Annotated in this window: 47 protein-coding genes and 1 riboswitch (1 of these 48 running past the window's edge); of the genes, 30 read left to right on the plus strand and 17 right to left on the minus strand. The window is 64.2% G+C overall.

Translation table 11 applies throughout. The features are described 5' to 3' along the window. Positions 1 to 2,120 (plus strand): AAA family ATPase (locus BST28156_RS20690; protein ID WP_174903254.1); only part of this gene is annotated, 2,120 nt, incomplete at its 5' end. After that, entirely contained in the window at positions 2,117 to 2,521 is a 405-nt protein-coding gene (gene arfB / locus BST28156_RS20695; RefSeq protein WP_040127038.1) for an alternative ribosome rescue aminoacyl-tRNA hydrolase ArfB, read from the plus strand. The genes BST28156_RS20690 and arfB, both read left to right, overlap by 4 nt. A 75-nt stretch (positions 2,522 to 2,596) precedes the next feature. Here the strand turns inward: arfB and BST28156_RS20700 are convergent, their stop codons facing one another. The 5 genes from BST28156_RS20700 to thiC form a co-directional block, all read right to left on the minus strand. Continuing rightward, on the minus strand, positions 2,597 to 3,880 hold the full coding sequence (locus BST28156_RS20700) for an EAL domain-containing protein (protein ID WP_060241655.1): 1,284 nt from the start codon (positions 3,878 to 3,880) through the stop codon (positions 2,597 to 2,599). Between the two features lie 210 nt (positions 3,881 to 4,090). Beyond that, a complete protein-coding gene (locus BST28156_RS20705) occupies positions 4,091 to 5,017 on the minus strand; it encodes a DMT family transporter (protein WP_174903255.1) in 927 nt (308 codons plus the stop codon). Between the two features lie 163 nt (positions 5,018 to 5,180). Continuing rightward, a complete protein-coding gene (locus tag BST28156_RS20710; protein ID WP_060241659.1) occupies positions 5,181 to 5,438 on the minus strand; it encodes a hypothetical protein in 258 nt (85 codons plus the stop codon). Positions 5,439 to 5,762: 324 nt separating this feature from the next. Beyond that, on the minus strand, positions 5,763 to 5,975 hold the full coding sequence (locus BST28156_RS20715) for a YMGG-like glycine zipper-containing protein (RefSeq protein WP_040127041.1): 213 nt from the start codon (positions 5,973 to 5,975) through the stop codon (positions 5,763 to 5,765). 236 nt (positions 5,976 to 6,211) lie between these two features. Beyond that, positions 6,212 to 8,143, minus strand: coding sequence for a phosphomethylpyrimidine synthase ThiC (gene thiC, locus BST28156_RS20720; protein ID WP_040127042.1), 1,932 nt, complete (start codon positions 8,141 to 8,143; stop codon positions 6,212 to 6,214). Positions 8,144 to 8,265: 122 nt separating this feature from the next. Beyond that, positions 8,266 to 8,383, minus strand: a riboswitch (TPP riboswitch). A gap of 174 nt (positions 8,384 to 8,557) precedes the next feature. Between thiC and BST28156_RS20725 the strand changes: the two genes are divergently transcribed. The 3 genes from BST28156_RS20725 (at position 8,558) to BST28156_RS20735 (ending at position 10,382) form a co-directional block, all read left to right on the plus strand. Continuing rightward, positions 8,558 to 8,824 (plus strand): pentapeptide MXKDX repeat protein, encoded by a 267-nt coding sequence (locus tag BST28156_RS20725; RefSeq protein WP_174903256.1) that lies wholly within the window; start codon positions 8,558 to 8,560, stop codon positions 8,822 to 8,824. A gap of 116 nt (positions 8,825 to 8,940) precedes the next feature. Next, entirely contained in the window at positions 8,941 to 9,573 is a 633-nt protein-coding gene (locus BST28156_RS20730; protein WP_174903257.1) for a cytochrome b/b6 domain-containing protein, read from the plus strand. Positions 9,574 to 9,593: 20 nt separating this feature from the next. Beyond that, positions 9,594 to 10,382, plus strand: a complete 789-nt coding sequence (locus BST28156_RS20735) for a molybdopterin-dependent oxidoreductase (RefSeq protein ID WP_174903258.1) — start codon at positions 9,594 to 9,596, stop codon at positions 10,380 to 10,382. Positions 10,383 to 10,433: 51 nt separating this feature from the next. Here BST28156_RS20735 and BST28156_RS20740 read toward each other — a convergent pair whose 3' ends face one another. Together BST28156_RS20740 and BST28156_RS20745 are read right to left on the minus strand one after the other, a co-directional pair. Continuing rightward, entirely contained in the window at positions 10,434 to 10,715 is a 282-nt protein-coding gene (locus tag BST28156_RS20740; protein ID WP_060241667.1) for a helix-turn-helix domain-containing protein, read from the minus strand. After that, complete coding sequence (locus BST28156_RS20745; protein WP_060241670.1) at positions 10,712 to 11,065, minus strand: type II toxin-antitoxin system RelE/ParE family toxin; 354 nt, start codon at positions 11,063 to 11,065, stop codon at positions 10,712 to 10,714. Before BST28156_RS20745 ends, BST28156_RS20740 begins: the two co-directional genes overlap by 4 nt. Positions 11,066 to 11,554: 489 nt before the next feature. Between BST28156_RS20745 and BST28156_RS20750 the strand changes: the two genes are divergently transcribed. After that, a complete protein-coding gene (locus BST28156_RS20750; RefSeq protein ID WP_174903259.1) occupies positions 11,555 to 12,733 on the plus strand; it encodes an EamA family transporter in 1,179 nt (392 codons plus the stop codon). 30 nt (positions 12,734 to 12,763) lie between these two features. Here BST28156_RS20750 and BST28156_RS20755 read toward each other — a convergent pair whose 3' ends face one another. The 7 genes from BST28156_RS20755 to BST28156_RS20785 all read right to left on the minus strand — a co-directional run bounded on the left by BST28156_RS20755 (position 12,764) and on the right by BST28156_RS20785 (position 19,907). After that, entirely contained in the window at positions 12,764 to 13,960 is a 1,197-nt protein-coding gene (locus BST28156_RS20755; protein WP_174903260.1) for an MFS transporter, read from the minus strand. 186 nt (positions 13,961 to 14,146) lie between these two features. Next, entirely contained in the window at positions 14,147 to 14,971 is an 825-nt protein-coding gene (locus BST28156_RS20760) for a phosphodiesterase (protein WP_174903261.1), read from the minus strand. Positions 14,972 to 15,012: 41 nt separating this feature from the next. Beyond that, positions 15,013 to 16,044: an ABC transporter ATP-binding protein gene (locus tag BST28156_RS20765; RefSeq protein WP_174903262.1), complete on the minus strand. Its 1,032-nt coding sequence runs from the start codon at positions 16,042 to 16,044 to the stop codon at positions 15,013 to 15,015. Between the two features lie 13 nt (positions 16,045 to 16,057). Further along, complete coding sequence (locus tag BST28156_RS20770; RefSeq protein ID WP_174903263.1) at positions 16,058 to 16,948, minus strand: ABC transporter permease; 891 nt, start codon at positions 16,946 to 16,948, stop codon at positions 16,058 to 16,060. 11 nt (positions 16,949 to 16,959) lie between these two features. Continuing rightward, positions 16,960 to 17,784: an ABC transporter permease gene (locus BST28156_RS20775; protein WP_174903264.1), complete on the minus strand. Its 825-nt coding sequence runs from the start codon at positions 17,782 to 17,784 to the stop codon at positions 16,960 to 16,962. 6 nt (positions 17,785 to 17,790) lie between these two features. Then, entirely contained in the window at positions 17,791 to 18,819 is a 1,029-nt protein-coding gene (locus BST28156_RS20780) for an ABC transporter substrate-binding protein (RefSeq protein WP_174903265.1), read from the minus strand. Between the two features lie 62 nt (positions 18,820 to 18,881). Further along, a complete protein-coding gene (locus BST28156_RS20785; protein ID WP_060241686.1) occupies positions 18,882 to 19,907 on the minus strand; it encodes a LacI family DNA-binding transcriptional regulator in 1,026 nt (341 codons plus the stop codon). Between the two features lie 1,284 nt (positions 19,908 to 21,191). Between BST28156_RS20785 and BST28156_RS20790 the strand changes: the two genes are divergently transcribed. Then, positions 21,192 to 23,825, plus strand: a complete 2,634-nt coding sequence (locus tag BST28156_RS20790) for a neutral/alkaline non-lysosomal ceramidase N-terminal domain-containing protein (protein ID WP_174903266.1) — start codon at positions 21,192 to 21,194, stop codon at positions 23,823 to 23,825. A 212-nt stretch (positions 23,826 to 24,037) separates the two neighbouring features. Further along, positions 24,038 to 25,195: a porin gene (locus tag BST28156_RS20795; RefSeq protein ID WP_244131328.1), complete on the plus strand. Its 1,158-nt coding sequence runs from the start codon at positions 24,038 to 24,040 to the stop codon at positions 25,193 to 25,195. Here the strand turns inward: BST28156_RS20795 and BST28156_RS34805 are convergent. Further along, positions 25,186 to 25,494, minus strand: coding sequence for a hypothetical protein (locus BST28156_RS34805; protein WP_254596405.1), 309 nt, complete (start codon positions 25,492 to 25,494; stop codon positions 25,186 to 25,188). The two genes, BST28156_RS20795 and BST28156_RS34805, sit on opposite strands and share 10 nt — an antisense overlap. On the opposite strand from BST28156_RS34805, the gene BST28156_RS20800 reads away from it, so the two are divergent. Further along, complete coding sequence (locus tag BST28156_RS20800) at positions 25,417 to 26,346, plus strand: AraC family transcriptional regulator (protein ID WP_254596404.1); 930 nt, start codon at positions 25,417 to 25,419, stop codon at positions 26,344 to 26,346. The genes BST28156_RS34805 and BST28156_RS20800 overlap by 78 nt on opposite strands. Before the next feature lie 319 nt (positions 26,347 to 26,665). Then, a complete protein-coding gene (locus tag BST28156_RS20805) occupies positions 26,666 to 28,087 on the plus strand; it encodes an aldehyde dehydrogenase family protein (protein WP_174903298.1) in 1,422 nt (473 codons plus the stop codon). Between the two features lie 108 nt (positions 28,088 to 28,195). On the opposite strand, the gene BST28156_RS20810 is transcribed toward BST28156_RS20805, so the two are convergent. After that, positions 28,196 to 29,215 carry an AraC family transcriptional regulator gene (locus BST28156_RS20810; RefSeq protein WP_174903269.1) on the minus strand — a complete coding sequence of 340 codons (1,020 nt, stop codon included), beginning with the start codon at positions 29,213 to 29,215 and terminating at the stop codon, positions 28,196 to 28,198. A 95-nt stretch (positions 29,216 to 29,310) separates the two neighbouring features. Between BST28156_RS20810 and BST28156_RS20815 the strand changes: the two genes are divergently transcribed. From BST28156_RS20815 to BST28156_RS20910, 20 genes are all read left to right on the plus strand, one after another. Further along, entirely contained in the window at positions 29,311 to 30,909 is a 1,599-nt protein-coding gene (locus tag BST28156_RS20815) for a xylulokinase (protein ID WP_174903270.1), read from the plus strand. Further along, positions 30,893 to 31,690 (plus strand): inositol monophosphatase family protein, encoded by a 798-nt coding sequence (locus BST28156_RS20820; protein WP_174903271.1) that lies wholly within the window; start codon positions 30,893 to 30,895, stop codon positions 31,688 to 31,690. Before BST28156_RS20815 ends, BST28156_RS20820 begins: the two co-directional genes overlap by 17 nt. Positions 31,691 to 31,902: 212 nt before the next feature. Beyond that, complete coding sequence (locus tag BST28156_RS20825; RefSeq protein WP_174903272.1) at positions 31,903 to 33,273, plus strand: DUF1329 domain-containing protein; 1,371 nt, start codon at positions 31,903 to 31,905, stop codon at positions 33,271 to 33,273. 83 nt (positions 33,274 to 33,356) lie between these two features. Next, positions 33,357 to 35,192: a DUF1302 domain-containing protein gene (locus BST28156_RS20830; protein ID WP_174903273.1), complete on the plus strand. Its 1,836-nt coding sequence runs from the start codon at positions 33,357 to 33,359 to the stop codon at positions 35,190 to 35,192. 53 nt (positions 35,193 to 35,245) lie between these two features. Then, positions 35,246 to 37,606 carry an efflux RND transporter permease subunit gene (locus BST28156_RS20835; protein WP_174903274.1) on the plus strand — a complete coding sequence of 787 codons (2,361 nt, stop codon included), beginning with the start codon at positions 35,246 to 35,248 and terminating at the stop codon, positions 37,604 to 37,606. A 17-nt stretch (positions 37,607 to 37,623) separates the two neighbouring features. Further along, positions 37,624 to 38,589, plus strand: coding sequence for a WD40/YVTN/BNR-like repeat-containing protein (locus BST28156_RS20840; protein ID WP_174903275.1), 966 nt, complete (start codon positions 37,624 to 37,626; stop codon positions 38,587 to 38,589). 93 nt (positions 38,590 to 38,682) lie between these two features. After that, positions 38,683 to 40,101: a pyridoxal phosphate-dependent decarboxylase family protein gene (locus tag BST28156_RS20845; protein WP_244131330.1), complete on the plus strand. Its 1,419-nt coding sequence runs from the start codon at positions 38,683 to 38,685 to the stop codon at positions 40,099 to 40,101. 150 nt (positions 40,102 to 40,251) lie between these two features. Then, positions 40,252 to 41,406, plus strand: coding sequence for an MFS transporter (locus BST28156_RS20850; protein WP_174903276.1), 1,155 nt, complete (start codon positions 40,252 to 40,254; stop codon positions 41,404 to 41,406). 490 nt (positions 41,407 to 41,896) lie between these two features. After that, positions 41,897 to 42,724 (plus strand): enoyl-CoA hydratase-related protein, encoded by an 828-nt coding sequence (locus BST28156_RS20855; RefSeq protein ID WP_174903277.1) that lies wholly within the window; start codon positions 41,897 to 41,899, stop codon positions 42,722 to 42,724. Positions 42,725 to 43,188: 464 nt separating this feature from the next. Next, positions 43,189 to 43,884 carry a TetR/AcrR family transcriptional regulator gene (locus BST28156_RS20860; RefSeq protein WP_174903278.1) on the plus strand — a complete coding sequence of 232 codons (696 nt, stop codon included), beginning with the start codon at positions 43,189 to 43,191 and terminating at the stop codon, positions 43,882 to 43,884. Positions 43,885 to 44,248: 364 nt separating this feature from the next. Further along, entirely contained in the window at positions 44,249 to 45,847 is a 1,599-nt protein-coding gene (locus BST28156_RS20865; protein WP_174903279.1) for an ABC transporter substrate-binding protein, read from the plus strand. Between the two features lie 78 nt (positions 45,848 to 45,925). Continuing rightward, positions 45,926 to 46,867: an ABC transporter permease gene (locus BST28156_RS20870; protein WP_174903280.1), complete on the plus strand. Its 942-nt coding sequence runs from the start codon at positions 45,926 to 45,928 to the stop codon at positions 46,865 to 46,867. Positions 46,868 to 46,869: 2 nt separating this feature from the next. Continuing rightward, entirely contained in the window at positions 46,870 to 47,772 is a 903-nt protein-coding gene (locus BST28156_RS20875) for an ABC transporter permease (RefSeq protein WP_174903281.1), read from the plus strand. A gap of 3 nt (positions 47,773 to 47,775) precedes the next feature. Beyond that, positions 47,776 to 48,735 carry an ABC transporter ATP-binding protein gene (locus BST28156_RS20880; protein ID WP_174903282.1) on the plus strand — a complete coding sequence of 320 codons (960 nt, stop codon included), beginning with the start codon at positions 47,776 to 47,778 and terminating at the stop codon, positions 48,733 to 48,735. A gap of 11 nt (positions 48,736 to 48,746) precedes the next feature. Continuing rightward, positions 48,747 to 49,733 (plus strand): ABC transporter ATP-binding protein, encoded by a 987-nt coding sequence (locus BST28156_RS20885; protein WP_174903283.1) that lies wholly within the window; start codon positions 48,747 to 48,749, stop codon positions 49,731 to 49,733. 70 nt (positions 49,734 to 49,803) lie between these two features. Continuing rightward, the gene (locus BST28156_RS20890; protein WP_208456431.1) at positions 49,804 to 51,570 is read left to right on the plus strand and encodes a N,N-dimethylformamidase beta subunit family domain-containing protein; all 1,767 of its coding nucleotides are present in this window, start codon (positions 49,804 to 49,806) and stop codon (positions 51,568 to 51,570) included. 215 nt (positions 51,571 to 51,785) lie between these two features. After that, positions 51,786 to 53,084, plus strand: a complete 1,299-nt coding sequence (locus tag BST28156_RS20895) for an aminotransferase class III-fold pyridoxal phosphate-dependent enzyme (RefSeq protein ID WP_208456432.1) — start codon at positions 51,786 to 51,788, stop codon at positions 53,082 to 53,084. 53 nt (positions 53,085 to 53,137) lie between these two features. Continuing rightward, positions 53,138 to 53,977: a transketolase gene (locus BST28156_RS20900; RefSeq protein WP_174903302.1), complete on the plus strand. Its 840-nt coding sequence runs from the start codon at positions 53,138 to 53,140 to the stop codon at positions 53,975 to 53,977. Between the two features lie 11 nt (positions 53,978 to 53,988). After that, positions 53,989 to 54,978, plus strand: coding sequence for a transketolase family protein (locus BST28156_RS20905; protein WP_174903284.1), 990 nt, complete (start codon positions 53,989 to 53,991; stop codon positions 54,976 to 54,978). Between the two features lie 267 nt (positions 54,979 to 55,245). Further along, entirely contained in the window at positions 55,246 to 56,418 is a 1,173-nt protein-coding gene (locus BST28156_RS20910; protein WP_174903285.1) for a porin, read from the plus strand. Positions 56,419 to 56,822: 404 nt separating this feature from the next. Here the strand turns inward: BST28156_RS20910 and BST28156_RS20915 are convergent, their stop codons facing one another. Continuing rightward, positions 56,823 to 57,671 carry the 3' portion of an alpha/beta hydrolase gene (locus BST28156_RS20915; protein WP_174903286.1) on the minus strand. Its footprint extends 129 nt past the window's final position, so the window shows 849 of its 978 coding nt (coding positions 130–978); its start codon lies beyond the right edge, outside the window; the stop codon is at positions 56,823 to 56,825.

Raw genomic sequence — 57,671 nt, forward strand, 5'->3', positions numbered from 1 at the left:
CGGCGCGCTGGGCCGCGCGCGCGGCGTTCGCGACCAGCCGCGCGACGGCCGGCGGCCACGTGTGCGTGTCGCTCGTCGCGCTCGCGCAGCGCTACGAGGCGCCGCTCGACGACGTGCGCGCGGCGCTCGCCGCGAGCGGCGTCGTCGCGTTCGGCACGCTCGCGCGCGGCGACGAGCGGCCGCTGATCGTCGACCGGCACGACCATCTGTACCTGTCGCGCTATTTCGACTACGAGCGGCGGCTGGCCGACGCGCTCGTCGCGCAGGCCGGCGTCGCGATGCCCGACGACGCGCTGTCGCCCGAGCGGCTGCGCGCCAGTCTCGCACGCTATTTCGGGCCGGCGACGGCGGAGGTCGACTGGCAGCGCGTCGCGGCAATCGTCGCGCTGACGGGCCGCGTGACGATCGTCAGCGGAGGCCCCGGCACCGGCAAGACGACGACCGTCGTCGGCGTGCTGGCCTGCCTGCTCGACGCGCATCCGGCGCTGCGCATCGCGCTGGCGGCGCCGACCGGCAAGGCCGCGCAGCGGATGCAGGAAGCGCTGCACGCGCGCGCCGGCGAGCTGCCGCCCGAGCTGGCGGCGCGCCTGCCCGACACGTCGTACACGCTGCACCGGCTGCTCGGCGGCGGCGGCGCGACGGGCTTCCGTCACCATCGCGACAATCCGCTGCCGTACGACCTGATCGTCGTCGACGAAGCGTCGATGATCGACGTCGCGCTGGCCGCGCATCTGCTCGATGCGCTCGCGCCGGGCGCGCGGCTCGTGCTGCTCGGCGACAAGGACCAGCTCGCCGCGGTCGAGGCGGGGGCGGTGTTCGCCGAGCTGAGCGCGCGGCCGACCTTTACCGCCGCGGCGCGCGCGCGCATCGCGCAGGCGCTCGGCATCGACGAGGCGGCGTTCGTCGCGGCGCTGCCGGTGCCGGATGACGGCGCGGCGGCGGTGTCGAATTCGGCTTCAGTTTCGACTTCGGCGGCAGCGCCGGTATCCGCACGCAAACCCGCGCGACGCCCCGCAGTCGACACGCGGCAGGCCTCGCTTTTCGACGACGAACCGCAGGACGATGCGCGCACGCCGGCCGGCGTGGCTGCGGCGCATTCTGACGAGGCGATCGCCGCGCTCGATGCCGGCGACGCGCCCGCGTGGATCGAGGCCGACGAACTCGCGTGGCTGGACGCTGCGGTGCTGCCGCCGTTCGACGCCGGCGATGCGGCGCTTGCTTCTGCAGCGTCGACGACGACGCCACCGTCCGGCGATACCGCGCCTGCACCGACATCGCCCGCGCCGCTCGCGGACTGCGTCGTGTGGCTCGAGCGCAATTACCGCTTCGGCCTCGATTCGCCGATCGGCCGGCTGTCGCTCGCGATTCGCCGCGGCGACGTGCAGGCCGCGCTCGACGCGTTGCCGGCGGACGACGCAGCCGCCGCATCGTTTCACGACGACGCGGGCGAGACGCTCGCGGCCGCCACCGTCGAGCGGCTCGCGCGGCGCTTCGGCGCGTATCTCGACGCATTGCGCGATGCGCTGGCCGCGCCGGCGCCCGATCCGCTGCCGCTGTTCGATGCGCTCAACCGCTTCCGGATCCTGTGCGCGACCCGCAACGGCGCGCGCGGCGCCGAGCACGTCAACGCGCTGGTGGCCGCGCACGTGCGGCGCGCGGCGCGCGTGCCGCTCGCGGTCGGCGCGCACTGGTTCACCGGGCGGCCGATCATGGTCACGCGCAACGACTATGCACTCGGGCTGTTCAACGGCGATATCGGCATCGCATTGCCCGACACGCACGGCGTGTTGCGCGTGTGGTTCCGGCGCGCGGACGGCACCGCGCGCGCGGTGTCGCCGGCCGCGCTGCCGCCGCACGAAACCGCGTTCGCGCTGACGGTCCACAAGTCGCAGGGCTCGGAGTTCGACGAGGCCGCGCTGGTGCTGCCGGCGACGTTCGGCCGCGTGCTGACGCGCGAGCTCGTCTATACGGCCGTCACGCGCGCGCGCACGCGCGTGCAGGTGATCGGCCCGCGCCGCGTGCTCGCGCAGGCGGTCGCGACGCGCACCCAGCGCGACTCGGGGCTGTCGGCGCGCGTCGACGAGGCGCTCGCGCGGCGCCGCGCGGAGGCCGCGCGATGATGATCCGCTATACGCTCGATCCGGCCGAGGTCGAATGGACGGCCGTGCGTGCGCAGGGCGCCGGCGGGCAGAACGTCAACAAGGTGTCGAGTGCGATTCACCTGCGTTTCGACATTCGCGCGTCGTCGCTGCCGCCCGTGCTGAAGGAGCGGCTGCTCGCGCTGTCCGACCAGCGCATTACGCGCGACGGCATCGTCGTGATCAAGTCGCAGGAACACCGGACCCAGGAGAAAAACCGCGAGGCCGCGCTCGCACGGCTCGATGCGCTGATTCGCGGCGTCGCATTCACGCCGCGTGCGCGGATCGCGACGCGGCCGACGCGTGCGTCGAAGGAACGGCGGCTCGAGCACAAGGCGCGCCGCAGCGTGGTGAAGTCGGGGCGCGGCAAGATCGTCGACTGATTCGCGAGCGGCACGGGCTGCAATCGTTTGCCGACCGGCCAACAGCGGTGGCGGGCCGCCCGTTCGCGCCGCCGCCTAGCGCATCACGGTGCCTGCGCTGTCGAGCACGAAATCGACGCAGAACACGACGAGCCGGTCGCGTGCGCGGGTCGCGACGGCGGCCGTATAGCAGTCGCGGCCTTCGGTCAGCGAGAAGTGCGGCCCCATCAGCGCGACGCGGCCGGGCGCGGCGATCGCGCGCTGGAAATACGGGCGGCGCGACCAGTTGCTGTGGGTTTCCGGAAACAGCGGCGCAAGGCGCGTGCCGCCGGCCGGGCCGTCGTCGGGGGGCGGCGCGCCGATCGACGGCAGGAACTGTTCGCCGATCTCGTCCGTGACGAACACGCGGCGCGCGGCCGGCACCGCGAACACGCGCTGCGCGGCGTCCTGCAGGTTGCCGCTCGCGGCGAATGCGGCCGCGCCGGCGAGCACGAGCCGCTCGATCGCGTCGAAGCCCGGCTGGGTGGCGGCGACCGGCACATGCCGGCGGGCGATGAAGCGCCGCCATGCCGCGTCGAGCATCGCCGGCGCGGCTGCGCTCGCGTGCGCGATCGACGCGTCGGGCTGGCCGAACTGGAAGCCCTGCACGAAATCGATGTCGGCATCCATCAGCGACTGCAGCGTGTCGTCGCTTTCGACGCCTTCGGCGAGCACCATCGTGCCGGCCTGGTGCAGCATCGAGACGAGGTGGTGCATGATGCGGCGGTCCTCGCCCGACCACGTCGAGCGCTCGACCAGCGAACGATCCAGCTTGACGATGTCGGGCCGCGCGCGCCACACGCGATCGAAATTCGAGAAGCCGGTGCCGAAATCGTCGATCGCGATCAGGAAGTCGCGGTGCTGGATCATGTCGATCGTGCGCGCGAGCGCGGCTTCGTCGCGCGCGGGCTGCTCGACGACTTCGAGCACGATGCGGTTCGGCGGCAGCGCGAAATGCCGGCACAGCGCTTCGACGAACTCGCGCTGCACGAGGCCCGAATCGAGCACGCGCGGCGTCACGTTCAGGAACAGCCAGCCGTCGCCGATCCCCTGCGCGACGAAATTGGCCGTGTGCAGGCAGCGGGCGAGCCGGTCGAGCAGCAGCGCGTCGGCGTCGGCGCGCGTACGGTCGAACAGCGCGGTCGGCGAGATCAGCGCGCCGTGCGCATCGACGACCCGCAGCAGCGCTTCGTAGCCGACGACCCGCTTGTGCGTGATCGACAGCACCGGCTGGAATACGCTGCGCAGCGTGGTGTTGCGATAAGTGGCGAGCCAGCCGGCGGGAGTCGGAGTGAGACGGGCGAGCAGGGAGTCGAGCGAGAGGTCGCGGGAGGGCTTCATGTCAGCGGCGCCTCGGGGCGATCGGCGGGGCGGTATCCCGCCGCCACGCATAAGCAGTCGCGCGCGAAGATGGACGCGGCAGAACGTGGGGCATCGTGACTGCCTTCTGCGGATGAGTGTCTGGAGTGTACCGGGAATGACGCCGGTCGCGTATCAGGGTAACTCCACACGCGTGCGGTCGCGGCGGCGTGCCATGCCGCCGTCCGCGGTTCAGACCGCTTCGCCGCCGCGCGGCCCGAGGCCCGGAATGCGCCGGATCACGCCGGTTGCGAGCGCGGTGCCGACCAGCACGATCGCGCAGCCTTCGATCATCGCGAGCGACACGTGTTCGCCGAGGAACAGCGCGCCCCACAGCAGGCCGAACACCGGAATCACGAACGTCACGGTGATCGCCCGGGCCGGGCCGACATGCGAGATCAGGTAGAAGAAGATGAAATACGCGATGCCCGTGCACGCAATGCCGAGGCCCAGCACCGCGCCCCACGCGTGCGCGCTGACCGGCGCGGCCGGCCACGTCGCGAGCGCGAACGGCAGCAGCAGCACGGTCGAGCCGATCATGCTGCCGGTCGCGTTGATCAGCGGATCGACGCCGCCGAGCTTGCGTTTCGTGTAGTTGGCCGCGATCCCGTACAGCAGCGTCGCGCCGAGCGCCGCGGCGGCGGCGAGCGCGGTCGCGCTGGCGCCGGTGCTGCCGTGCGCATTCGCGATCTGGTCCCATACGAGCGTGAGCACGCCGGCGAAGCCGATCACGAGACCGAGCGCGCGCGGCAGCGACAGCTTGTCCTTCAGCCACAGGTACGCAACGAGCGCGCCCCACAGCGGCGTCGTCGCGTTGATCACCGACGTCACGCCGGCCGACAGCGTCAGTTCGGCGAACGCGAACAGGCAGAACGGCGCGCCCGAGTTCAGCACGCCGACGACGAACAGCGGCCACGCATGACGGCGCAGCCGCGCGACGAGATCGGCGGGCTTGAAGCGCGTCAGCGCGAGCGCGATCAGGAACAGCGCGCCGATGCCCACGCGCAGCGCCATCAGCGGCGCGACGCCGAACTCGGCGACGCCGATCCGGATGAACAGGAACGACGCGCCCCACAGGGCAGCGAGCACGGTCAGCAGAAGGGCGTTCTTGGCAGACATCGGGCGGGGCGTGACGAAAGGGATGCGGTGAATCTTACACTGCGCGCCCCGGCTGTCGTTTCACGCTCGAATGAAACGACAAGAAACGGCAATACGAGGCGGCGCCGGCGATGTCGTCACGGCATCGCCGGCGAGCGGGACCGGGTAGCAAGCGGTGCGGCGGTCAGTGGTGACGCCAGCCGCCGCGTCCGCCGCCGAAGCCGAAACCGAGCGATATCGACGGGCCCCAGTAGCCGCCCCATGCAGGCGCATAGGCGGGGGCCGGATAGTAGTACGCGGGGCCGGGATCCACGTAGACGGGCGCAGGCTGAACCGGCGCCGGCGCGGCCGCGTAATAGCCGGACGGATAGTAGCCGTAAGGGTAGTAGCAGCCGGCGAGCGTCGAGCAGGCGAGCGCTGCGGCGACAAGGGTCCTGTTCATGATGTCACTCCGGCAGGCCGGCAAGCGGCCGATGCTTGGGGGCTGTCCATGCCGGCTGCGGACGGCGGGCCGGCCTGCGACCGGTCGCGACCGGCGCCGCCCCGCGATCGACTGTTTCAAACCGGAGAAGGGCGCGCGGCATCGACATGGATCCAGCTTACGCCGCGCGTCGATGACACGGTGTACAAAACGGTAACGGATCATTTCCGTCGGCCGCGCCGCGCGCGGATGCCGGATGTAAAAACGGCGTTTCCGCAACGCGGAAACGCCGCTCGGCCGGATGCCGCTGCCGCACGTGGCGTGGCCGACGGGCGGCGGGACGGCTTACTTGCCGACCTGGTTGCCGATGATGCCGCCGGCTGCCGCGCCGCCGAGCGTCGACAGCGCGTTGCCGCCGATCGCCGCACCCGCTACGCCGCCGACCCCTGCACCGATTGCCGTGTCGCGCTGACGTCTCGACATCGAATCGCAGCCCGACAGGCTGGCCATTGTCGCGACGAGCAGTACGCATATTCCGATACGCCGGGTCGAGTTCATGGTCGTCGTCCTTGTGTTGTGAAGGAAGGCGCGCAGCCGCCGGGCGACCGCGCATGAATTCAATCTACGCGCGCTCCGGCAGCGCTTCTGTAAGGACTTGTTAAGCTAATCGCGGTTTCGTAATCATTTGTTTCGCACGCGCCCGCGGGCATGCGGGATGCGCAGCACACCGCCCGGCGTAAAAAAGCCCGCTCGAAAGCGGGCTTCGTGCATCGCGATGCGGTGCGTCGCGGCGTTTATTGCCGGTGATAGATTTCCGAGCCGCTCTTCACGAATTCGACGGCCTTGACTTCCATCCCCTTTTTCAGCGCGTCGGTTTCGGACACGCCCTGCTGCGCCGCGAACTCGCGCACGTCCTGCGTGATCTTCATCGAGCAGAAGTGCGGGCCGCACATCGAGCAGAAGTGCGCGACCTTGGCCGAATCCTTCGGCAGCGTTTCGTCGTGGAATTCGCGCGCCTTGTCGGGGTCGAGACCGAGGTTGAACTGGTCTTCCCAGCGGAACTCGAAGCGCGCCTTCGACAGCGCGTTGTCGCGCACCTGCGCGCCCGGGTGCCCCTTCGCGAGGTCGGCGGCATGCGCGGCGAGCTTGTACGTGATGATGCCTTCCTTCACGTCGTCCTTGTTCGGCAGGCCGAGGTGCTCCTTCGGCGTCACGTAGCACAGCATCGCGGTGCCGAACCAGCCGATCATCGCGGCGCCGATGCCCGACGTGATGTGGTCGTAGCCCGGCGCGATGTCGGTCGTCAGCGGTCCGAGCGTGTAGAACGGCGCCTCCTTGCACCAGTCGAGCTGGAGATCCATGTTCTCCTTGATCAGCTGCATCGGCACGTGGCCCGGACCCTCGATCATCACCTGCACGTCGTGCTTCCACGCGATCTGCGTGAGCTCGCCGAGCGTCTTCAGCTCGCCGAGCTGCGCTTCGTCGTTCGCGTCGTAGATCGAGCCGGGGCGCAGGCCGTCGCCGAGCGAGAAGCTCACGTCGTACGCCTTCATGATCTCGCAGATCTCTTCGAAGTGTTCGTACAGGAAGCTTTCCTTGTGATGCGCGAGACACCACTTCGCCATGATCGAGCCGCCGCGCGACACGATGCCGGTCATCCGGTTCGCGGTGAGCGGCACGTACTGCAGGCGCACGCCCGCGTGGATCGTGAAGTAGTCGACGCCTTGCTCGGCCTGCTCGATCAGCGTGTCGCGGAAGATTTCCCAGGTCAGGTCCTCGGCCTTGCCGTTGACCTTCTCGAGCGCCTGGTAGATCGGCACCGTGCCGATCGGCACCGGGCTGTTGCGGATGATCCACTCGCGCGTTTCATGAATGTGCTTGCCGGTCGACAGGTCCATCACCGTGTCGCCGCCCCAGCGGATCGCCCACGTCATCTTGTCGACTTCCTCGCCGATCGACGACGTGACGGCCGAGTTGCCGATGTTCGCGTTGATCTTCACGAGGAAGTTGCGGCCGATGATCATCGGCTCGGATTCCGGGTGGTTGATGTTCGCGGGGATGATCGCGCGGCCGCTCGCGACTTCCGAGCGCACGAATTCCGGCGTGATCTCGGTCGGCGCGTTCGCGCCGAAGGCCGCGGCGCCGAACGCCTGGCCCGGATGCTGGCGGCCCATCATCGCGGCGAGCTTCGCGCCGTTCGGGCCGCTCGCCTTCAGGCTCTCGAGGTATTCGGCGCGGCGCTGGTTCTCGCGGATCGCGATGAACTCCATTTCCGGCGTGATGATGCCCTGGCGCGCGTAGTGCATTTGCGTGACGTTGCGGCCGGCCTGCGCGCGGCGCGGGTTGCGGTGCAGGCCCGGGAAGCGGAGGTCGGCGGTGGCCGGGTCGGCCGCGCGCTCGCGCCCGTACTGGCTCGACAGGCCCGGCAGCGTCTCGGTGTCGCCGCGCGCCTCGATCCAGCGCTGGCGCAGTGCCGGCAGGCCTGCGCGGATGTCGATCTTCGCGTCCGGGTCGGTGTACGGGCCCGACGTGTCGTACACGTAGACCGGCGGATTCTTCTCGCCGCCGAAGCCGGTCGGCGTGTCGGCCTGCGTGATTTCGCGCATCGGCACGCGGATGTCGGGCTGCGAGCCCGTCACGTAGATTTTCCGCGAGTTCGGCAGCGGCGCGATGGCAGCGGCATCGACGTGGGCGTCGGCAGACAGAAACTTCGGATTGGCGTTCATGCAATCTCCTTGTCGGCCCGAGTTGGCGCGCTGGCGTTCACCCGGGTCCCGTGACGAATGTGGGGCTCGAGCTAAGCAGGAGACGAGGCTTGGTGAGGCGGCGGATTTCGTCAGAGGGATGGCGGCGAAATCCGTACGCTTCCCTGCGCTGGCATTATCCAGATCAGGTTCAAAGGGTATTTCTCACCCACAACGCCGGCCGGTTCGACCGGGAGCATTGCAGGACCCCCGCGTTAGCAAGGGCACACGATACACCGCCTTGGCGGCGGTTTCAACCGGTTGCCGAGCGGCGCTCGCGGTGCGCTGCAGCATCGGCGCTCTTGCCGCCGCCCGAAAAAATTTTCGGCGTCGCTGTCATTTCCGGCGACCTGCGCCGTCTATTCGGCTCCTCAACCCATGTACCGGAGTAATGTCATGAACAAGATCCTGATGGCTGTCTGCGTCGCTGCTTTCACTATGCTTGCGACCGGCGCCCATGCGCAGAACGATGCGATGTCGAAGGACGGCACGTCGATGTCGAAGGACGCGATGGGCCACGATGCGATGGCGAAGGATGGCGCGATGAAGAAGGACACGATGCAGAAGCACGCGATGAAGAAGGATGCGATGAAGAAGGACGCAATGGGCCACGACGCGATGGGCAAGTCGACGCAGGGCGACAAGATGAGTCCGTCGAACTGAGCGATGCATGCGGGGCGCGGCCGGCGCGTGCGCCGGCGCCGCGCCAGGCGACGGCGCGCGATGCGCATTCGGCTGCGCGCGTCGCGGACCGTCGCATCCTTCCGGGAGTCTTCATCATGCAAACCGTATCCGCCCCCGATCGCGCGGCTGCGCCGCCGCCCGTGCGCTCGATCCATCCGGCGTGGGTGCGCGCGAGCCACTGGCTCAACGCGCTCGCGGCCGTGCTGATGGCGCTGTCCGGCTGGCGCATCTACGATGCGTCGCCGATCTACCCGTCGTTCACGTTCGCGCACGGCATCACGCTCGGCGGCTGGCTCGGCGGCGCGCTGCAATGGCATTTCGCGGCGATGTGGCTGCTGGTCGGCAACGGCGTGTTCTATCTCGCGATGGCGATCGCGACCGGACGCGTCGCGCGCAAGATGCTGCCTGTCACGCCGGTATCGGTCTGGCGCGACGTGCGTGCGGCGCTGCGCGGCCGGCTGTCGCACGACGACCTGAGCGTCTACAACGCGGTGCAGCGCGCCGCCTACCTGACCGCAATCGTCGATCTCGTGGTGCTGGTGCTGTCGGGGCTCACGATCTGGAAGTCCGTGCAGTTCCCGCTGTTGCGCGAACTGTTCGGCGGCTACGACAGCGCGCGCGTCGTGCATTTCTGGGCAATGGCGCTGCTCGTCGCGTTCTTCGTCGTGCATGTGGCGATGGCGCTGCTGGTGCCGCGCTCGCTGCTTGCGATGCTGCGCGGCCGCTGATCCGCGCAAAGGAACTCATCATGTCCGAATCCGCAGACAAGCGCGCGCGTTCGCGCTGGACGCTCGACCGCCGCGCGCTCGAACTCGACGTGCGCCGCGAACTGGACATGCCGTCGCGGCGGCTGTTCAACCGGCGCGTTCTGACGCTCGGCGGCCTGACGATGCTGACCGGCTGCACGCTGCAGGACGACGCGTCGGTCAACGCATTCCTCGAGAAGGTGTCGCGCATGAACGACCGCGTGCAGGCGTGGCTGTTCAGCGGCGAACGGCTCGCGCCGACCTACACGGAGGCCGACCTCACGCGGCCGTTCCCGTTCAACGCGTATTACGGGATCGACGACGTGCCGCACGTCGATGCGTCGAGCTACCGGCTGGTGCTGTCGGGGCGCGTGACGGGCAAGCGCGTGTGGACGCTCGACGAGCTGTATGCGCTGCCGCACGCGGAACAGATCACGCGGCACATCTGCGTGGAAGGGTGGAGCGCGATCGGGCGCTGGGGCGGCACGCCGTTCGGCGCGTTTCTCGCGCGCGCCGGCGCCGACACGCGCGCGAAATACGTCGGCTTCAAGTGCGCGGACGACTACTACGAAAGCATCGACATGCCGACCGCGCTGCATCCGCAGACGCTGCTCGCATTCGACTACGACGGCCGCCGGCTGCCGCCGGAGTTCGGCTTCCCGATGAAGCTGCGGATGCCGACCAAGCTCGGCTACAAGAACCCGAAGCACATCATGGAGATATTCGTGACCGACACGTATCCGGGCGGCTACTGGGTCGACCAGGGATACAACTGGTTCGGCGGATCGTGAGGCGCGGCGCGGCGGCGGATGTGTGCGCCCGCCGCGCGCGGCGCCGGTGCACTATGCGGACGCGCGCACCTGCAGGTCGACGCGCAGGCCGGCCGCCGCGGCCATGTTGACGAGCGCGTCGAGCCCGAACAGGTTGATCTTGCCGCGCATCAGGTCGGACACGCGCGGCTGCGTGACGCCCAGCAGCTGCGCGGCCTGCGCCTGGCTGAGTTCGAGCTGCGCGAGGCGCTGCTTGAGCGCGATCATCAGTTCGGAACGCAGCTTCATGTTCTCGGCCTCGGCCGGCGTGCTCTCGATCGCGTCCCAGACGCTCGGATAGCGTTTCTCGGTCATCGTTTCCACTCCATCAACAGGGCGCGATAGCGCCGGGCGGCCAGCTCCACGTCGGGCCGGCTCGTGCGGGCCGATTGCTTCCGGAAGCAATGAAGCACGTAGACGGCCTCGGCGAACGTCGCGACATAGACGATCCGGAATGCGCCGCTCGCGTCGCGGATGCGAATCTCCCGCACGCCGGGGCCGATGGTGCGCATCGGCTTCCAGTCGTCGGGCTCGTGGCCGCGCTGCACCTGGTCGATCTGATGGCCGGCTTCGCGTCGCGCGGGCGGCGGGAAGTCGCGCAGATCGGCGAGGGCGCTGCCGACGAAGACGACGGGCTTCGGTGGAAGGCTGGTTGAATTATACAAAATTTTGTATGGGTTGTCAGGGTTGTGGACGAACGGAAAAGGCGACGCGATGCGCGCGCCGTACCGTCACCATAAGCGCGAGACAGCCGCTGTCGTACATAACCGGCCGACAGGCCGATGTAGCCGGCGCGACAGGGTGCGCGCCGCATCGGCGGCTGATTCGGAGCGCGTCGCGTTCGCCGCCGCCGCCGGTCCGGCCCGCTCGTCGCGCGAAAATGTCGCGCCGAAACGTCAGTCCCTATCCTTTCAGCCAGGTCGGCAGATGCTTTCTAATCCTTAATGCGATAATGCGCGACGTGCGCAGCCAAAGCGGTTGCGCACGTTTTTTTGTCCCTCTGCCGCCGCTTGCCGGTTCTTATTCGTCGCCGTTCGCACTGCCATGTCGTTCCGCACGTCCGCTTCCGCCTTCCCGGTCCCGTCAGGGCCGTTTGCCGGCATCGCCGGCGTCTTTCAGCGGAGCACGCGGCGCGACGTGCGGGCAGGCTGACGATGACGCCGCTCGACCGCCTCCTCGATTTCCTGGCCCGCCTGCCGATCCGGATCCGCCTGCCGCAGAGCCGCGGCGGCCGCGTCGCGCTGGCGCTCGTGTTCATCTACTTCGTCTGGGGTTCGACCTACAGCGGCCTGCATTTCGCGCTGCAGTCGTTCCCGCCGCTGATGCTGTCGGGGCTGCGCAACCTGCTCGGCGGGATCGGCCTGTTCGTCTTCGCGCTGCGGCGCAAGCCAGAATGGCCGACGCTGCTGGAGATCCGCAACTCGGCGATCGTCGGCACGATGCTGGTCGCGCTGTCGTCCGGCACGATCGCGCTCGGGATGCGCACGGTCAGCAGCGGCTCCGCCGCGGTGATGGTCGCCACGGTGCCGCTGTTCGCGACCGTGATCGCGGCGGTCGCCGGGCGGCCGGTGACCAAGGGCGAGTGGGCGGCCGTCGCGCTCGGGATGGTCGGGATCGTCGTGCTGAACTCGGGCGGCGCGGCCGCCGACAATTCGGCGCTCGGCACGATCTGCGTGCTGGCCGGCGCGCTGTTCTGGGCGGGCGGCGCGCATCTCGCGACGCGGCTCAAGCTGCCGTCCGACCTGTTCCTGTCCACGTCGCTGCAGATCGGCCTCGGCGGGTTGATGTCCACGATCGTCGCGTGGCTGCTCGGCGAGCACATCGAGCACGTCGCGGTGGGGCCGGTGTTCGCGTTCCTCTACCTGATGGTGTTCTGCACGATGGCCGCGTATGTCGCGTACGGCTACCTGATCCGGCACACGAGCCCGATCATCGCGAGCAGCTGCATGTACGTGAACCCGATCGTCGCGGTCGCGCTCGGCGCGCTGATGCTCGGCGAGCCCGTGACGACGGCCACCGTGGTCGCGACCGTCGCGATCCTCGGCAGCGTCGGGCTGTCGTTCCTGTTCGATCCCGCGCGCCGGCCTGCGGCCCGGGCGGCCGCTGCTGCTGCGCCGGCCGTGGCGACGGCACCGGCAGCGGACGCGGCATCCGCGCCCGATCAGATCGCCGTGCCGGACGACGCACCGATCCTGACGCCTTCGGCCGTCCCGCTCGCGGTGCCGGCGCCGGCCGCCGTCGTCGACCCGGCTGCCGTGATGGATCCCGCGCAGGCGTTTGCGCCGCCGCCCGCCGCTGAACCGTCCGCGGCCGCGACGCGCGCCGACGCCTGACGCAGCCGCCCCGGGCCGCGCCGGCTGCGCTCAGCCGCCGCGCGCGCCGCGATGATGGAACCAGCCGGCGAGCGCGGTAAACAGCAGGCCGGCCGCGCACATGCCGGTCCAGCCGAACGCGTGCCACGCGGCGACGCCGACCGACGAGCCGAGCGCGCCGCCGATGAAGTAGCACACCATGTACACCGTGTTTACGCGGCTGCGCGCGTCGGGCTTCAGCGCATAGATGCGCGACTGGTTCGAGATCTGCGCGGCCTGCACGCCGACGTCCAGCACGATCACGCCGATCACGAGCCCGACGAGGCTCGACCCCGACAGCGCGAAGATCACGAACGACACCGCGAGCAGCGCGATTGCGAGCGAGATGATCGCGCGCGGGCCGCGCTTGTCGGCGAAGCGTCCCGCATAGGGCGCGGCGAGCGCGCCGGCCGCGCCGACGATGCCGAACAGGCCGGCCGCCTGCGGGCCGAGGTGGAACGGCGGGCCGGCGAGCAGCAGCGTGAGCACCGGCCAGAACGCGCTGAATGCCGCGAACAGCGCGGCGCCCGTCAGCGACGCCTCGCGCAGTCCGCGCAATTCGACTGCCAGATGCCACATCGAACCGAGCAGCTTGCCGTACGGCAGCGTCGACGTCGGCGAGCTGCGCGGCAGCCGCAGCACGATCACCGCGGCGAGCGCGACGAGCGCCGCGACCGATGCGCCGAACACCGTGCGCCAGCCGAAATACTCGGCGACGAAACCGGCGGCGGTGCGGGCCAGCAGGATGCCGAGCAGCAGCCCGCTCATCACGGTGCCGACCGCATGCCCGCGTTCGGCCGGCGGCGCGATCTCGGCCGCGAACGGCACGGCCTGCTGCGCGATGGTCGCGAGCACGCCGATCGCGAGGCTCGCGACGGCGAGCACCGCCAGCGACGGCGCGACGGCCGCCGCGATCAGCGCGATCGACAGGCCCGCGATCTGCATCAGGATCAGCCGGCGGCGGTCGAACCGGTCGCCGAGCGGCGCGAGCAGGAACATCCCGGCCGCGTAGCCGAGCTGCGTCGCGGTCGGCACGGCGCCGATCCACGACGCGCCGTCGGGAAACGACGCGCGGAAGCTGTCGAGCAGCGGCTGGTTGTAGTAGATGTTCGCGACCGAGACGCCCGCGATCGTCGCGAGCAGCAACAGCAGGCTGCGCGAGTAGTGGGGCGAGGCTTCGGCCGGACGGTCGGTGGAGGCGGTGGACATGGCTGCGCGGTGCGGAGTTGGGCGTCCGGCACGTGGCGCGCGTGGCGGGCGCGCAGGCGCGCCGGACGTCGATCGAGGGTGCCGATCATACCGGAGCACCGTGAATCCTGCCGGACAGCGGGCTGACAGGCGCGATGGGGCCCGACCCATGGCGGGGAGGGGATTGCCTTCCCGCCGGCCGGTTCGTCAGTCGACCAGCTCCCCGGTCGGCTCGTAGAACGGATAGGGTCCGTCGCCTTCGTCCACGTACACGTGATGCGACGTCATCCCCGCTTCCGGCGTATGCCGATGCACCGCGAACGCCGGCGGCTCGAGCCGGAACGCGGACGGCGCATCGGCGCGCAGGTCGAAAGCGACCTGGTGCGCGGGCGCCGGCACGGCCGACGCGAGCGTGCCGCCGAAGCGCGTGAACATGGTGCGGTGCACATGACCGCACAGCACGCGTTCGACGTTGGGGTAGCCGCGCAGCAGCGCGTCGAGTTTCGCGGCGGCCTGCGGCGCAAGGCGCAGCGCGTCCATATGCGCGATCCCCGCCACGAACGGCGGATGATGCAGTGCGACGATCACCGGCCGCTCGCGTGCCGCGTCGAGCTGGGCGGCAAGCCAGCCGAGCCGCGCATCGCACAGATCGCCGTGGCTCGCGCCGGGCACCTGCGAATCGAGCGCGAGCACGCGCACCGTGCCGACGTCGAGCGCGTACTGCACGAATTCGCCGCCCTGCAGCTCGGGGCGATCGGCGAACGCGCGGCGCAGCCCGGCGCGATCGTCGTGATTGCCGATCATCAGGTAGTACGGAATCTCCAGCGGCGCGAGCAGCGCGCGCAGATGGCGGTATTCGTCGTCGTGACCGAAATCGGTCAGGTCGCCGGTGACGAGCACCGCGTCGGGGCGCGGCACGAGCGCATTCAGGCGCGCGATGCAGCGCGCGAGCGCGGCCGCCGTGTCGACGCGCCGGTATGCGAGCTGGCCCGGCCGCTTGATGTGGAGATCGCTGATTTGAGCAAGCAGCATCGTCGTTCCTCGGAATCGTCGGATAGTGATGGGACAGCGCATCACGCGCCGAGCGCGATCAGGCCTTCCGCCGCGATCGCGATGCCGACGGCCGTGCCGCGGGCAAGCTCGACACGGCCCGGCACGTCGATCACGATCGGCTCGGGCGCCGCGTGCTCGATCGTGAGCCGCGTGCGTTCGCCGAGAAACGCGCACGCGCCGACCGCGCCGCGCAGCGGCGCATGCGCGGGATCGGCGAGCTGCGCGTCCTCGGGACGGAAGAACCACTCGTCGGCGGCGTGCGGCGTGACGATTGCGCCGCCCGTCGTCACGAGCGCGCCGTCCCGCCATTGTCCTGCAAGCCGGTTCAGCGTGCCGATGAACTGCGCGACCGTGCGGCTCGCGGGCCGGTAGTAGATGTCGCGCGGCGTGCCGATCTGCTCGATGCGGCCCGCGCCCATCACGACGATGCGATCGCCGAGCTCCATCGCCTCGGCCTGGTCGTGCGTCACGTAGACGGTCGTCACGCCGAGCTCGCGCAGCAGCGCGTTCATCTCGCGACGCAGCACGTCGCGCAGCTTCGCGTCGAGCGCGGTCAGCGGTTCGTCGAGCAGCAGCACGCGCGGACGCACCGCGAGCGCGCGGGCCAGCGCGACGCGCTGGCGCTGGCCGCCCGACAACTGGTCGATCGGCTTGTCGGCGTGCGCGTCGAGCCGCATCATCGCGAGCAGCTCGTCGACGCGCTCGCGCAGCGCACGCGGCTCGGTCCTGCGAATCTTCAGCCCGTAGCCGACATTGCCGCGCACCGTCAGGTTCGGAAACAGCGCGTAGTTCTGGAACACCATGCCGACCTGCCGGCGCTCGATCGGCAGCGCCGTCACGTCGTCGTTGCCGAACGCGATCGTGCCGCCGGCGTCCGGTGTGTCGAGGCCCGCGATCAGCCGCAGCGTGGTGGTCTTGCCGCAGCCCGACGGTCCGAGCAGCACGAGCGTTTCGCCCGCGCCGATCGACAGGTCGAGCGGTTCGAGCACGCGCGTGCCGCGAAACGTCTTCGCGCAGCGGGTCAGCGTGATGGGAATGGAATCGAGTTTCATCGGGACAGGAAAGTCAGCGAGGGCGGCGCTTCGCGGCGCGCGTGCCGGACGGATCGACGCCGAGCCACTGCATGGCGACGAGCAGCGGCAGCGTCATCAACAGGAACAGGATCGTGTACGCGCTGCCGACTTCGAGACGCAGCGACGCATAGGTGTCGGCGAGGCCGACCGGCAGCGTCTTGGTGTCGGGCGTGTGCAGCATCCACGTGAGGTTGAATTCGCCGATCGACAGCGTCAGCACCGCGAGCGCGCCCGCGACGATGCCGGGGCGCAGGTTCGGCAGCACGATCGTGACGAAGCGCGTGGCGAACGACGCGCCGAGGCTGGCCGCGCCTTCCTCGAGCGTGCGCAGGTCGGCGCTGGCCGCGACGGCCGCGACCGCGCGCACCATGAAGGGCAGCGTGAACACGACGTGGCCGGCGACGATGAACCACAGGCTCATCCGGAATGCGGTGAAGCCGCCGTAGACGATCAGCAGCGCGAGCGCCGACGCGAGGCCCGGCAGCGCGACGGGCAGCACCAGCGCTTCCTCGATCGCGCGCGCGGCGCGGCCCGGGCTGCGCGCGAGCGCATAGCCGGCCGGCACGCCGACCACGAGCACGATCGCGAGCGTCGCGAACGCGACGGCGAGCGACAGCCAGATCGAGCCGTGATACTGCTGCCACACCTGTTCGAGCCAGCGCAGCGTGAGGCCGCTCGACAGCCCGCGGAAATAGTTGACGGTCAGGCCGGCGAGCACCGACATCACGACCGGCACGATCAGGAACGCGCACAGCAGCAGCGTGACGCCCCATTGCAGCGCGGCGATCGCGCGCGCGCCGGTGATGCGCGGCGCGCGCCGGGCGACGCCGGTCGCGTGCGCCGGGGCAGGCGACTGGGTGGAAGAGCCGGAAATCGATGGCATGACGGCAATCCTCAGGCCGCGGCGGCGGCGGTGTGGCCCGTGAAGCGGCGCGCGAGCGCGAGCACGGCCCATGTGACGACGCCGAGCACGATCGACAGGCCGGCGGCCGTCGCGATGTTCGCGTTCAGCGTGAACTCGGTATAGATCGTCATCGGCAGCACGTTCAGGTCGGTCGCCAGCGTGAACGCGGTGCCGAACGCGCCCATCGCGGTCGCGAAGCAGATCGCACCGGCCGCGATCAGCCCCGGCGCGAGCGCGGGCAGCACGATGTCGGCGAAGACGCGCCACGGCGACGCGCCGAGCGAGCGTGCGGCTTCCTCGAGCGACGCGTCGAGCTTCGAGGCGGCCGCGATCACGGTGACGATCACGCGCGGAACGGAGAAGTACAGGTAGCCGACGAACAGCCCGGCGATCGAATACGCGAACACCCACTTGTCGCCGGTCAGCTTCGCGGACAACACGCCGATCAGTCCCTGCCGCCCGGCGAGCATGATCACCATGAAGCCGACGACGACGCCCGGGAACGCGAGCGGAAAGGTCAGCAGCGCGAGCAGCACGCGCTTGCCGGCGAATTCGCGGCGCGCGAGCAGCAGGCCGGAAATCGTCGACAGCGCGAGCGTCGCGAGCGTGACGCCCGCGGACAGCGCGACGGTCGCGCCAAGGCTTTTCATGTAGCGCGCGTCGCCGAGCAGCGCCGCGTACCGCGCGACGAACCCGCCGTCGGCGGAGACCTGCACGAGCGCGGCCATCGGCAGCAGCCAGAACGCGGCGAACACCGCGAGCGCCGGCGCGACGAGCGCGATGCGCCAGCGCAGCGGGAAGGTCAGGTCGAGCATCGGCGCTTACTGCATCACTTGCAGGTATTGCTGGCCGAACGCCTGCTGGCCGGCGGCCATCCTGCCGAAGTCGACCGGTTTCGCGCGCGCATACTCGCTGGCCGGCAGGAATTTCGACGCGATGTCGGCGGGCAGCGTCTGCGCGCGCACCGGACGCAGATAGGCGCTGGCCCACAGCTTCTGGCCTTCGTCGGACAGCACGAAGTCGAGCACCTTCTTGCCGTTCGCGTCGTGCGGCGCGCCCTTCACGAGGCTCATCACGTACGGCACCGCGATCGTGCCTTCCTTCGGGATCACGAACTCGACGTTCGCGTTGTCCTTGTACTTCGCGCGGTATGCGTCGAAGTCGTAGTCGAGCAGGATCGGAATCTCGCCGGACAGCACGCGTGCATACGCGGTCTGCTTCGGCACGATCGGCGCGTTCGCCTTCAGCTTGCGGAACCAGTCGAGCGCCGGCTTGAAGTTGTCGAGGCTGCCGCCGAGCGCCTGGTTGACGGCCACCGCGCCCGCATAGCCGACGAACGCGCTGGACGGATCGAGATAGCCGACCATGCCCTTGTATTCGGGCTTCAGTAGATCGGCCCACGAACGCGGCACGGGCTTGCCGTCGAGCGCGTCCTTGTTGACGAAGAAGCCGAGCGTGCCCGAGTGGATCGCGAACCAATAGCCTTGCGGGTCCTTCAGGTTCGCGGGGATGTCGTTCCAGTGCGCGGGCTTGTACGGCGCGATAACGCCCTTGTCCTTCGCCTGGAACGCGGAGGACACGCCGAGGTAGACGACGTCGGCGACCGGGCTCCTCTGCTCGGCGATCAGTTGCGCGATCGCCTGCCCCGAGTTCTTGTTGTCGAACGGCACGCGGATGCCGGTTTTCTGCTTGATCGCGGCGATCTGCGCGGCCCAGTCGGCCCATTCGGGCGGGCAGTTGTAGCAGATCGCGGTTTCGTCGGCATGGGCCGCGCCCGCAGCGGCGATGAGAGCGGCGCAGGCGAGCGGGGCTGCGAGCGCGCGCAGCAGCGAGGTCGGACGAATGGGCACGGTGAGGTCTCCGGACGAGGGTGGGTCGCACGTCGCCGCGCACGCCGGCGCGGCGCGTGCGTTCAGGCCTGGCGCAACTGCAGGTCGGCGGCCGGCGGCGCGACCGTCGCGCCGTCGCGCACCGCATGCGGCAGGATCAACGACGTGCGCTCGATCGTCGCTCCGCCGATGGATTCGACGAGGCGCAGCCACGCGTGACGGCCGATGTCGCGGTTCGGCGTCGCGACGCTCGCGAGCGGCGGCGCGAGCAATTCGCCGAGCGCGATGCCGTCGAAGCCGAGCACCGACAGGTCGTCGGGGATCGAGAAGCCCGCGCGGCGCAGGCCGCGCATCACGACCATCGCGAGCAGGTCGTTGCTGCAGAACAGCGCGGTCGGGCGCGTCGCTTGCGCGGTCAGGTGCGCGAGCACCGCGTCGGGCAATTCGGGCGCGTTGAAGTCGACCTCGACGGGCGGCAGCGTCGCGACGCCGCTTTCGTCGAGCGCCTGCGCATAGCCGAGATGGCGCTGGCGCGCGCGGTCCGACGCGGCGAGCGAGCCGGCGAGCATCAGTACGCGACGGTGGCCGCGCGCGGTCAGCAGCCGCACGCCGTCGTACGCGGCGCGGCGATTGTCGACGGACACCGACGGGCGGCGCTGCGTGTCGTTGTGCATCAGCACGTAGTGCGGGCCGTCGCGGTCGAGCATGTCGAGCAGCGGGTGCGTGTCCGCGTCGGCGACGGTCAGGATCAGGCCTTCGACGCGCTGCTCGCGCAGCGTTTCGATCGCGTGGCGCTCGCGCGCCGCGTCGTATTCGGTCGTCATCAGGATCAGCTTGAAGCCGGCCGCGGTCGCGAGCTCGTCGATGCCTTGCAGGCAGTCGGCGAACACGGGGTTCGACAGCGTCGGCAGCACGACGCCGATCAGGCGCGTGCGTTCGCCGCGCAGCTGCCGGCCGAGGGGGCTCGGGCGGAACTGCAGCGTGTCGATCGCCGCGCGGATCGTTTCGAGCGTGGCGGGGCTGACCGTGTGCGGTGCGTTGATCGCGCGCGACACGGTGGCGATCGAAAAGCCCGACAGGGCGGCGACATCCTTGATGGTCGAGGTCATGTGGGAACGCGATGTAAACGTTTTCGGCAGGCTGATTATCGAAAACGTTTATGACCTGTCGATGACGCGTGAAGGGAGCGTATCGCGGCGTGCGGGCGGTCCGGCCGAAAGACGGGCGGCGCGGCGGGCAGGGCAGTCCGGATTGTATCGGCGGATGCGGCGATGCGGCGTGAAATCGGGTGCGTTGGCGCAGGCGCGTCGGTTACGGCGGATTATTCAGGCGACGCAGCGTCGCGTCGGGCGTGCGAAAGCACGTTTTGTCGATGCGCGGCCTGCGCGAATCGGGGACCGCATGCGCGACCAATGGTAGAATCCCGTCCGCCCTGTTGCCGGGGTGATGAAATTGGTAAACATAGCGGACTTAAACGATTGAGTGCCCGGCCGGAAACGGTCGGTGCAGAACCCTTCAAATTCGGCGAAACCCCTGATGTGTGCATCGAGGCAACGCCGAGCCAAGCCTCGCGGCCTGCGCGAGGAAGGTGTAGAGACTAGACGGGGGGCGCCTAAGGCGCACGGGCACGCAGCACGCCCGCGCGCGACGGTGAAGGCATAGTCCAGCGCACGAACGATGTCGTTCCGACGACGTCGGCTTCGAAAGAAGCAGTGTGACGAAAATCCGCCGCCTTAACTGGCTTGCCGGTTCGAGCCCGGTCCCCGGCACCAGCTATTCGTTCGCAGATGTTTGCGGAAATCCGAAAACCCGTGATGGCGTAAGGCTTCGCGGGTTTTTTTATTTCCAGTCGTCCAGTAACGTCTGCGTGAATCCGGGGGCATGTGGGGGACCTCCAGTTTCCGATTCAAACGTATCAACCTGGCCTCATCGGATTGGCCGAAATTGACCAAATAATGGCCGTCATTCACTGCTAGGTGATTTTTGGCATCTCTAGGCTTTTGCCATAAACCGGCGGCTTTTTCCTCCGTGCCGACGTGATGCGATCAGAACGCGGACGCTACGAGGAAGCTGGCGTGACACCGCATGCGGCACGAAAAAAAAGAGATGCGGCGGCAGCGTAATTGGCAATTGCACGCCCCGTATATCCCGGGCACCGCGTTAACGCAAACACAATGCACCAAGCAGGGTTTCTGCCGGGATGCGACAACCCGCCCGCCACGACAGGCGCTGGTTGGTGACCTGAGGAACTGGTCTGGCGACTGACGCCGGCTGTGTCGGCCTTTCCGTGACCTTCTTCGGGCAAAGTGCTTTCCAGCGCGCGTTTCGCCGCTGAATCCTTGTGGTGTTGGGCGGTTGCGACGCGCCACCGGACAATTGAGGAGACCATAAAAATGAACCACAAGCAGATCGCATGGCTGCCCGTGTTAGCCCTGGTTGCGGGTTGCAGCGGTGGAGACGCCGCAGCGCCTTCGATCAGCGCGGGCGACGCGTCATCCAGCGTAAAGTCCGCCCGCAAGGATGCGATGCAGGATTCGGCCGGTATTGCCTGCATGATCGGCAGCCCGTTGAACGACATCGGCAAGTCGTCAACGCTGTCCGTCGACGGGGTTACCTACACGACCTCGCATCAGCCGGATGCCTCCGGCCCGCTGGAGTTGCCGATCAGCGGCGCCGGGACGCAATCGGGCGCTTGCGGCGGCGCCGGCGGCTATCTGTATGGCAGCGGCATTTACGAAACCACCGGGCCCATCGGTGGCGGTCCCACCGGTCATTCCGACCTAGTGGGGCACGAAGTGCCGACGCAGGTTCCAAACGGCATCAACATGCGGTTGTTTGCCCGGGCCTTTGCGATCAAGTCTCCCTGCAACGGCAAGCAGATCATGTTCGTCTCCACCGACCAGGCATTTCCGTCCGGCCTTCTGAGGCAGGAGGTTCTGTCCATGGTCGCAGCCGATCCCGTGCTGTCCCGCCACTACGGCTCGGAAAACATCATGCTGTCCGCCACCCATACGCACGCCGGGCTGGGCGGATATGGCGAGCCCCAGGCGTTCCCCGATCTCCCCAACGGAACACCGCAACTCCTGAAGGATCTGTACGCCAAGATACCCGGCACTCTGTCGAGCACCAGCTTTTTCGACAGCGACGATTTCAAGGCTGTCAGCACCGGGATCGTGCAGGCGATGCGCCGGGCTCAGGCCAACCTGATGGCGCACCCCGATCCATCGCCGATCCGGATGTCGATCGGCGAACTGCTCAACACTAACTACACGCGCAGCCCGCTAAGCTATCGTCAGAACTCGCCGGCCGAACGCGCCCGGTATATGGATGCCAACGGGCATGAAGTGAACGTGGACAAGCGCTTCCTGCAGCTTAGTTTTGTCCGTAACGATGGCAGCCCGGTCGGTGTGCTGAACTGGTTTGGCGTACATCCGACCGCGATGGGTAACCACAACCGCCTGGTCTCCAGCGACACGAAGGGTTTTGCGTCCCTTGGCTTCGAGAAGCTGATGGGGACGGTGTATGAGCTGGACACCGGCGCTCAGCTCGGCGGGGCCGACAATTTCGTGGCCGCATTTGCGCAAACCGACGAAGGAGACACGGCCTCGGAGCTCTTTGCCTTTGACAAGGGTGTTAACGGCAGCGATGCGCCCGGCAACGGCGTCCCCTATCGATATCGGCTGGGCACGAACGATCCATACGAATACGGCGAGCCGGGCTTCGCGCGCGGCCAGCGCAAGGCCGTCGAAGTCTACGGAACCAAGCAGTTGACGCAGGCGCTCAAGCAGTACGCTCGAGGAGGCAGTCTGTCCGGACCGATCGACTATCGGTTCTTCTATGTCGACATGAGCAGCGTCATCGTGACGGACCCGGTCGTTTTGAATGGACTGCCTGCCTCCGACTTGCCCACTTCGCTTTATGCGGACAACCCCAAACGCACCTGCACTGGCGGCTCCGGCATGGCGTTCCTGGCCGGCGCGCCCAACGGCGAAGGCTTTCTGGCTGCCGGCTACACCTGTGCGGCCACCGCTCCGTTCCCGTATTTCGACGATGCGCGCAATCACTACAACGGGCTGTTCAACGGGCAGGGCTATCTGACCATTTACGACGGCAACACGCCTTATTCGGTGCCACTGAACGGTGTGGCCTTGTCCGGCACGCTCGCGCCCTTGCTTTGTGCGACGACCGCGATCAGCCCCGGCTTTTCCTGTCAAAAGGAAAAGCCGACGGTGGCGCAATTCCCGGGGCAACTGACGCCGCTCCAGATATTTCGGATCGGCAACCTGGCGATTCTGGGCGTGCCGTGGGAGGTGACGACCATGGCTGCCCGCCGTCTGCGCCAGACAGCCCTGAGCGTATTGGCGCCCGTCGGCGTCGATACCGTCGTCATCGCGGGGCTTTCCAACGCCTATCTGGATTACATGGCGACGCGCGAGGAATACTCGGCGCAAATGTACGAGGGGGCGTCCACGATTTATGGGCCGTGGCAACTGGCCGCCGCCATGCAGGAGATGCGCAAGCTGGCGGGAACCATGGTGAGCGGCCAGCCTTCGCCCGATGGTCCGACGCCGACCTTCACGCGCGGGGACGCCGCACCGATTACCACGGACCAGCCCGCGGCATTCGGCAAGACCCTGATCGATGCCGAGTCCGAGTATCACCAGGGAGACGTGGTCGATGTGAAATGGCAAGCCGGCTACCCCGGAAACGATCCGAAGACGATGTCGGCCTACCTCTTTGTCGAGAAACAGAACGCTAGCGGCGGATGGGACTCGGTCGCTACCGAAAGGGATCACGAGGTCGTCTTTGTGTGGAACTGGAGTCAGAGCGCGGCGCTGTCCTTCGCGCACAGGATCGACTCGTCGACGGCAGAGGCGATATGGGAAATCCCGAAAAACACGGCGCCTGGAATCTATCGGATACGGCATGCGGGGGTATATCGCCTGTCGGTGTCGGCCAATCCGACGCCCTATACGGGCTTGACCCGCCCATTCAAGGTGACAGGCAGTCCCGCTGCCTGCCGATGATCCGATATCGACAGCGTTCGGTCGCGATGCACGGCGAATCGGCGCGCATGCGTCGTTGACCATCGTTGGCCGTTACGCACCACGAAAATGGCCGTACCGAACTGGGTCCGCATATCTTTTGTTTTTTACATTCGTCTGGTGTCGTCTGATTATTTCATGTGCGGAGCGATGGAATGAAGTGTTGCAAGCGTGTTCGCGGCGTTTGCTGTGCCGTGACGGTCCTGTTCGGCGCAGGCGCGCATGCGCAGAGCAGCGTGACGCTCTACGGAGTGGTTGATGCAGGTATGCGCTATGAAACGCATGGCGTTTCATACGGGCCGGACGGCATACCGTCGTCGACCGGGCGCAAGCTGTCGATGGCGGACGGCGGCGGCTTGACCGAAAGCTACTGGGGCATCAAGGGGCAAGAGGATCTGGGTGGAGGGCTGCAGGCGCAGTTCGACCTGGAGAGTCATTTCAGCCCGGGAACGGGCCGCATCGTACCGGAGAGCTCGGAGAACTTCTTCCAGGTGGCCTACGTAGGGCTGACGTCGCCGACATTCGGTCAATTGACGTTCGGTCGCCAGTACAACGTCCCGTTTGAGGCTGTTTCGCTATCCTACGGATCGAATCTGTGGTCCGGCCCCCAGGACCCGTACTTCAATCTGTTCAAGCCGGAGCAGACCATGCTGGCGGGCTCGCGCACGAGCAACATGATTCAGTACGGCGCGCAGATCGGCGGTCTCTATCTGCTGGCGCAATACGCGCCGGGCGCTCGCGCGGGCGGCGGCGTGTCGGGCAGTCAGCTCGGCGCCGCCGTCGCATATGCGCCGGACAAGGGGCCGTTGACGTTCGGTGCGTCGTTCATGCGGAGCCGGGACGACAAGTCGCATGCGACGTTCGATATCTACACGGGCGGCGGTTCGTTGACGATCGGTCCTGCGACCTTCAACGCCGGCTATATCGTGAACGCGCGCGACAACGACTTCACATCGCTCGCGAACGGTCCGTTCAGCGACACCGATCTCGTGGCGCTCGGCATCATTTCGCCGGCACAGGTCGCGGATCCTTCGACGCCGGGCGGATTCCGCCGGCGCAGCATGGTGCTTGCAGGGTTGACCTGGCGGGCCACGCCGGTCCTGACCACCGCGTTCAATGCGTGGTGGACGACGCAGTCCGGTTACACCGCGGATTTCAACGGTCGCGCCCGCCAGTTCCAGATCATCGCCGGATATAGCCTGTCGAAACGGGACACGCTTTATGCGGAATTCGACTATGCGATTTACCGGGGCGGGGTGATCGGCGCGCAGTTGGTCGGCATCAATGGGCAGGCGCCGAGCACCGGCACCACGCAACTCGGCGCGACCATCGGGCTGCGTCACTACTTCTGAACGGAATCCTTGAGATGCGGCAGACCGCAATCAACGCGCACCGAATCGGCCGGACGGCGCGAATCCGCGACAGCGGGCAGCTCGCCTCCGCGCCCGACGCAGCTTGTCTCACGACGACGAACGTGCAGGCGCATCTGCTTCGATGCCTGGCCCAGAAGAGCCAGGAACTCGGCATTGATCCGGAGCGGCTGTGCCAGGGACTGGGCTTCAATGTCGCGGATCTGTCCGATCCGTCGTGCCGGCTTTCGTTGCGTCAGGCCGGCACGATGATCCGGCGCATGCTCGAGTGCGCGCCGCACTGTGCGGTCGGTCTCGAACTGGCGATGAGCGAGACGATCGCATCGATCGGAATGGTCGGTTATGCGATGCTGACCGGCCCGACATTGAAGGATGCGCTTGTAGCATGCGCGGCGTTCCAGGCGCACACAGGCGCGCTGATGCATTTCGACGTGATGTCGGGGATGCGGACGATGTCGATCGGCGCCGCCAATATCTTCTTCGCGCGTGAGCTCGAAGCGTTTCTCGTCGAGGAGGCGTTCGGTAAATTCCTGAATATCGGGCGCGCGCTCTCCGGCGCGGCGTTTCGGCCCGAGGCGGTTCACGTCGTCTATCCGCGTCCGGATTACGCGGAACACTATGAGCGCGTGTTCCAGTGCCCGATCCTGTTCGGGCAGCCACGCAACGTGTTTGCCTTCGACGCCGCATGGGGACGCCAGCCGATCGCGACGCACGATCCGCTGACGCACCGTCAGGTGATCGAGTCTTTGCGCCAGGCGTCGCGGGATGGATGCCGGAGCAGCGAATTTCTCGAATCGATCGAACGGATCCTGCGGCGCGATTTGCGGCGCGCGCCGTCGCTCGACGAGGTCGCGGTACAACTGTGCATGAGCGAGCGCACGCTGCGGCGGCGGCTCGTCGACGAGCGCGTGTCCTATCGGGTTGTGCTCGACACGGTGCGCAAGACACACGCATTCATGCTGCTCGACGATTCGCGCGTATCGGTGGAGACGGTGGCGCGCGAGGTCGGCTTCAGCGATGCGCGCAGTTTCAGGCGCGCGTTCAAGCGATGGACGGGCCGTGGGCCGCGCGAGCGGGGCGAACCTGGATCGGGGTGGGTGGGCACCGGCGACGCTGCTGCGGGCGACAGGTGATGGGCGGAGCACGATGCGCCGGAACTCGCGATGCGATGCCGTAACGAATCGGATAACAAAATGATCTCGGGCCGGGACTCAAACCGGCAACGTCGTGCCGCGATGTCCCGATACAACCAATATGTGGCCTTATCGCACCATCTCCGATATTTCGCCGTCGGTACACTCGATCGCGAGTAAGCGACGCGCACGCAAGGCGCCAGGCCGTCGTCGAGAACGACCCGCGTCGCCCCGGTTTGCCGGCTGCCGCGACCCCGTCGTGCCCGGCGGCGCGCCCGCAAGCGGTTAACGTAAACGCCCGGAAGGGAGGACATCGATGGTGAAGCGTTACGACAGGTTTTTTATTGGCGGACAATGGGTCGCGCCGCATGGCGGCGGCAGCGCGGAGGTCGTCAATCCGGCGACGGAAGCGGTGATCGGGGTCGTGCCGCTCGGCGATGCCGAAGATGCCGGGCGCGCGGTCGCCGCCGCCAAGGCCGCCTTTGCAGGCTGGTCCGCTACGCCGCCGCGCGAAAGAAGCCAATGCCTGCAGCGCGCGCTATACGCGCTGAGCCGCCGCGCGGCGGAACTGGCGCGACTCATGACCGACGAGGTTGGTACGCCCATCTCGTTCTCGCGGCTCGCGCAGACCGGATTACCGGTCGCATCGCTGGGGTCGGCTTCGCAACTGGCGGCGCAACTCGGTGCCGTCGAACGTCTCGGCAACTCGGAGATCACGAAGGAGCCCGTCGGCGTCGTCGCGTGCATTACGCCATGGAACTATCCACTGCATCAGATCGTCGCGAAGGTGGCGCCCGCGCTCGCGGCCGGCTGTACGGTCGTGGTCAAACCGTCCGAAGTCGCGCCGCTCAATGCATTCGTGTTCGCGGAAATCATCGAATCGGCGGGATTTCCGCCGGGCGTGTTCAACCTTGTGAGCGGTCTCGGAAATACGGTAGGGGAGGCGCTGGTATCGCACCCGGATGTCGACATGGTCTCGTTCACCGGGTCGACCGCGGCGGGCAGACGTGTGTCCGAACTCGCTTCCGGCACGGTGAAGCGGGTTGCGCTGGAACTCGGCGGGAAGTCCGCCTGCATCGTGCTGGACGACGCCGATTTCGACGTCGCGATTCCGGCGGCGGTTCAGGCGTGCTTCGTCAACGCGGGGCAAACGTGCGCGGCGTTGACGCGCCTGCTGGTGCCGGAGGCGCTCCGCGAACGGGCAGAGAAGATTGCCGTTGCCGCCGCGGCATCGGTGCGGCTCGGTGCGCCGCAAGACGAGGATGTCGCGATGGGTCCACTGGTGTCGGCGACGCAGCGCCAGCGCGTGCGCGACTATATCGCGCTTGGCGTCGCCGAGGGGGCCGAACTGCTCGTGGGAGGGGCCGACGCGCCGGACGGGCTGGAAACCGGGTACTACGTCAGGCCGACGATTTTCGGCAAGGTGCGCAATGAAATGCGTATCGCCCAGGAGGAGATCTTCGGCCCGGTGCTCAGCATCATTCCGTACAAGGATGACGCCGACGCCGTGCGGATCGCCAACGACAGCCCGTACGGGCTGGGCGGCGGAGTGTGGAGCGGTGACCTTGCGCGGGCACGGCGCGTGGCCGCGAGGATGCGGACGGGGCAAGTCGAGATCAATGGTGGCAAGTTCAATCCGCTGGCGCCGTTCGGCGGATTCAAGCAGTCGGGAAACGGCCGCGAGCTGGGCGCCTACGGTCTTGCCGAATATCTGGAGACGAAGTCGCTTCAGCTTCCTTGAAGCCGACACGGCAGTGCCCGGCGTCGCGACGGACCGTGGCGCGCGCGAAACGCGCCGCGCACGCTCTTTCTCGGGCACCGGCGCTGCCGTTTTTTTTGCCGCGCGCCGCTATCGCCTGCCGGCGTCGGATTCGCTCGGCAGTTGCCCGGTCCAGCGGACATAGGCTTTGGAAAAGTTGCTCGGATTGTCGTAGCCGATCGACTCGGCAATCTTTCCCCACGACCACCCCATGTGGCGCAGTTCCTGCACGCGCTCGAGCCGGATTTCGTCGAGCAGTTGGAGGAATCTGAACCCTTCGCTTTCGAGATGCCGTCGCAAGGTGCGGCTGCTCACATTCAGAAAACGTGCGACCTCGTCGACGCCGGGCGAGTGCTCCACGTTCGCACGCAAATAGCGTCGTGTCGTCGCGATGAAGTCGCTCTCGACGGTCGGCTGACGCAGCATCGGTTCGATCTGCCCAAGCACGTAGGCGCTAAAGCTAGGATGCCATGTCGGCAGTTCCAGATCGAGGCAATGAGGGGGGCAAGTCATGACATTCTGCCGAGCGTCGAACCGCACGGGACAGCCGAACACCTCCTCATAAAGGCCGTATTCGGCTGGGCGCGGGTAGGTGAAGTCGACCCGGCTCAGTTTGAACTGCGCGCCGAGCAGATTTCTCGAGATGGTCATGATCGTCGCGAACGCCTCGTCGATCCAGTGCCGCTCGACTTCATGCGTGTCCGGATATTTCGGCCCGACGACGCAGCGAAAGTAACTGGGAGATTCCTCGAACGAGAAAGTCGTTAGCGCGCCGGCGGTTTGCTGGTGCCGAATCCCATAGCTGAGCGCTTCCCGGTAGGTTCTGAACGCATACATCGCGAGACCGACCAGACCGAGGCAGAGGATCGTCTGCTTCATGCCCGATTTCAGCCCGACCGGCACGCCAGGCAAGGCGGCTTCCACGCGCTGCAGGAATTTTCTGGATTGCGCATACGAAACGAGGATGTCGTGTCGTTCCAGATCGTTTAGGGAAAACCCGAGACCGCGGAACAGACGGCCTACCGCGATCCCGTGTTCACGGGCGACGAGCGTCAAGCCCCGGATGATGTTCGGCGGCGCGTCGGCGATGGTTTCCGTGCGGATGTCCATGACGGACATGCTTGCATGAGCGTGTGGCCAAAATCAACCAATCGATGACCTCAATTGACTACCAGATAATTTTTTGTCGTCTCTAGACTTGGGCCATGAAAAAGCACCGATACGTTCTCTCCGTGGACCTCGGGACGAGCGGCCCGAAAGCGGTACTCGTCAGCGAGTCCGGCCGGGTGGCCGGCGCCGGCCGGGCCTATGTGAATACCCTGGCGGTTGGCGATCGGGGCGCGGAACAGGTGCCCGACGCGATTTGGGCGGCCGTGAAGGACGCGGTCGGGAGTGCGGTCTCTGGAGCGAACGTCGAGGCCGACGAGATCGTCGCGATGATTTGTTCGAGCCAGTATTCGTCGATCGTTCCTGTCGACGCGAGCGGGCAGGCGCTTGCCAACATGATCCTGTGGACGGATGGGCGAGGAACCAAGGCGAGGTTGGCCGCGGAATATCGCGGGGCCCGCAAGCTCGACAAGCCCTGGCAACTGGCGAACTGGCTGAGACTGCACGGCCTAGCTCCGCTCATGAGCGGCATGTCGCTGAACCACATGCGCTACTTCCGGTTCGCGTGCCCGGAGATTTACGAGCGGACGTATCGCTTTCTCGAGCCGATGGACTATCTGGGCATGAAGCTGTCGGGGCGGATGTGCACGACGCAAGGCAGCACGCTTATGTCGCTGACGGTGGACAACCGCAGGCTGACAGCCGGCGAATACCATCCGACCTTGCTGCGATACGCGCACGTCGACCGGGAGAAACTGCCGGAACTGGTGCCGACCACCACCGTGCTGGGGCACCTGTTGCCGGATGTCGCCGCCGAGCTGGGATTGTCGACGAGCACGCGGGTCGTCGTCGGGCTGAGCGACACTGCGGCGGGCGCGATGGGCGGGATGGCCTTCACGGGTGGCCATGCCGGAATCTGCATCGGCACGTCCGGCGTGATGGTCACGCATACGGAATCCATGAAGACTTCCGTGCGCGACAGTCTTTTTACGATGCCGTCGCCGGACGAGCGCAAGTATCTGGCGATCGCCGAGAACGGGATGTCGGGCGCGGCGCTGGACCGCTTCCTGCGAAACATCGTGTTCCCGAACGACGCGTTCGCGGAATTCAGGGAAAAGCGTCCTGCCGAGTTGTATGCGGCGCTGGATGCGGTGCTGGACAACGTCGACGCGGGTGCCGGCGGCCTCATCTTCCTTCCCTGGCTGGGCGGCACGATGGCGCCAAAGGCGAGCAGCGACATGCGCGGCGGCTTCATCAACATGAACGGTCAGACGACGAGGAGCCACATGGCGAGAGCGGTGCTGGAAGGGCTCGCATTCAACCTGCGCTGGGTACGCAAGCCGCTCGAGGAATTCGTCGGCCGCCGGTTCACGCATTTCAACTTCTATGGCGGCGGGGCGAATTCGGCATTCATGGCTCAGACGCTTGCCGACGTCATGGGCAGTCCGATTCACCAGATGGCGAATCCGCAATATGTAAATTCGATTGGAGCGGCGATGCTGGCGTTCGAGCGGATCGGCGAGATCGGGATTGCCGACTTCTCCAGAAATCTGTCGATCAGGGCGGAGTTCGAGCCGACCAGCGCGTTGAAGGACGTCTACGACGACATGTTCGACACGTTCGAATCGGCATTCGACGCTACCCGCCGTCTATACCGGAAAATCAGGAGCTCAAACGGCCATGAAGCACACCATTGACGAGCTGATCGATCGTGCGGTGCGTGTCGTTCATGATGCGGGAGACATCGCGCTCCGGTATTTCCGTTCACGGATGAAGATAGACGACAAGCATTCGCGTGGCGTATTCGATCCGGTCACCGAAGCCGACCGGCGCATCGAAAAGTTCATCCGCGAGGCGCTGTCGAGCGTCGATCCGGGCTTGGCCGTGATCGGCGAGGAGTACGGGCGCTCCGGTGACGGGGACAGCTACTGGATCGTCGACCCGATCGACGGCACGAGGGCATTCATTTGCGGCGTGCCGCTATGGGGGATCCTCGTGGGCCTCGTCATCGATGGCGTGCCGGTCGGCAGCGTCATGTACCAGCCTTTTACCGGCGAAACGTACATCTCCGACTCGAGCGGGCCGCGCTTGTTCCACCGCAATGCCGTGGTCGCGATTCGCACGTCGGCGTGCCGATCGGTCTCCGAGGCGATCGCGTACAGCCTGGACCCGCGCCTCATCGAGCGCGCGAACCTGATGCAGCCGTTTTCGCGGCTGATGGAGCAATGCAGGATGCTTCGCTGGGGCGGCGACTGCTACAGCTTTGCGATGGTCGCACTCGGCTGCGTCGATCTCGTCGTCGAAGCCGGGCTTGAACCCTACGACGTCGTGCCGCTGATTCACCTCGTCGAATCCGCCGGCGGCGTCGTGACCGATCTGAATGGCGTTCGCCCGATGAACGGAGGAATCGTGGTGGCCGCCGCGAACCGCGAGTTGCACGAGGCCGCCCTGACGATCTTCCACGAATCGGCAGCCTGACTCGTCGCCCGGAGTCTGCGGCGGCGCAACGGTTGCGTAGCGGACGGGAGCAGGTATGAATTGCGTAGAGCCGGTATTCATTCAATAAGAAATCCTTGTGTGTGAAAGAGGTGGCGGAGACGGCAGCCGAACGCATGACCCGCATAGGTACGCGAGCCGATCTCGCGGAATGGGCGAAATGGTCGAGGATTGGTGGAACAGGACGGAGAACGATGATGAGAAATAGAACAGGCGGAATCATGTCGGCTGCCCTGGCGGCGGCTTGGCTGTGCATGACCGCAAGCGCGGTCGCGGCGGACGATCTCAGCCCCGTGGGTGCCGAGCGCGCGGCCAGCAAGGACGGGCTCGTGCCTGCGCTTGCCGGCCGGCAGGCGCCGCAATCGGGTTGGGAGTACGGGAAAACGCGCGGGGATTTCTGGAAGCATCGCAACGAGAAGCCGCTGTATACCATCGATGGGTCGAGCGTCGACAAGTACGCCGACAAGTTGTCGCCCGGCCAGATCGCACTCGTGAAGCAGATGAAAGGCTACCGGATGGACGTCTACCCGTCGCATCGCGAATGCCAGTTGCCGGATGCTGCCGAGCAGAATTCGAAGGCGAATCTCGCTGCGGCAAAGCTCGGGCCATCTGGCGAAACGGTCCAGACGGCAGCATTCCCCGGTGTGGCGTTCCCGCAGCCGAAGACCGGCGCGGAAGCGATTCTCAACTTTGAAACGCGGTATCGCGGACAAGCGATCGAATGGTCGCCGGTCGTCACGTCCGTTTCGCCACGTCCGGGAAACAATGACTGGATCGAAATCGGTGGCACGCAGCTTTTCTATACTCCGACCGGCAAGGACGGCAAGACGACGCCGCAGGATGTCGATCAGCTCAGCCTCGCGGGCTACTTCTCGGCCGCGATGCCGGCCGCGCTGGCCGGGCAAGCGCTCGTGCAGCGTCAGTATTTCGACAAGGATTCCGATACGTACTACTACTTTCCGGGGCAACGCCGGGTGCGGCGCATGCCGGCCTACGTGCACGACGCGCCGCAGATCGGCTTCGAGAACCAGTATCTGATCGACGAAGTCAACATGTTCAACGGGTCGATCGACCGCTTCAACTGGAAGCTGGTCGGCAAGCGCGAAATGATCGTGCCGTACAACGCGTTCGGCATGTACGACTTCAAACGCAAGCTGCGCGATGTCGCGACGCCGAACGGGATCGCCGCCGACGGCCGGCGTTACGAAGTGCACCGCGTGTGGGTCGTCGAGGCGACTCTCAAGCCGACCGCGCGGCACGCGTCGTCGAAGAAGGTGTTTTATCTGGACGAGGATAGCTGGCTGGCGCTCGTCGGCGAGGACTACGACGCGCAGGGCAAGCTGTGGAAGGTGCGGGAAAGCTACCCGATTCCGGTATGGGAACTCGGCGGTGCCTGCGACAACGAGCCATTCGTGCAGTACGACCTGAGTAACGGTCGCTATGTGTTCGACGGATCGTCGATCGGCCAGGGCAAGGACATTCGTTGGTACAAGGAAACCGGCGATCCGCGCTTCAAGCCCGATTTCTTTACGGCGGAATCGCTGAGATCCGTCAGCGAGCGCTAGGCGCGCGGCATGACCGGCAGTTCCGGTGCGCGCCGCCGGCGCGCACCGGGATCCAACAAGAGGGTCACGGGGAGGCGACGTAAATGAGAATAACAGTCAGGAATACGACATTGTCGATGGTCGTTCTCGGTGCGGCGACGTCGACCGCATACGGATACGATTTCACGGTCGGAAACAGTGATATTCAGGGCTCTTGGGTAACCAACTTGACGGCCGGCATGGGTATTCGAACGAAGAGCCCGAGCTGTTCGCTCACGGGCGATCCGAACTCGTATGGCTGCGGCGCGGCCGCGAACGTCGCGCAATGGGGGTACGCCGACAACGGCGACCTGAACTACCGCAAGGGCCAGCCGTTCAGCACTTACGTCGGCGCGACCAGCGAACTGCTGCTGAAGATGCCGAGCGAAGGGCTGAAGTTCATGGTGCGCGGCACCGGTATGTATGACTTCCTGGCCGGCAATACGGCGAGAACGCCGCTATCGAGCACCGCGTCCGCGCAGGTGGTCTACAACGCGCAACTGCTCGACCTATGGGGGCAGAAGGACTTTACGATCGGCGGACACAGCGCGCACATTCGACTCGGCAATCAGGTGATCAACTGGGGCGAGAGCATGTTCGCGCAGGGCGGCATCAACGCGACCAATTCGCTGGACGTGCAGAAGCTGCTGATTCCGGGCTCGCAGCTCAAGCAGGCGCTGCTGCCGGCACCGATGGCGAGCTTCGCCGCGGATCTGTCGCACGGCTTCAGCACCGAGGCCTATTACCAGTTCCAGTGGAACGGCAACCGCTATCCGCCGGTGGGCTCGTACTGGTCGGTGACGAACCTGTTCGGGCGCGGCGCGGAGCCGTTTACGATCAGCACGAACAATCTCAACGTGGCCGGGCCGAGTGCCGGCACGATCGCCAACGCGACCGGTGGCGGCGCGGCCGGCAACCAGACCACGCTCGAAGGAATCAAGAACGGGCTCGTCAACGGCGAGTATGCGGGGCCGCCGTTCAACGACATCGGCCTGCCGTCGATGACGAACCTGCCGGCGAAGTATCGGCCGCAGTTCGGCGTGAAGTTCAATTACACGCCGCGCTCGTTCGACGCGAACTTCGCGTTCTACTACCTGAACTACACGGACAAGTCGCCGGTGCTGGCGTCGCTCGCGAACGGCAGCGAGCAGTGGACCTATCTCGCGCGGCGCCAGTTGTTCGGCGTCAGCGCGAACTTCGGGCTCGGTCCGTGGGCGATCGGCACAGAGCTATCGTACCGGCCACGCGACGCGGTCGCGCTGTCGAGCTGCTATGGTGCGGGCGGCCCGCTCGATCTGAACACGAACGGCGTGTCGGGCATCAATTGCCAGCAGTGGGCCGACAAGAAGAAATTCCAGTACGACCTGAACGGGCTGCTGGCGCTCACGCGCAGCGAGTATCCGTTCCTGAGGTGGATCGGTGCCGATTCGGCGGCGCTTACCTGGGAACTGACGTGGATTTACTACCCGGGACTGAATTCGAACGGCGTCACCCGCACGATCGACGGGCAGACGGTCACGCAGGTGCCGGCCGCCGGTTACATGCCGTGGCTGAACTATGGGTCGGGGTTGGGCTATCCGATCACCGCCGCGCAGGGCACGTCCAGTTCGCTGGGCGCGACGATCGACTTCAACTGGACTTACGACGGCACGCTGATCCGCGGGTGGCAGGTCACGCCGGGCGTGACGTTTTCCGACGGCCTCTACGGCTACACGCCCACGTTCACCGCGAATTACATGCAGGGCGCAAAGTCGCTGAACGTCTACGTGCTGTTCAATCAGAACCCGCCGAACTGGCAGGCCGGCATCAATTTCACCGCGTTTTTCGGCGGCCACCAGACGGTGGGGCAGCCGTATGCGGACCGGAATTTCGTCGGGATGTTCGTCACCCGGAATTTCTGATGGCGGGCAGTCTTGCCCAATGCGTCGCGGCAATACATGAAGGGGAAAATGTCGTGCTTAATCGTCTGGTCGGCCATCTGGAGCAGCTTTTTTTCGGTCATCGCGCGGTCGTGCTTGCGGCGATCGGCCTGTTTACCGCGGTCATGGCCGTGTTCGCCGTGCAATTGCGCATGGATGCCGGGTTCGAAAAGCAGATGCCGATCGGACACGAATACATTCGCACGTTTCAGCAATACCGGAACGACCTGCTCGGCGCGAACCGGATCACGGTCGTCGTGCGTGCCAGAAAGGGCGCCATCTGGACGAAGGAAGGACTGACGCGGCTCTACAACGTCACGCAAGCTGTCACGTACCTGCCGAACGTGGATCGGATCGGCGTGCAGTCGCTATGGACGCCGAACGCTTACGTGAATGAGATCACCGACGAAGGCTTTCGGGCCGAGCCGATCATTTCCGGCACGATCACGCCCGATCAACTGACACCGGCGATCGTCGCGCAGATCCGGCACGCGACGACGCTCGGCGGCTACGTCGGTACGCTCGTGTCGCACGGCGAGGACAGCGCGATGATCACAGCCGAGCTGAACGAGCGCGACGGGGCCGGCAAGGTGATCGATTACGTGGCGTTCAACCATCTGCTCGAACAGAAGGTGCGCAAGCCGTTCGAGGATGCCGGCTACGAGATCCAGATCATCGGCTTCGCGAAGCAGATCGGCGACATTGCCGACGGCGCGACGGCCGTGCTCGGCTTCTGCGGTATCGCGCTGCTGCTGACGGTGCTCGCGGTGTACTGGTATTGTCATTCGGTACGGTTCACGGTGCTGCTGATCGTCTGTTCGCTGACGTCGCTGGTCTGGCAGTTCGGCACGCTGAAGCTGCTCGGCTTCGGCCTCGATCCGCTCGCAGTGCTGGTGCCGTTCCTGGTGTTCGCGATCGGCGTATCGCACGGCGTGCAGCAGGTGAATTTCATCGTGCGCGAGATTTCGCACGGGCACAGTTCGTACGTCGCCGCGCGGCGCAGCTTCAGCGGGCTGCTGATTCCGGGCGTCCTGGCGCTCGTCACCGCGTTCGTGTCGTTCGTCACGCTGCTGCTGATCCCGATTCCGATGGTGCGCGAACTCGCTGTCACCGCGTCGCTCGGTGTCGCGTACAAAATCGCGACGAACCTGATTCTGCTGCCGGTGGCCGCATCTTGCTTCAACTTCTCGAAGCGCTACGCGGACGGCGCGCTCAAGCGCGCGCAGCAGCGCGCAAGGCCGTTGCGTATGCTGGCGCGGATCGCCGAGCCGAGATATGCGGGCCCGACCGTCGTGTTGACCGTCGCGATCTTCGCGTTCGCCGCGTGGCAAAGCCGCGATCGCGTGATCGGCACGTTGCAGCCGGGTGCGCCGGAGCTGCGCGAGGACGCACGCTTCAACCGCGACGCCACGTCGATCGCCGGCAACTACGACATGGGCCTCGACTGGCTGACGGTCGCGATCGAATCGACCGGCAACGCGTGTGACAACCCGGCGGTGGGGCTCTACGAGGACGATTTCACGAACGCCATGCGTACCGAGCCGGGCGTGGTGTCGGTGCAGTCGTACTCGGCAATGCTGCGCCGCTACAACCAGGGCTACAACGAGGACTACCCGAAGATGAGCGTTGTGCCGATCGATCCGGGGAACTACGGCGCGGTGTCGGTCGATGTGGGCCGGATGAAAGGCTTCATGAAGAGCGACTGCAGCATGACGGCCGTGCACCTGTTCCTGACCGATCACAAGGCGACGACGATCAACCGCGTTCTCGACGACGTGAAGGCATACCGGTCGCTGCATCCGTTCCCCGGCGTGACCGTGCGTCTCGCGGCGGGCAATGCAGGCGTGCTGGCCGCCATCAACGAGGAGGTGGCGCACAGCGAGCTGCCAATGATGCTGTATGTCTATGCCGCCATCCTGATTCTCGTGTTCCTCGCGTACCGCGACTGGCGCGCGATGCTGGCTTGCTGCCTGCCGCTGACGGTGGCGACCTTCATTGGCTATGGATTCATGAAGGCGCTGCAGATCGGGCTGACGGTGGCGACGCTGCCGGTGATGGTGCTGGCGGTGGGCATCGGCGTCGATTACGCGTTCTACATCTACAACCGGCTGCAGGTGCATCTCGCCGGCGGGCTGGACATCGTGGAGGCGGTTCGGCACGCGATGCTCGAGGTGGGTGTGGCGACGATCTTCACCGCGATCACGCTGGCGATCGGCGTCGCAACATGGAGTTTCTCGGCGCTCAAGTTCCAGGCGGACATGGGCAAGCTGCTCGCGTTCATGTTCGTCGTCAACCTGCTGATGGCGATGACGGCGCTGCCGGCGCTTGCGTCGCTGCTGGAGCGCGGGTTTCCGCGCCGCAAGCCGGCGCGTGCGTCCAGCCTTTTCAGTCACTGATTCACGGAGATCCGGTCATGATCAAGACGATCGTCGCGTGCGCGCTGCTGTGCATCGGTGTGGCGACCTTGGCCCAGGCCGCCGGCACGGTGGCCGACAGCGTGGCGAGACCTGCCCACGCATGGGTAGCCCCCACCCGCATGATGCTGCTGGATGCGACGCGCGCAGGTACTCGCGTCGTCGCGGTGGGCGAGCACGGCGTGGTGTTGCTGTCCGACGACGACGGCGCGACGTGGCGGCAGGCCGGCAAGGTGCCGGTGTCGGCCACGCTGTCGGCCGTTACCTTCGTCGATGCGCAGCACGGTTGGGCTGTCGGCCAGTGGGGCGTGATTCTCGCGACCGACGACGGCGGCGAAACGTGGCGCAAGCAGCGCATCGACATCTCGGTCGATCAGCCGTTGTTCTCGGTGCTGTTCACGAATGCGCGTGACGGGATCGCGGTGGGTCTGTGGTCGCTGGTGCTCGCGACGCACGACGGTGGCCAGACATGGATGCGGATCGCCGTGCCGAAGCCGCCGGGCAGCGCCAAGGCGGATCGCAACCTGTACCACGTGTTCGCGGACGGCCAGGGAGCGCTGTACGTCGCATCCGAGCAGGGCATGGTGCTGAAGTCCACCGACGGCGGCGCGAACTGGGTCTATCTGTCGACGGGCGGCAAGGGGACGCTGTGGGCGGGGGTGGCGCTGCGCGACGGACGCGTCGTCGTGGGCGGCTTGCTGGGCAGCCTGTACCAGAGCGCCGACGGCGGCACGACGTGGCAAGCGCTGAATCCACCGACCCAAAGTTCGATTACCGATCTGATCGCCACTCGAAGTGGATGGATGGGCATTGGGCTCGACGGACTCGTGCTGAACCAGCGCGCGTACGGCACGGCGATCGACGTGGCCCAGCGTCCGGATCGCGCGCCCTTGACCGCAGTGCTGATCGGAGCGCGCGGCAAGCCGGTCTGGTTTTCGCAGGAAGGGGTGCTGGACATGCCCTGAGCCGGCGGGGCGGCCGCGGCGGACGCTGTGTTCCGTCCGGTGCCGAGCGGGCAGCTCCGGAAATTCTTCGTCACTTTCAATTGGAGTCAGGTTGTGATCGATCCGAAAATGGTTAAAGAGATGCTCTATCCGTACGCGGACAGGTTCGGCACTATTTCCGGCTTTCCGGAAGCTGGTCTGGACAAGTCGGAAATCCTCGAGCAGATCCGGTTCATGTCGGAGCAGGAGGACAAGGTCTGGGAGGGGGGGAAGGTTTCGGGTTCGCTGTATAGCGGCGAACACGAGCATTACCGGTTTCTCAATGAATGCTTCAGCTTCTTCAGTCATGCTAACGCGTTGCAGCGGGACCTGTGCCCGAGCATGAACCGTTTCGAGACCGAGATCATTGCGATGACGCTCGAAATGCTGAACGGGGACGCGGTCAAGGCCGCCACACCCGGCCATTCGGCGTGCGGGGTGCTTGGCTCCGGCGGCACGGAGAGCATCCTGAATGCGATGCTCGGCTATCGCGAGAAGGCTCGCTCCGAGAGGAAGATCACCCGGCCGAACATCATCTGGCCGGTCAGCGCGCATCCTGCGTTTACCAAGGCGGCCCATCTGTTCTCGATCGAGGTCGTTCCCGCGCCGCTGAACGACGACACGACGGTCGACCTCGATTTCGTCAGGGAGCACATCAACGAAAACACGATCGCCATTATCGGATCGGCAACCAACTACCCGTACGGGACGCTCGACGATATTCCTGCGCTATCGCAGATCGCGATCGAGAAGAACGTGTGGCTGCACGTCGACGGTTGCCTGGGCGGCTGGATTCTGCCGTGGGGCCAGCAACTCGGTTTCCCGAACATTCCCGTTTTCGATTTCCGGCTGCCCGGTGTGACGTCCATCTCGGCCGATACGCACAAGTATGGCTACGGGCTCAAGGGAACCTCGGTGCTCGCATGGCGGGACGCATCGTTTCGCCGGTATCAGTACTACATCCTGCCCGACTGGATCGGCGGCAAGTACGCGTCGCCGGGCCTGGCGGGCAGTCGCAGCGGCGGACTGATCGCGGCGACCTGGGCGTCCATGCGCCATCTCGGCAAGGCCGGCTATCTCGAGCGGGCGAAGCGCGTTTTCGAGACTTCGCTCGCGATGCAGCAGGCCGTATCCGGCCATTCGGAGTTGAAATTGCTGGGCAAGCCGACATTCTGCTTTTCGTTCAACGCGCCAGCGTTCAATATCTATCACGTCAACGATTTCATGGTCGGGCGCGGCTGGCGTTTCAACGGTCAGCAGAATCCCGATGCGATCCACATGTGCGTGACTGGGCCGCAGACGCGCGACGGCGTGATCGATCATTTCGCCGCGGATCTCGGCGAAGCGGTGGCCTATGCACGGAAGGCGCATCCCGGGCAGCCGCGTTCCGGGGGGATCTACGGCGGCGGGGGAAGCATCGACGCGTCGGTGGTGCCGGAAGATTTTGTGCTGACTATGATTCTCGATGCCTTTACCGATGGCGTGCCCGGCTGAGCATCGCCGGTGCGCTCCCCGGCCGTCGCCGGTGCGCTGCGGCCGTTTCCGCAGGGCGGCGCGCAGGCTCGGAGACACCAGTTCGCCGCTCGTTTTCGTTTCCACAACTCATGCCGGTGCGTGCCCATGATCGACAGAGACAACTCAAGAATGATGCTCAACCAGATCGCCACGTCGATTCTCATCGGCGGGATGGCGTTGCTGATCACCGGCGTCCAGCCGATCCTGTTCGGCGCGATGGTGAACGAGAAGCGCATGACGCTCGACGTCATGGGGCTCGTCATCATGGCGGAAATCGTGGCGCTCGGCGTCGGGGCCGGACTGGCGGTGAAGTTGCCGCTGGAGCGGTTCAGGCGGATCGTGCTGGCGGCCGGCGGGCTGGTCGTGGTCGGTAACGTGCTGACCGTGCTGCCGCTTTCCCTCGTGCTGCTGTTTCTGGTCCGCAGCTTCACGGGGCTGGCGGAGGGCGTGCTGGTCTGGTCGACGGCGTGCATCATCGTCCGGACGACGTTCCCCGAGCGGAATTCGGGGATTTTCAGCATCATGCAGGTGCTGATTCAGGCCGTGTTTGCGTCCGTGCTGACGAGTCTGATCATGCCGGGCTATTCGTGGCGGGGCGGGTTCCTGTTGCTGGCCGCCGCGGTGCTCGTGTGCTCGGCGCTCGGCGCGGTGCTGCCGAAACGGCTCGGCCCGGTTGCCGAAGCGCCGCCCGGCCCGTTCGCTTGGGACGTTGCCAGATTCCTGCCGCTGATGATTGCTTTCTTCCAGCAGGCAGGGTTCGGCGCCGCGTGGGCTTATTTCGAGCCGCTCGGTCAGGATGCCGGGATGAGCAGCTTGCAGGCGGATGCGCTGATCTCGACGGTGCTGTGCGTCGAGGTCGTCGGAGGGCTGGCCGGCACGCTGATGTCGCGCCGGCTTGCGCCTGCTGCCGGCGTGCTGCTCGCGGCAGCGCTGACGGCCGTGTCGGCCATCGGCATGGGGATGGTCTCGCGCGGATCAATCGTAGCGTTCTCGGCCTTCGCGATGGTGTTCGGCTTCTTCTGGCCTTTTGTGATGCCGTATGAATTCGGGCTGGCACTCAAGTCGGATCCGTCCGGAAAGATTGCGACGCTGTTGCCGGCCGCGCAGGTGCTCGGCGTCGCTTTCGGGCCGCTGGTGGCCGCGTTGACCATCGACGGGGGGCACGTTCGCACCGCAGCAACGGTTTGTCTCGTTCTTACCGCGTGCTCGGCAGCTGCCTGCGTTGTGTCCATGTGTGGCTTGGTATGGAAGCCGCTGCATAGGTCGGTGGACCGGTCATCGTGACCTCAGGCGCTTCTTGTCATCATGCTCACTTTTGCACTTGCAGGCTGCTGAAATTCGGAGCGGTATAAACGGGCACTGCGGTCGATGCGCAGAGATATCGTGTTCATGATCTTGGGCAGATGAGCGCTATGCGTGGGACGGAAGAGATGCAAGAGCTGCAGGTTACGATAGTAAAGCTGAAGTATTTCGTGCCGGATGTTTGCTCCGCGTCGGCCATTTGGCGTCATGCCATGGCTTCGTGTCTGGCGATTCGTCACTTGTCCGGCAAGGGGGCGCAAGGACAGGATTCAGTTCCCGGATTCTGGTGATTATGTTTGCCGAGGACGCGGAAATTTTTTCTTTCGATGAGGGGCGTCACGACCGTTCGGCATACAGATCGTGAGCAGGGAAATGGGTAGTGCGTGTGAAAAAGCAGGTTGGCGAGGCGTTGGATGTTTTTTCAACGAAATTGCATTTATTTACCGTGTGATGATTAATTGGGTATAACGCCATGAGCGAGTATTTTGATGTTTCTGCTGAAGCGGGTGTCACCCATATTCGGTTGAATCGTCCCGATCGAATGAATTTGATGGATCTGAAGTTTTTTATCGATTTTCGCAATATCGTGCAGGCGCTGGACTCCAGTGGCGACACCCGGGTGCTCGTCATTAGCTCGACCGGCAAGCACTTTTCTGCGGGAATGGATCTTCATGTGTTCGCGAATATGGCGACCGAGTTCGACACCGGCAGCCCGCGAACGCGATTGGGCTTTCAGCACTCCCTCATGAGTTTGATTCACTGCTTTGACGTACTGGACACGGCGCGCTTTCCCGTCATCTGTGCTGTTCAGGGCGGTTGCATCGGGGGCGGACTTGACCTTGCCGCTGCGTGTGATATCAGGCTGTGTACCGCAGACGCGTTTTTTTGCCTGAAGGAAACTCAGATAGGTATGGCCGCCGACGTTGGCGTCCTGCAGCGCTTGCCCAAGCTCATCCCCGCCGGCGTAGCACGGCAGATGGCCTTCACCAGCGAACGGTTGGGTGCCGGACGGGCTCTGGAAGTGGGGCTGGTCAATGCGGTGCTGGATGATGCCGGCGCGTTGATGCGTCATGCGATCGATCTGGCACGCAACATTGCATCGAAATCTCCTCTTGCCGTTGCCGGAACCAAAATCGCCATGAATTTTGCTCGCGACCACGGAACAGCCGAATCTATGCAACATATGGCGCTGCTGCAAAGCGCAATCCTCGACACGTCCGACCTCTCCGAGGCCGTTGCCGCATTGCAGGAGAAGCGTGAAGCGCAGTTCGATTCTTTGCCGTCATGGCTTTCCTTTTAGTCGGCGAGTCCAGGCGCTTCGCAGTCTCGTATCTATTGCGTGACCTCTCGTCATTCTCACGAGCGCATCGCTATCGATCAGTTAGCGATGTCACTTGCCATTCCGCGTGGAAAACTCGCAGAATGGAGCGCATTCCGACAATGAATAAAGAAGGTTTCTTGCGGGCTCGTAGACCGGTCTACAAGTAATCTGCAATGGGGTTGCGCAACGCATTGTATCCGGCTTGTGGCGCTAGACAGGCGCAGGCTCATCGGACGGACCTCTGTAATGTGGTACCCGACCTGGGGATAGCCGCTTGGTCCACGGTCGAGATGTACTAGTATGTCGCTCTCGTGAAATCGGCTGCGTGAACGACAGAAACCGTTCCTGGTCGCCGCTGGGGCCATGTCGGCCTCAGTGGGGCGCGAAGATAGTAACGGGGGTGAAGAAGCTTGAACTTTGACGAAACCCGGATGAGAGTAGCAATGGCAATCGACAAGGAAACTCCTGCGCAGACACAGCGGCGTCCTCTTCGCGAGAAGGGGGTGCTACGCTATAACAAGCTGCTGGATGCCGCTCACGAATTGTTGATGCATAAAGAGATCGAGGAAATCGGTCTCTATCAGGTCGCCACGCAAGCCGAGGTTCCCCCGGCTTCTGCCTATCATTTTTTCCCCAACCAGGGGGCGATCCTTCTGGGCCTTGCCGAGCGCTATCACCTGCTATTTTCCGACGAACGCCGCGCATGCATGCTTCCAACGGTCGAGACGTGGCAGCAGTGGATGACGGAGCGCTTCGAGTCGAGTGCCCGGCTGTACAACTCGAACTTGCCGATGTGCAAGTTGTTCCTGGGCTCACACACGACGCGCGAACTGGTTCAATCCGAAGCGGGATTCAATGAGCAGTTGGCAGCGCAGTTCGAGGCCATCTTCATTCGCCACTTCTACATGCCGTTCATTCGGGACATGCGTGGGAAGTTCCTGGTCGTCCTGACCTTGGTCGATGCCGTTTTCAGCCTCTCCTACACCAAGCATCGTCACATCACGCCGGAATTCGAAAAGGACGCGAAAGCCGCCGCCATCGGGTATCTGCGCACCTTCCTGCCTGAAATTCTGGAGCGCAGACCGGTCCCGCTCCAGGATGACGAAGTGCAAGCCTTGATCGACGGCTCCAAGTCGTAATCTCACGCTCGGGGGCTGTCGATCATCGACGGCCCGTTCCCCTACGGGCTCATCTGGCCCGCCGCCTCACAGCTTAAAACCCCTGGTCCACCCACTTCCGACATCGGTGTCGGCGCGCACGATGACGCAGATGCATACACCTTGAAAATGGATAAATATCTGTTATGTGCGGTGTGGTGGAAGGTGGTCTTGTCGTGTGCGCGGCGATAGTTTTCCGAAAAAACGCGGATTTACGGTGTAATGGAGCGGCGGCGCTAGGGTTTTTCCTTATGCTTTAATCGATATTTATCGTAAATAATTGTTCCCTAGCACGCTGGGCAAGACGTCGTCACAACAAGACATCACTTTGGCGGAGACACATCGCATGAAACGCAGAGACGTTCTCAAGGCAGGCGCAGCAGCAGTCGTTGGGTCCACGGCAGCTTTAGGCGCGCCCAGTCTGGTCTTGGGGCAAGCCCAGAAAAAGACGCTCAGGTTCATCCCTCAGGCAGATCTCGTGCTCCTGGACCCGGTTCAAACGACTGGTCAGGTTACGCGCAACCACGGGATGATGGTCTTCGATTCGCTGTACGGTCTCGATAGCGCGTTCCGCGTCCAGTTCCAGATGCTGGCCGGCCATCAAATGGCCGACGATGGCAAGACGTGGACGCTGACGCTGCGCGACAAATTGATGTTCCACGACAAGACCCCGGTGCTGGCGCGCGACGTGGTGGCCAGTATCGAGCGCTGGGCTAAGACCGACGTGCTGGGTCAACAGATGCATGCGCAACTGAACGAACTGGTGTCGGTCAACGATAAAACCATTCGCTTCAGCTTCAAGAGTAGCTTCCGCGCGTTGCCCACTATTTTGGGCAAGCCCAGTGCCTTCTTGCCGATCATGCCCGCCCGTTTGGCAGCGACTCCGCCATCCACGCAGGTTACTGAAATGGTGGGCTCGGGTCCATTTCGATTCATGGCCAAAGAGCGTGTGCCGGGCTCGCTCGCCGTCTATCAGAAATTTGACGGATATGTGCCACGCGAGGGGCAATCTTCGTTTAGCTCCGGACCGAAGATTGCCTATCTGGATCGGGTCGAGTGGCATACGATCCCCGATCCGGCGACCGCGGCAGCGGCTATCCAGTCGGGCGAAATGGACTGGTGGGAAGAGCCCACCCCGGATCTCCTGCCAGTCATGAAATCCAATAGCAACGTCATCCTGAATGTCTATGACAAGGGGGGCTGGATGACAATGCTGCGCATGAATCATTTGAATCCCCCCTTCGATAATCCGGCGATTCGTCGAGCGGTGCTCAGCGGTATTGTGCAAACCGATTACATGCTGGCGGCGATGGGGGAGGATCGCAATCGCTGGCGCGCTCCGGTCGGTTTCTTCCTGCCGAATTCCTCGTCTGCGAGCGACGCAGGCATGGAGGCCGTCCTGCATCCGCGCCCAATCTCGCAGGTCAGGCAAGCGCTTGCTGCCGCTGGCTACAAGGGAGAAAAGGTTGTCATGCTAGTTCCGACCGACCTTGCGCGCGCAAATGCCATCAGCGAGGTTGCGGTCGACTACCTGCGCAAGATCGGCATGAATGTCGACTATCAATCGTTGGACTGGGGCACGGTGCTGCAACGTATTGCATCCAAGGCCCCGGTCAGCAAGGGCGGTTGGTGTATTCACGCGAATGCGGTGCCGGGCATGATCACGTCGAATCCGATCCTGCATACATACGCACAGGGGCCGGGGCCGGCGAAAGGCACCTTCGGCTGGCCGAATATGCCGAAATACCAGGAATTGCTCGGCAAGTACATGGGGGCCACGGACCCGACGGAACAGCAACGCCTGTGTCGCGATCTGCAAATGGAGGCGTTCATGAGCGTGCCGTATCTGCCTACGGGCTTGGCGTTTACGATGGCGGCGCATCGCAGGAACATCACGGGTATTCCCGAGGGGTTCCCGCAGTTCTACAACGTCAGGAAGGGCTGACGCGCTGCGTTGAGTTCCGCGTCGAGTGTTTGACCGGGCGGGCAGTCGAGGTCACCCACCATTAGATAGAGGCTAACGATGCTTCGGTACGCGTTACGGAGATTCATTGCTACTGTGCCGGTCATGGTGTTTGTCGGCATATTCATTTTCAGCCTGTTGTATCTGGCGCCGGGCGACCCCGCCAGCATCATTGCAGGTGACCAGGCAACAGCAGAGGATCTCGAACGAATTCGGGCCTCATTGGGCCTCGATCGCCCATTTCTGGTTCAGTTCGGTGACTGGGCTTGGCGGGTGTTGCACGCAGATCTCGGCACCTCCATGTTCGCGTCGATGCCCGTGTCCGACATGATTGCGCAGCGCGCGGGTGCCACGGTATCGCTGTTGTTGCTGACGCTTACCCTGACCCTGATTGTCGCCATTCCTTTGGGCGTGCTCTCGGCCTGGCGGGTCGGGTCATGGTTTGATCGGATGATCATGGGGTTTGCCGTCGCCGGATTTTCCATCCCCGTATTCGTGATTGGCTATCTACTTGCATTCGTTCTTTCACTGCACATGCAGTGGCTGCCGGTTCAGGGTTACGCCCCGCTCCGCGACGGCGTTTGGCGGTGGCTCAAGCATTTGATTCTGCCGGCGTTGACGTTGAGTTTCGGATACATCGCCCTCGTTGCGCGGATTACGCGAGCGTCGATGCTCGAAGCAATGCGGCATGATTGCGTGAGAACGGCACGGGCAAAAGGCGTGGGAGCCGCTCGCATTCTCTTCGTGCATGCGCTGAAGAATGCGGCCATTCCCATCACGACCGTCGTGGGCCTCGGCATCGCCAGTCTGATCGGAGGGGCCGTGGTAACGGAAAGTGTTTTTGCTATTCCGGGAATCGGACGTCTGACAGTGGACGCCATTCTGCGCCGCGACTATCCGATTATTCAGGGCGTCGTCCTTCTCTTTAGTTTCATTTACATGATCATTAATCTGTTGATCGATATCTCCTACACCATTCTTGACCCACGGATCAGATATTGAACATGCGATCCCTGCATCTGACATTGCTCGAGAGCGAGGCCGGTGAAGAGCTATTTCCGCCCGCCGTTCGCCGTCGAGGAACATGGGGTTGGATAAGGCGCCACCCGATCATGGTCATTGGCGTGCTGATTCTCGGACTCCTGATCTTGTCCGCGATTTTCGCGCCCTTGATCGGCACGGTCGACCCCACGACCATCTCGCCCGTTCAGCGAACGCGCGTGCCGAGTGCAGAGCACTGGTTCGGCACCGATATGCTCGGGCGCGACGTGTATTCGCGCGTCATCTACGGAACCCGCGTATCGCTTGTCATTGGATTTTCGGTGGCCGGTCTATCCGTGGTCCTGGGCATGATCGTCGGCCTTTTCGCAGGCTTCAACCGATGGGCTGATGGCATCGTCATGCGCGCGATGGACGCCTTGATGTCGATCCCTCCGATTCTGTTGGCTATTGCGCTGATGGCGCTCGCCCGGGGCGGGATAGCCAACGTGGTGTTTGCCATCACGGTTTCGGAAATTCCTCGCGTTGCGCGCCTTGTCCGGGGTGTAGTGCTGTCTCTGCGGGGGCAGCCGTTCGTGGAGGCCGCAGTAACCACCGGCACATCGACAACGAAAATCATTATCCGGCATATCCTGCCCAATACAGTGGCTCCGGTTATCGTCCAGGCGAGCTATATCTGTGCGGCGGCGATGGTAATAGAGGCGGTTCTGTCATTCATCGGTGCGGGCGTTCCGCCGACCACCCCCTCGTGGGGAAATATCATGGCCGGGGGGCGTGCGCTCTGGCAGGCGAAGCCGTACATCATTTTCTTCCCTGCCGTATTTCTATCTCTGACCGTGCTTTCCATCAATCTGCTCGGAGATGGTCTAAGAGACTGGCTCGACCCGAGAATGATAAAGGAATCCTGAGCGATGGCGCTACTCGAAATAGAAAATCTCCGGGTGCATTTCAAAACCCCGGACGGCGTCAACCGTGCGGTAGACGATATCTCGTTCTCGGTCGACGAAGGGGAGACGCTGGCAATCGTTGGCGAATCCGGCTGCGGAAAATCCGTTACTTCGATGTCGATACTGCAGTTGCTGCCACGGCAATCGGTGCGCACGGCCGGCAGGATCAGCTTCCAGGGTCGGGATCTTCTCGCCATGACCGAGCGCGACATTCGCGGGATCCGCGGCAACAGCATCTCCATGGTGTTCCAGGAGCCGATGACAAGCCTGAATCCGGTGATGACGGTCGGAGCGCAGATTGCGGAATCGCTGCGCCTGCATCAGAAACTGGACAAGGTGCAGGCTAATGCGCGTGCCGTAGAAATGCTGAAGATGGTGGATATTTCCGCCGCCGAGCGCAGGGCACTGGAATATCCGCATCAGCTGTCGGGCGGCATGCGGCAACGCGTGATGATTGCGCTGGCTCTCGCATGCAACCCGAAGCTCTTGATCGCCGATGAGCCGACCACCGCACTCGACGTGACGATTCAGGCCCAGATTCTGGACCTGATGCAGGAACTCAAAAATCGCACTGGTGCAGCGGTGATTCTGATTACGCACGATCTGTCGGTGGTCAAGCAGGTCGCCCATCGTGCAATGGTGATGTACGCGGGGCGCAAGGTCGAGGAAGCGCCGGTCGGCGATCTGATGGCCCATCCGCTCCATCCGTATACGCGCGGCCTGCTCGATGCGATGCCGAAGCGCAACTCGGGTTTGCGGCGGCTAGTGGAAATCCCTGGCACCGTACCGAATCTCAAACAGCGGATTCCAGGGTGTCTGTTCGCGAGTCGTTGTGCGTATGCGCGGGATGTATGCAGAACGACGGTGCCTGCTCTTGAAGAGAGGGCCACGCATCATATCGTGGCCTGTCACTTCCCCCTCTAGTGGCGGCTGACATGACCTATTTGCTCGAAGTCAGAAATCTTAAGAAATACTATCCGGTGCGCAGCGGCCTGATGGGCCAAGTGAGTTCTCAGGTCATGGCTGTCGATGGTGTTTCGCTGCATGTCGCAAAAGGGGAAACGCTGTCGCTGGTGGGTGAGTCCGGCTGCGGCAAATCGACCGTCGGTCGCGCAATCCTCCGGCTTTTCGATTTGACGGAAGGCGAGGTTCTGCTCGACGGCCGCCGGATCGACACACTTTCCGAGCGTGAGCTACGCCCGCTGCGTCGCGATTTGCAGGTGGTCTTTCAGGATCCGTTTGCGAGCCTGAATCCTCGGCGTACGGTGCGCCAGCATCTCACGGAGCCGATTCGGAATTTTGAACCCAGGATAGCGAAGGACGAATGCGAAAGCCGCGTACAGCAACTGCTGGCTCTCGTACGCCTTCCTGCCGACGCTGCGGACAGATTGCCTCATGAATTTTCTGGTGGCCAACGACAACGCATATGTATTGCCAGGGCTTTGGCGTCGAAGCCGCAGGTCATTATCTGCGACGAGGCCGTATCGGCACTCGATGTCTCGGTCAAGGCACAGGTCGTGAACCTGCTTCAGGACCTCCAGAAGGAACTGGGCCTGGGGCTGCTTTTCATCAGCCACGACCTGGCAATTGTGGAACATATGACCCATCGTGTCGCCGTCATGTATTTCGGACGTATTGTCGAGCAGGGGGACGCCGGATCCGTCTTCGGTTCACCGCAGCACCCTTATACGCACGCGCTGTTGTCGGCGGCGCCCGATCGTGAGCCTGGGGCCGAGAGAATTGTGCTCAACGGCGATCTTCCGAGTCCAATGAACCCGCCTTCGGGGTGTCACTTCCACGCGAGGTGCCCGTATGCGTTCGATCGTTGCAAGTCCGAGTCACCGGCTTTGACGGAGCGCGCGCCTGGCCACTTCGCTGCGTGTCACCTTCAGATGTTCAGTGACGGGAATACCGTTAGCTGATCGACCGGGCCGGTCTTCGGCCGAGCCTGCTTTCCATTGGCTTTTCCAGCAACTTTTTACCGGATCTGAAATGAAAGAAGACCAATCCGCGCTCGATAACGGCAAGACCTGCACCGACGACAACGACAAGAGCACGTTGCTGCCGAATGGCGAGAAGATGAATCGCTTCGGATTCCGCGCCCCCAACGATCCGCGCAGTGTCAAGGCGTTTAATCTGGGCCGCTCCAGGACTTTCCCGATGCTGGCGGACGACGTGTGGGGGGACCGGTACTGGTATGACGCGCCATCCGACGATCCGGAGTGGCCGGACGTCCACACCTATACAGATTCTATGACGTATGCGCCGGGTGAGACCGTGTTGTTTCGTACGTGTACGCATGCGAAGCAATGGTCGCTGGAAATCGTGCGGGACGGTTTGAAGCCGGAGAAGATTGCGCGTTGGGAAGACCTCGAAGGTCAGTGGGCACCGACGCCGCGCGACGCCTCGAAAATCGGTTGTGGCTGGCCCGAAAGCCACCGATGGACAATTCCTCCTGATACGCGGTCGGGATTCTACAAAGTGATTTCGACGTGCCTGCGATCAGACGGAACACGATACGTTCAATTCCACTTTTTCGTCGTCCGGCCGACCAAGGCCACCCAAACTTCCAGGCTTCTGATGGTTCTGCCGACCTCGACATGGATCGCGTACAACAACTGGGGCGGCTCGAACTACTATGCCGGCATTGACGGGGAGACTCAAAACCGTTGGTCGCCAATTCTCAGCACGCAGCGCCCCTGGTCGCGAGGTGTTGTCTGGCTCCCCGACAACGCGCCGCGTCTTGTCACTGATGCACCTGCCGAAGGTCCTGCCGCTCCCCGTTACCAGACGAAGGAATGGAGTTACGCCAATGGCTTCGGATTTTTCTATGCGGCCGCAGGCTGGGCGTTCTACGACCGCCATTTCCTTTGCTGGGCGGAGCGCGAGGGAATTGCCCTCGACATGATCACCCAGCATGATCTGCACTTTCATTCCGGGATTCTCGACGACTACAAGGCGCTGGTTATCGTCGGGCACGACGAATACTGGTCCTATGAAATGCGCAAGCACGTGGATGCGTTCGTCGATCGAGGCGGTAACGTCGCCCGCTTCGGTGGCAACTTCGCTACGCAGGTGCGGCTCGAAGAAAATGGCGATCGGCAGGTTTGCTACAAGGATCGCGCACTTCGCGAAGACCCGGTGCGCGATACCGATCAGAAACACCTGTTGACTGCGAACTGGGATAGCCCGCATGTTGCCTACCCGGGGGCTCAAACCATGGGTGTCAACTCGAGCCAAGGGATTTATGGGGGGTGGGGTGGCTTCGCACCGTATCACTCGAAAGGCTTTACAGTCTATCGGCCGGACCACTGGGTATTCGCAGATACGAAGTTAACGTACGGCGATGTGTTTGGAGACAAGGCCCGCATCTTCGGCTACGAGGTCGACGGACTGGATTACACGTTCCGCCAGGGACTCCCATATCCGACCGGTAGCGATGGTGCTCCTCGGGAGGTCGTGATTCTGGCTATGGCCCCTGCCGTCAAGGCCGAGACGATGTTTGCGGAGGAGGGCTGGCGCTACTACCTCGGCAACACCGACATGCTCGCCTCGGCGCAGGCCATGTACGGCGATACGTCACCCGAGTCCGTGCGGAAAGTGCAATACGGTTCCGGGATGCTCGTATATATGCCGCGCGGAAAAGGAGAGGTTGTTTGTGGAGCGACCTGTGATTGGGTGATGGGGCTGGCACGTAACGATTACTTCACGACCCGGATCACGCTGAACGTCCTCAAGCGCTTCACCGAGGACCGCTGAAATCACTCGGCGATCACTGCGCGGGTCGATCTGACGGCTGTCTAATCGGATAAATATCGAACTTGAATCTGAATGTTTTAGTGAATAATAAGAAGTTAGAAATACTAAAATTTTTATAATTGACGAGAATTAATCGATTGAAATCATGTTCCCGCTCGACAAGCTTGCCGGACGGGAACGACCACCCTTTAACTGAACATAGGGGAAACATCATCATGTGGACGAACGCGCAAAACCTGGCTCTTCTGGAGCGGGCACGAGCCGTCATTCCTGGCGGTATGTACGGGCACCAATCGACGGGTATGTTGCCCCGGGAGTTCCCGCAATACTTTCAGCGTGCATCGGGTTCCCGGCTTTGGGACGTGGATGGCAATGAGTACATTGACTACCTGTGTGCCTATGGTCCCAATCTCTTCGGGTATCGCAATCCCGTGATCGAGCAGGCTGCTATGGATCAGACAGTACAGGTCGACTCGGCAACGGGGCCGGCACCGGTTATGGTCGAGCTAGCGGAACTGTTGGTATCCATGATCAGCCATGCCGACTGGGCGATGTTCTGCAAGAACGGCACGGATGCGACTTCGATCGCCATGATGTGCGCGCGTGCTTACCGCGGGCGCAACAAAATCATTGCCGCCCGTGGCGCGTATCACGGATGTGCGCCCTGGAGCACGCCACTGCGCGCGGGCACGACGCACGAGGATCAGGCGAACGTCATTTTCTTCGATTACGACGATATCGAAAGCCTCAACCAGGCGGTGAAGAAAGCGGGTAGCGATCTCGCGGGCATCATCGCCACACCTTTCTGGCATGAGGTATTCGTCGATCAGTTCCTGCCGACGAAGGCGTATGCGCAAGCCGTTCGTCGGCTTTGCGACGAACACGACGCACTGATGATTGTCGATGAGGTTCGCGCGGGCTTCCGATTGTCGCGTGATTGCTCGTGGGGCGAATTCGGCGTGCAACCGGACCTGAGTGCCTGGGGTAAAGCGATCGCTAACGGCTACCCGCTGTCAGCGGTCCTGGGCAGCGAGAAGGTGCGCCAGGCGGCTTCCAGTATTTACGTGACGGGCACCTTCTGGTTCCAGGCCGTACCCATGGCCGCCGCAGTGGCCACGCTCAAGATTATTCGAAGTACAGACTATCTAAAGCATATCCAGGAAATCGGTGAGCAGTTTCGTGTCGGGCTTGAGGGACAGGCGTCGGCAGCGGGCTTCCGGCTTCGTCAGTCGGGGCCAAGTCAGATGCCGCAAATCCTGTTCGAGGACGACCCCGATCTGCGTGTCGGCTATGCGTGGGCCAGGGAGACTCTGAAGGGCGGCATCCTCGTACACCCCTACCACAACATGTTCGTCTCGGCGGCGATGACCACCGATGACGTAAGGAAGTCGCTCGATGCGACGGCCCGTGCATTCGAGCTGATCAAGCGCGAACGCGACCATCTCCCGGCGCCTACGAATGCCTCGCTGCTGAAGCGCCTGGAGATGAAAGGCCGCCTCCCGGCTCATGCGTGAGGGCCGAGACCATGACGAACAAGACCGAACGTGGTCTCGATGTCGGCAAATACATGTTGACCGACGATGAGACCGCCAGACTCAGGGACCGCGCAAAGTTTATCCGTCTGGAGACCATCAGACTCATCGAAATCGCGAAGGTCGGACACTACAGTTCCGTGTTTTCCGCCGCCGAGATATTCGCAGCCTTGTACTACGACGTGATGAACATTCGCGCCGGCGAGCCCCGATGGGTCGATCGCGATCGCTTTCTGATGGGGAAGGGCCATGCGGCTGTCGGATTGTTTCCGATTCTTGCAGACCATGGATTTATCGATAAGGAAACGCTGAACGGCTATACCCGCCTCGGCAACCCGCTCGGCGACCATCCGGACATGACGAAGGTTCCGGGCGTCGATTTCAGTTCCGGCTCGATTGGCCACGCATTGTCCAATGGTGCGGGCATGGTCACAGGCGGCCGAATCGACGGGCGCGATTTCAACGCTTTCGTGATGCTTGGCGACGGCGAGATGCAGGAAGGGCAGGTTTGGGAGGCCGCATTGTTTGCCGCTCACCACAAGCTTTCGAAACTTGTCGCGATCGTGGATCGCAACGGCTACCAGCTGGATGGCGAGGTGGATTCGATCATGGGCATCGAAGATCTGGCCGCGAAGTGGCGTGCTTTCGGCTGGGAGGTTCATGAGGTCGATGGTCATGACGTGGCAGCCCTGACGGCGCTTTTGCGGGCATTGAAGGCCGACGCGACCCGTACGGGGCCGGCCTGTGTAATCGCGCGCACAGTGAAGGGAAAAGGCGTCTCGTACATGGAAACGGAGCCCGGCTGGCATCTCGGCTATCTGGCTCCCGTCGACGCACAGGCGGCAATCGAAGAAATCAAGCAAACGCTTATCTGAGGATTCTCGACATGGTAAAACTTCTCTCACCTGATAGCTGGCAGTACCGGCAACTAAACGAAACAACGCCTGGACTCACTGCGCTGTCGGATGCGCTGATCGAACTGGTCGACGACGGGCATCCCGTGGTCGCCGGCACCGCCGATCTGCAGTATTCAAACGGGCTTCGGAAATTCGCGACCACCCATCCCGAGCGCTTCATTCAGTTCGGTATTTCCGAGCAGAACATGGTGTCGGCGGCCGCCGGTCTCGCTACCACGGGCAAGATGCCGTTCGTCGCAACCTTCGCGTCGTTCCTGGGGCTCCTGTGCTGCGAGCAGATTCGCATGGACGTTGCCTATTGCAAGCTCCCCGTGCGTCTGATCGGACACCATACTGGCATTTCACTTGGTTTTTATGGTACGTCGCATCACGCGACCGAGGACATCGGAACGATGCGTTCCATCGCGGGGCTAACCGTGATTTCACCTGCGGACGCACCGCAATTCAAAGCCGCAATCAAGGCTTCGGTGGATTGGCCGGAACCTGTCTACTTTCGTATCGGTCGTGGCCGCGATCCGCAGATTTACCAGGAAGGCATTGAATTCAAAATCGGGAAGGCAATCGAGCATCGTCAGGGACACGACGTAACGTTGATCGCATGCGGCATGGCTGTAAAGTCCGCACTCGATGCAGCGATTGCCCTGGAGGCCAACGGAAAATCGATAGGAGTCTTAGACATGCCGACGATCAAGCCGATCGACCGTGAGGCTGTCATTCGCGCCGCATCGCGATCCCGGCTGTTGATGACGGTCGAGGAGCACAACGTGATCGGTGGACTGGGCTCGGCAGTCGCCGAAGTGCTGGCAGACGAGGGGCTTGGCACCCGTCTGGTTCGACACGGGATCAAGGACGAATACAGTTTGATTGCACCGCCCACGCATCTCTATCGACACTATGAGCTCGATGCGGAGGGTCTGGCCGGGGCCGTCGCGCGGGCTCACATGAGTCAACGGAGATAGTCCGGAAACATCCGGAAATCGACGACGCTGGATGGTATGGCTGAATCGAATTAAGCAGCATGGACCCGAGGCGGAAAATCGATTATTACGATACGTGAACCATGGTGTGGTGAATTTGCCGTGGTAGAGGAATTGGTCGTTAGTTTTACGAATTTGATTTAGATATGCTAATAAAAAGTATGAATGATCGAAGGGGGGGTGGGATGCGAATCCATACCCCTTCAGATATTTCAATAAATAGTCGTAAATGTCTATTGGAGATCTGCCATGAAAAAGAATCTGGTGGCGCTGACGGCAATGTCGGTGCTGTTTCCTCCCGCTCACGCACAAAGCAGCGTCACGCTGTTCGGTGTGGTGGATGACGCGCTGACCATCAACACGAATGCGAAGGGTGCGCGTCAGACGTCACTGACGAGTGGCGCGATGGGTTCACCACGCTGGGGGCTGAAGGGCACGGAAGATCTGGGAGGCGGTCTGAAGTCGCTGTTCTGGATCGAGGGCGGGTTCTCGACCAACACGGGAGCCCTCGGTCAAGGTGGCGATCTGTTTGGTCGTCAAGCGAAGGTGGGTCTTACGCACGATGCGTGGGGCACCTTGACGCTCGGTCGTCAATACTCGGCGGGTTATCAACTCATCGGTCCGATGACCTCGGGCGGCAGTTTCGCATTCAGCGGAGCCGGGTTCGGCACGCACCCGGCCGACCTCGATAACCTCGACAGCACATATCGTGTGAATAACGCGATCATCTATACGACGCCACAGATCAGGGGTTTCACAGGCATGGCCATGTACAGCATGGGCGGTATTGCGGGTGCGGCGGGCGAACGCCAGATTTGGGCGTTGGGCGCACAGTACCTGAGCGGTCCGGTTACGCTGGGCATGGGATATCAACAGTCGGACCGGCCGAACTTCTCGGTCAACGGCGTGAATCCGTCAGCGAGCTCCACGGGACTCAACATGACGAGTCCGGTCAACCAGGGATACGCTTCCGCCGGTGTGCAAAAAACGTTCGCGGCTGGTGCGTCGTACAACTTCGGCAAGGGCACGGTTGCCGCGATTTTTAGCAACTCGCGTTACATGCATCTGGGCTCGACGGCCGTTGCCGGGCTTCCTGCCGTGGCGGCGGGTTACACGGGAACGGCGTCGTTCAACATTGGTGAACTGAACGCGAGATATTACGTCAGCCCGGTGCTGATGCTGGGTGCCGCCTATGCGTACACGCGCGCATCCGGCGTGAATTCGGCTACCTACCAGCAGGTCAATGCAGTGGTCGACTACTTCTTTTCCAAGCGGACGGACATTTATGCCGGCGGGGTATTCCAGCGCGCGTCGGGGACGAACTCGCTCGGCGAGAAGGCGGTGGCGGCCATCAATGGTGCTACCGCTTCAAGCAGTAACCGTCAGCTGGTGGCGGTCATCGGAATTGGTCATAGGTTTTGATCGATTTCGATTTTTTTGTTCTCGACGGGGCAGTGTCAAACGGGGAACAAAAGGAAAGCGGCGCCACGACGCACGAGGAAGCGGAGGCGCTCCGTGCCTGATCGTGCCAGTCTCTCTGGTCCGATTGTTGGCGAAGACTATCTGGCGCGTAGCAAGCTTGGTGGACGGCTGCCGATGTTTGGCGATGTACGGTGTCGTCTATTCCACATGGTGGACCAACGAACTTGTGCCGGGGACATATCGGGGGCATGACAGCCTGACGTTTTGGAGACTCCTCGCGATGCAAGCGTTTCGTAATTTTGTTTTGTTCCGGTCCCCCTGTCGAGCCACACCCGACCTCGCCCCCAAACCCGGCGAGCATCCTCGATCCCGCGGGGTTTTTTGTCGGTCCGCGCGCAACGAACCTACGGCAGCGTCCGCGTGTCGGCCGCGCTCGTCGTCACCTCCCGATAAAACCCGTCGATCGCATCGACCATCTGCGACAGCCCCGGCTGTTCCAGCGGATAGTGCCCCGCGTTGTCGAGCATCACGACCTTCACCGGCTCCTTGCGGATGCGCTGCAGAAACGGCGTGCTCAGATGCAGCGGCGTCCAGCGATCGGCGGCCGGCTGCGTCAGCAGCACCGGACAGACGGCGAAATCCTCCGGCTCGACCGCCGGCCGGTACGTCATGTAGGAACTCAGAAAGGCCATCGTCATCGCGTTGCCTGCGGACGTACGGTCGGACAGCCACACCTTCAGCGCAGCCGGGTCGTTGACCAGCGCGGACATCTTGCTGGCCATCGTCATCGGGATGCGCATCGACCTGACGAGCGGCGTGTGCGCGGCGAGATTCGTCATCGGGCCGCCGACACGGCTCATGAACAGGTTGCGTGCGGTCTCGTCGCGCACCTGCTGGCTGCGCTGATCGAGAAAGGTCATCCCGACGATGCCCGTGACCTTGCCGTTCAGCGCAGCCACGTGATACGTGAGCATGCCGCCCGCGCTCAGCCCGTACAGCACGATCGGCCGGTCGTCCTTCGCGCGCTCCGCGTCGATCAGGTCGCTGCCGGCCTGCACCCAGTCGTCGTAGCGGATCAGCGCACCCTTGGCGACTTCGGTCATCCCGTATTCGGGCATGTCGACCGCGATCGTCTCGTAGCCGCGACGCGCGAGCTGCTCGCCGAGGATCATCGACATCTGCCGCCCGTTGGTGCCCACGCCGTGGAACAGGATCACCTTCACTTTCGCCTGAGGATTGCGGTACGTGTCGAG

The sequence above is a fragment of the Burkholderia pseudomultivorans genome (genome assembly GCF_902499075.1).
Classification (GTDB): Bacteria; Pseudomonadota; Gammaproteobacteria; order Burkholderiales; family Burkholderiaceae; genus Burkholderia; species Burkholderia pseudomultivorans.

Excerpts from the sequence above, each read along its gene's own strand:
- arfB (WP_040127038.1), top strand. The coding sequence starts at position 2,117 with ATGATGATCCGCTATACGCTCGATCCGGCCGAGGTCGAATGGACGGCC.
- BST28156_RS20700 (WP_060241655.1), bottom strand. The coding sequence starts at position 3,880 with ATGAAGCCCTCCCGCGACCTCTCGCTCGACTCCCTGCTCGCCCGTCTC.
- BST28156_RS20705 (WP_174903255.1), bottom strand. The coding sequence starts at position 5,017 with ATGTCTGCCAAGAACGCCCTTCTGCTGACCGTGCTCGCTGCCCTGTGG.
- BST28156_RS20710 (WP_060241659.1), bottom strand. The coding sequence starts at position 5,438 with ATGAACAGGACCCTTGTCGCCGCAGCGCTCGCCTGCTCGACGCTCGCC.
- BST28156_RS20715 (WP_040127041.1), bottom strand. The coding sequence starts at position 5,975 with ATGAACTCGACCCGGCGTATCGGAATATGCGTACTGCTCGTCGCGACA.
- thiC (WP_040127042.1), bottom strand. The coding sequence starts at position 8,143 with ATGAACGCCAATCCGAAGTTTCTGTCTGCCGACGCCCACGTCGATGCC.
- BST28156_RS20725 (WP_174903256.1), top strand. The coding sequence starts at position 8,558 with ATGAACAAGATCCTGATGGCTGTCTGCGTCGCTGCTTTCACTATGCTT.
- BST28156_RS20730 (WP_174903257.1), top strand. The coding sequence starts at position 8,941 with ATGCAAACCGTATCCGCCCCCGATCGCGCGGCTGCGCCGCCGCCCGTG.
- BST28156_RS20735 (WP_174903258.1), top strand. The coding sequence starts at position 9,594 with ATGTCCGAATCCGCAGACAAGCGCGCGCGTTCGCGCTGGACGCTCGAC.
- BST28156_RS20740 (WP_060241667.1), bottom strand. The coding sequence starts at position 10,715 with ATGACCGAGAAACGCTATCCGAGCGTCTGGGACGCGATCGAGAGCACG.
- BST28156_RS20750 (WP_174903259.1), top strand. The coding sequence starts at position 11,555 with ATGACGCCGCTCGACCGCCTCCTCGATTTCCTGGCCCGCCTGCCGATC.
- BST28156_RS20755 (WP_174903260.1), bottom strand. The coding sequence starts at position 13,960 with ATGTCCACCGCCTCCACCGACCGTCCGGCCGAAGCCTCGCCCCACTAC.
- BST28156_RS20760 (WP_174903261.1), bottom strand. The coding sequence starts at position 14,971 with ATGCTGCTTGCTCAAATCAGCGATCTCCACATCAAGCGGCCGGGCCAG.
- BST28156_RS20765 (WP_174903262.1), bottom strand. The coding sequence starts at position 16,044 with ATGAAACTCGATTCCATTCCCATCACGCTGACCCGCTGCGCGAAGACG.
- BST28156_RS20770 (WP_174903263.1), bottom strand. The coding sequence starts at position 16,948 with ATGCCATCGATTTCCGGCTCTTCCACCCAGTCGCCTGCCCCGGCGCAC.
- BST28156_RS20775 (WP_174903264.1), bottom strand. The coding sequence starts at position 17,784 with ATGCTCGACCTGACCTTCCCGCTGCGCTGGCGCATCGCGCTCGTCGCG.
- BST28156_RS20785 (WP_060241686.1), bottom strand. The coding sequence starts at position 19,907 with ATGACCTCGACCATCAAGGATGTCGCCGCCCTGTCGGGCTTTTCGATC.
- BST28156_RS20790 (WP_174903266.1), top strand. The coding sequence starts at position 21,192 with ATGAACCACAAGCAGATCGCATGGCTGCCCGTGTTAGCCCTGGTTGCG.
- BST28156_RS20810 (WP_174903269.1), bottom strand. The coding sequence starts at position 29,215 with ATGGACATCCGCACGGAAACCATCGCCGACGCGCCGCCGAACATCATC.
- BST28156_RS20815 (WP_174903270.1), top strand. The coding sequence starts at position 29,311 with ATGAAAAAGCACCGATACGTTCTCTCCGTGGACCTCGGGACGAGCGGC.
- BST28156_RS20820 (WP_174903271.1), top strand. The coding sequence starts at position 30,893 with ATGAAGCACACCATTGACGAGCTGATCGATCGTGCGGTGCGTGTCGTT.
- BST28156_RS20825 (WP_174903272.1), top strand. The coding sequence starts at position 31,903 with ATGATGAGAAATAGAACAGGCGGAATCATGTCGGCTGCCCTGGCGGCG.
- BST28156_RS20830 (WP_174903273.1), top strand. The coding sequence starts at position 33,357 with ATGAGAATAACAGTCAGGAATACGACATTGTCGATGGTCGTTCTCGGT.
- BST28156_RS20840 (WP_174903275.1), top strand. The coding sequence starts at position 37,624 with ATGATCAAGACGATCGTCGCGTGCGCGCTGCTGTGCATCGGTGTGGCG.
- BST28156_RS20850 (WP_174903276.1), top strand. The coding sequence starts at position 40,252 with ATGATGCTCAACCAGATCGCCACGTCGATTCTCATCGGCGGGATGGCG.
- BST28156_RS20855 (WP_174903277.1), top strand. The coding sequence starts at position 41,897 with ATGAGCGAGTATTTTGATGTTTCTGCTGAAGCGGGTGTCACCCATATT.
- BST28156_RS20860 (WP_174903278.1), top strand. The coding sequence starts at position 43,189 with ATGGCAATCGACAAGGAAACTCCTGCGCAGACACAGCGGCGTCCTCTT.
- BST28156_RS20865 (WP_174903279.1), top strand. The coding sequence starts at position 44,249 with ATGAAACGCAGAGACGTTCTCAAGGCAGGCGCAGCAGCAGTCGTTGGG.
- BST28156_RS20870 (WP_174903280.1), top strand. The coding sequence starts at position 45,926 with ATGCTTCGGTACGCGTTACGGAGATTCATTGCTACTGTGCCGGTCATG.
- BST28156_RS20875 (WP_174903281.1), top strand. The coding sequence starts at position 46,870 with ATGCGATCCCTGCATCTGACATTGCTCGAGAGCGAGGCCGGTGAAGAG.
- BST28156_RS20880 (WP_174903282.1), top strand. The coding sequence starts at position 47,776 with ATGGCGCTACTCGAAATAGAAAATCTCCGGGTGCATTTCAAAACCCCG.
- BST28156_RS20885 (WP_174903283.1), top strand. The coding sequence starts at position 48,747 with ATGACCTATTTGCTCGAAGTCAGAAATCTTAAGAAATACTATCCGGTG.
- BST28156_RS20890 (WP_208456431.1), top strand. The coding sequence starts at position 49,804 with ATGAAAGAAGACCAATCCGCGCTCGATAACGGCAAGACCTGCACCGAC.
- BST28156_RS20895 (WP_208456432.1), top strand. The coding sequence starts at position 51,786 with ATGTGGACGAACGCGCAAAACCTGGCTCTTCTGGAGCGGGCACGAGCC.
- BST28156_RS20900 (WP_174903302.1), top strand. The coding sequence starts at position 53,138 with ATGTTGACCGACGATGAGACCGCCAGACTCAGGGACCGCGCAAAGTTT.
- BST28156_RS20905 (WP_174903284.1), top strand. The coding sequence starts at position 53,989 with ATGGTAAAACTTCTCTCACCTGATAGCTGGCAGTACCGGCAACTAAAC.
- BST28156_RS20910 (WP_174903285.1), top strand. The coding sequence starts at position 55,246 with ATGAAAAAGAATCTGGTGGCGCTGACGGCAATGTCGGTGCTGTTTCCT.